The sequence below is a fragment of the Paractinoplanes durhamensis genome, from assembly GCF_016862175.1.
In the GTDB taxonomy this organism is placed as follows: domain Bacteria; phylum Actinomycetota; class Actinomycetes; order Mycobacteriales; family Micromonosporaceae; genus Actinoplanes; species Actinoplanes durhamensis.
This window is the reverse complement of the sequence record NZ_BOML01000023.1, coordinates 1-57,141: the sequence shown is the minus strand read 5'-3', so window position 1 is coordinate 57,141 and position 57,141 is coordinate 1. Positions and strand designations below refer to the sequence as shown.

The 57,141-nt window shown below is 71.5% G+C and carries 52 protein-coding genes (1 of these 52 only partly in view); 38 read left to right on the top strand and 14 right to left on the bottom strand.

The annotated features are described in order from the left end of the window. From Adu01nite_RS14845 to Adu01nite_RS14830, 4 genes are all read left to right on the top strand, one after another. Positions 1-3,250, top strand: the 3' portion of a protein-coding gene (locus Adu01nite_RS14845; protein ID WP_239132409.1) for a bifunctional nitrate reductase/sulfite reductase flavoprotein subunit alpha. The gene continues 743 nt to the left of window position 1, outside the view; the window shows 3,250 of its 3,993 coding nt (coding positions 744-3,993); the start codon falls outside the window, past its left edge; it ends in the stop codon at positions 3,248-3,250. A gap of 60 nt (positions 3,251-3,310) precedes the next feature. Beyond that, on the top strand, positions 3,311-3,859 hold the full coding sequence (locus Adu01nite_RS14840; RefSeq protein ID WP_239132408.1) for a hypothetical protein: 549 nt from the start codon (positions 3,311-3,313) through the stop codon (positions 3,857-3,859). Positions 3,860-4,116: 257 nt separating this feature from the next. Next, positions 4,117-5,517, top strand: a complete 1,401-nt coding sequence (locus Adu01nite_RS14835) for a glycoside hydrolase family 10 protein (protein ID WP_203727419.1) — start codon at positions 4,117-4,119, stop codon at positions 5,515-5,517. A gap of 68 nt (positions 5,518-5,585) precedes the next feature. Then, positions 5,586-6,938 (top strand): extracellular catalytic domain type 1 short-chain-length polyhydroxyalkanoate depolymerase, encoded by a 1,353-nt coding sequence (locus Adu01nite_RS14830; RefSeq protein WP_203727418.1) that lies wholly within the window; start codon positions 5,586-5,588, stop codon positions 6,936-6,938. Between the two features lie 76 nt (positions 6,939-7,014). On the opposite strand, the gene Adu01nite_RS14825 is transcribed toward Adu01nite_RS14830, so the two are convergent. Beyond that, positions 7,015-7,557 (bottom strand): GNAT family N-acetyltransferase, encoded by a 543-nt coding sequence (locus Adu01nite_RS14825; RefSeq protein ID WP_203727417.1) that lies wholly within the window; start codon positions 7,555-7,557, stop codon positions 7,015-7,017. A gap of 63 nt (positions 7,558-7,620) precedes the next feature. Between Adu01nite_RS14825 and Adu01nite_RS14820 the strand changes: the two genes are divergently transcribed. Next, positions 7,621-8,448, top strand: coding sequence for a hypothetical protein (locus Adu01nite_RS14820; RefSeq protein WP_203727416.1), 828 nt, complete (start codon positions 7,621-7,623; stop codon positions 8,446-8,448). 58 nt (positions 8,449-8,506) lie between these two features. Here the strand turns inward: Adu01nite_RS14820 and Adu01nite_RS14815 are convergent, their stop codons facing one another. The 3 genes from Adu01nite_RS14815 to Adu01nite_RS14805 are packed head-to-tail and all read right to left on the bottom strand — an operon-like array spanning position 8,507 to position 11,330. Continuing rightward, entirely contained in the window at positions 8,507-9,568 is a 1,062-nt protein-coding gene (locus Adu01nite_RS14815) for a hypothetical protein (RefSeq protein WP_203727415.1), read from the bottom strand. A 14-nt stretch (positions 9,569-9,582) separates the two neighbouring features. After that, positions 9,583-10,302 (bottom strand): TIGR03943 family putative permease subunit, encoded by a 720-nt coding sequence (locus tag Adu01nite_RS14810; protein ID WP_203727414.1) that lies wholly within the window; start codon positions 10,300-10,302, stop codon positions 9,583-9,585. Next, positions 10,299-11,330 carry a permease gene (locus Adu01nite_RS14805; RefSeq protein WP_203727413.1) on the bottom strand — a complete coding sequence of 344 codons (1,032 nt, stop codon included), beginning with the start codon at positions 11,328-11,330 and terminating at the stop codon, positions 10,299-10,301. The genes Adu01nite_RS14810 and Adu01nite_RS14805 overlap by 4 nt, the downstream gene beginning before the upstream one ends. A 126-nt stretch (positions 11,331-11,456) precedes the next feature. Here Adu01nite_RS14805 and Adu01nite_RS14800 point away from each other — a divergent pair, with 126 nt between their 5' ends. Next, complete coding sequence (locus Adu01nite_RS14800; protein WP_203727412.1) at positions 11,457-12,608, top strand: YibE/F family protein; 1,152 nt, start codon at positions 11,457-11,459, stop codon at positions 12,606-12,608. Here the strand turns inward: Adu01nite_RS14800 and Adu01nite_RS14795 are convergent. After that, positions 12,541-13,698: a 4-hydroxybenzoate 3-monooxygenase gene (locus Adu01nite_RS14795; protein WP_203727411.1), complete on the bottom strand. Its 1,158-nt coding sequence runs from the start codon at positions 13,696-13,698 to the stop codon at positions 12,541-12,543. The genes Adu01nite_RS14800 and Adu01nite_RS14795 overlap by 68 nt on opposite strands. A gap of 40 nt (positions 13,699-13,738) precedes the next feature. After that, positions 13,739-14,491, bottom strand: a complete 753-nt coding sequence (locus Adu01nite_RS14790) for an IclR family transcriptional regulator (RefSeq protein WP_203727410.1) — start codon at positions 14,489-14,491, stop codon at positions 13,739-13,741. Between the two features lie 68 nt (positions 14,492-14,559). On the opposite strand from Adu01nite_RS14790, the gene pcaH reads away from it, so the two are divergent. The 11 genes from pcaH (at position 14,560) to Adu01nite_RS14735 (ending at position 25,027) form a co-directional block, all read left to right on the top strand. Next, positions 14,560-15,303, top strand: coding sequence for a protocatechuate 3,4-dioxygenase subunit beta (gene pcaH, locus Adu01nite_RS14785; protein WP_203727409.1), 744 nt, complete (start codon positions 14,560-14,562; stop codon positions 15,301-15,303). After that, the gene (gene pcaG / locus Adu01nite_RS14780; protein WP_203727408.1) at positions 15,300-15,854 is read left to right on the top strand and encodes a protocatechuate 3,4-dioxygenase subunit alpha; all 555 of its coding nucleotides are present in this window, start codon (positions 15,300-15,302) and stop codon (positions 15,852-15,854) included. The genes pcaH and pcaG overlap by 4 nt, the downstream gene beginning before the upstream one ends. Before the next feature lie 85 nt (positions 15,855-15,939). After that, entirely contained in the window at positions 15,940-17,133 is a 1,194-nt protein-coding gene (locus tag Adu01nite_RS14775; protein ID WP_203727407.1) for a lyase family protein, read from the top strand. Next, positions 17,127-18,287, top strand: a complete 1,161-nt coding sequence (gene pcaDC / locus Adu01nite_RS49110; protein WP_203727406.1) for a bifunctional 3-oxoadipate enol-lactonase/4-carboxymuconolactone decarboxylase PcaDC — start codon at positions 17,127-17,129, stop codon at positions 18,285-18,287. The genes Adu01nite_RS14775 and pcaDC overlap by 7 nt, the downstream gene beginning before the upstream one ends. Beyond that, positions 18,284-18,946, top strand: a complete 663-nt coding sequence (locus Adu01nite_RS14765; protein ID WP_203727405.1) for a 3-oxoacid CoA-transferase subunit A — start codon at positions 18,284-18,286, stop codon at positions 18,944-18,946. The genes pcaDC and Adu01nite_RS14765 overlap by 4 nt, the downstream gene beginning before the upstream one ends. Then, positions 18,943-19,581 (top strand): 3-oxoacid CoA-transferase subunit B, encoded by a 639-nt coding sequence (locus Adu01nite_RS14760; RefSeq protein ID WP_203727404.1) that lies wholly within the window; start codon positions 18,943-18,945, stop codon positions 19,579-19,581. The genes Adu01nite_RS14765 and Adu01nite_RS14760 overlap by 4 nt, the downstream gene beginning before the upstream one ends. Before the next feature lie 240 nt (positions 19,582-19,821). After that, entirely contained in the window at positions 19,822-21,465 is a 1,644-nt protein-coding gene (locus tag Adu01nite_RS14755) for an ABC transporter substrate-binding protein (RefSeq protein ID WP_203727403.1), read from the top strand. An 85-nt stretch (positions 21,466-21,550) separates the two neighbouring features. Further along, on the top strand, positions 21,551-22,507 hold the full coding sequence (locus Adu01nite_RS14750; protein WP_203727402.1) for an ABC transporter permease: 957 nt from the start codon (positions 21,551-21,553) through the stop codon (positions 22,505-22,507). After that, entirely contained in the window at positions 22,504-23,343 is an 840-nt protein-coding gene (locus Adu01nite_RS14745; protein ID WP_203727400.1) for an ABC transporter permease, read from the top strand. The genes Adu01nite_RS14750 and Adu01nite_RS14745 overlap by 4 nt, the downstream gene beginning before the upstream one ends. Then, positions 23,340-24,284 (top strand): ABC transporter ATP-binding protein, encoded by a 945-nt coding sequence (locus tag Adu01nite_RS14740; protein ID WP_203727398.1) that lies wholly within the window; start codon positions 23,340-23,342, stop codon positions 24,282-24,284. Before Adu01nite_RS14745 ends, Adu01nite_RS14740 begins: the two co-directional genes overlap by 4 nt. Continuing rightward, on the top strand, positions 24,281-25,027 hold the full coding sequence (locus Adu01nite_RS14735; protein WP_239132407.1) for an ABC transporter ATP-binding protein: 747 nt from the start codon (positions 24,281-24,283) through the stop codon (positions 25,025-25,027). The genes Adu01nite_RS14740 and Adu01nite_RS14735 overlap by 4 nt, the downstream gene beginning before the upstream one ends. 1 nt (position 25,028) lies before the next feature. Here Adu01nite_RS14735 and Adu01nite_RS14730 read toward each other — a convergent pair whose 3' ends face one another. Beyond that, a complete protein-coding gene (locus tag Adu01nite_RS14730; protein WP_203727394.1) occupies positions 25,029-25,607 on the bottom strand; it encodes a TetR/AcrR family transcriptional regulator in 579 nt (192 codons plus the stop codon). A gap of 72 nt (positions 25,608-25,679) precedes the next feature. Between Adu01nite_RS14730 and Adu01nite_RS14725 the strand changes: the two genes are divergently transcribed. The 3 genes from Adu01nite_RS14725 to Adu01nite_RS14715 are packed head-to-tail and all read left to right on the top strand — an operon-like array spanning position 25,680 to position 29,188. Further along, positions 25,680-26,141 carry a DUF3237 domain-containing protein gene (locus tag Adu01nite_RS14725; protein WP_203727392.1) on the top strand — a complete coding sequence of 154 codons (462 nt, stop codon included), beginning with the start codon at positions 25,680-25,682 and terminating at the stop codon, positions 26,139-26,141. Position 26,142: 1 nt separating this feature from the next. Further along, positions 26,143-27,762 carry a CocE/NonD family hydrolase gene (locus Adu01nite_RS14720; RefSeq protein WP_203727390.1) on the top strand — a complete coding sequence of 540 codons (1,620 nt, stop codon included), beginning with the start codon at positions 26,143-26,145 and terminating at the stop codon, positions 27,760-27,762. A 10-nt stretch (positions 27,763-27,772) separates the two neighbouring features. Next, positions 27,773-29,188: an amidase gene (locus Adu01nite_RS14715; RefSeq protein WP_203727388.1), complete on the top strand. Its 1,416-nt coding sequence runs from the start codon at positions 27,773-27,775 to the stop codon at positions 29,186-29,188. A 108-nt stretch (positions 29,189-29,296) separates the two neighbouring features. On the opposite strand, the gene Adu01nite_RS14710 is transcribed toward Adu01nite_RS14715, so the two are convergent. Both Adu01nite_RS14710 and Adu01nite_RS14705 read right to left on the bottom strand, forming a co-directional pair. Continuing rightward, positions 29,297-30,316 (bottom strand): hypothetical protein, encoded by a 1,020-nt coding sequence (locus Adu01nite_RS14710; protein ID WP_203727386.1) that lies wholly within the window; start codon positions 30,314-30,316, stop codon positions 29,297-29,299. Continuing rightward, positions 30,313-30,486: a hypothetical protein gene (locus Adu01nite_RS14705; RefSeq protein WP_203727384.1), complete on the bottom strand. Its 174-nt coding sequence runs from the start codon at positions 30,484-30,486 to the stop codon at positions 30,313-30,315. Before Adu01nite_RS14705 ends, Adu01nite_RS14710 begins: the two co-directional genes overlap by 4 nt. 148 nt (positions 30,487-30,634) lie before the next feature. On the opposite strand from Adu01nite_RS14705, the gene Adu01nite_RS14700 reads away from it, so the two are divergent. The 6 genes from Adu01nite_RS14700 to Adu01nite_RS14675 all read left to right on the top strand — a co-directional run bounded on the left by Adu01nite_RS14700 (position 30,635) and on the right by Adu01nite_RS14675 (position 34,669). Then, entirely contained in the window at positions 30,635-31,594 is a 960-nt protein-coding gene (locus tag Adu01nite_RS14700) for a metal ABC transporter substrate-binding protein (RefSeq protein WP_203727382.1), read from the top strand. 1 nt (position 31,595) lies between these two features. After that, the gene (locus Adu01nite_RS14695; RefSeq protein WP_203727380.1) at positions 31,596-32,324 is read left to right on the top strand and encodes a metal ABC transporter ATP-binding protein; all 729 of its coding nucleotides are present in this window, start codon (positions 31,596-31,598) and stop codon (positions 32,322-32,324) included. After that, positions 32,321-33,196, top strand: coding sequence for a metal ABC transporter permease (locus Adu01nite_RS14690; protein WP_203727377.1), 876 nt, complete (start codon positions 32,321-32,323; stop codon positions 33,194-33,196). The genes Adu01nite_RS14695 and Adu01nite_RS14690 overlap by 4 nt, the downstream gene beginning before the upstream one ends. Before the next feature lie 66 nt (positions 33,197-33,262). Further along, complete coding sequence (locus Adu01nite_RS14685; protein WP_203727375.1) at positions 33,263-34,165, top strand: metal ABC transporter permease; 903 nt, start codon at positions 33,263-33,265, stop codon at positions 34,163-34,165. After that, positions 34,162-34,449, top strand: a complete 288-nt coding sequence (locus Adu01nite_RS14680; RefSeq protein WP_239132406.1) for an ArsR/SmtB family transcription factor — start codon at positions 34,162-34,164, stop codon at positions 34,447-34,449. The genes Adu01nite_RS14685 and Adu01nite_RS14680 overlap by 4 nt, the downstream gene beginning before the upstream one ends. A 49-nt stretch (positions 34,450-34,498) precedes the next feature. After that, on the top strand, positions 34,499-34,669 hold the full coding sequence (locus Adu01nite_RS14675; protein WP_203727373.1) for a hypothetical protein: 171 nt from the start codon (positions 34,499-34,501) through the stop codon (positions 34,667-34,669). A 21-nt stretch (positions 34,670-34,690) separates the two neighbouring features. Here Adu01nite_RS14675 and Adu01nite_RS14670 read toward each other — a convergent pair whose 3' ends face one another. Continuing rightward, positions 34,691-35,968: a CobW family GTP-binding protein gene (locus Adu01nite_RS14670; RefSeq protein ID WP_203727425.1), complete on the bottom strand. Its 1,278-nt coding sequence runs from the start codon at positions 35,966-35,968 to the stop codon at positions 34,691-34,693. An 81-nt stretch (positions 35,969-36,049) separates the two neighbouring features. Between Adu01nite_RS14670 and Adu01nite_RS14665 the strand changes: the two genes are divergently transcribed. Continuing rightward, a complete protein-coding gene (locus Adu01nite_RS14665; protein ID WP_203727371.1) occupies positions 36,050-36,955 on the top strand; it encodes an ATP-binding protein in 906 nt (301 codons plus the stop codon). Positions 36,956-37,003: 48 nt separating this feature from the next. Here the strand turns inward: Adu01nite_RS14665 and Adu01nite_RS14660 are convergent, their stop codons facing one another. Next, positions 37,004-40,111 carry a S8 family serine peptidase gene (locus tag Adu01nite_RS14660; protein ID WP_203727369.1) on the bottom strand — a complete coding sequence of 1,036 codons (3,108 nt, stop codon included), beginning with the start codon at positions 40,109-40,111 and terminating at the stop codon, positions 37,004-37,006. Between the two features lie 190 nt (positions 40,112-40,301). Here Adu01nite_RS14660 and Adu01nite_RS14655 point away from each other — a divergent pair, with 190 nt between their 5' ends. From Adu01nite_RS14655 to Adu01nite_RS14645, 3 genes are all read left to right on the top strand, one after another. Further along, positions 40,302-41,375, top strand: a complete 1,074-nt coding sequence (locus Adu01nite_RS14655) for a hypothetical protein (RefSeq protein WP_239132404.1) — start codon at positions 40,302-40,304, stop codon at positions 41,373-41,375. A gap of 44 nt (positions 41,376-41,419) precedes the next feature. Continuing rightward, entirely contained in the window at positions 41,420-42,655 is a 1,236-nt protein-coding gene (locus Adu01nite_RS14650) for a glycoside hydrolase family 1 protein (protein WP_203727367.1), read from the top strand. Between the two features lie 188 nt (positions 42,656-42,843). After that, a complete protein-coding gene (locus Adu01nite_RS14645) occupies positions 42,844-43,311 on the top strand; it encodes a hypothetical protein (protein ID WP_203727365.1) in 468 nt (155 codons plus the stop codon). A gap of 551 nt (positions 43,312-43,862) precedes the next feature. On the opposite strand, the gene Adu01nite_RS14640 is transcribed toward Adu01nite_RS14645, so the two are convergent. Both Adu01nite_RS14640 and Adu01nite_RS14635 read right to left on the bottom strand, forming a co-directional pair. Continuing rightward, on the bottom strand, positions 43,863-45,260 hold the full coding sequence (locus Adu01nite_RS14640) for an MFS transporter (protein WP_203727364.1): 1,398 nt from the start codon (positions 45,258-45,260) through the stop codon (positions 43,863-43,865). 116 nt (positions 45,261-45,376) lie between these two features. Further along, positions 45,377-46,303 (bottom strand): LysR family transcriptional regulator, encoded by a 927-nt coding sequence (locus Adu01nite_RS14635; RefSeq protein WP_203727363.1) that lies wholly within the window; start codon positions 46,301-46,303, stop codon positions 45,377-45,379. A 115-nt stretch (positions 46,304-46,418) separates the two neighbouring features. Between Adu01nite_RS14635 and Adu01nite_RS14630 the strand changes: the two genes are divergently transcribed. The 7 genes from Adu01nite_RS14630 (at position 46,419) to Adu01nite_RS14600 (ending at position 54,584) form a co-directional block, all read left to right on the top strand. Next, complete coding sequence (locus tag Adu01nite_RS14630) at positions 46,419-47,549, top strand: FAD-dependent monooxygenase (RefSeq protein ID WP_239132403.1); 1,131 nt, start codon at positions 46,419-46,421, stop codon at positions 47,547-47,549. A 10-nt stretch (positions 47,550-47,559) separates the two neighbouring features. After that, on the top strand, positions 47,560-48,498 hold the full coding sequence (locus Adu01nite_RS14625) for a VOC family protein (RefSeq protein WP_203727361.1): 939 nt from the start codon (positions 47,560-47,562) through the stop codon (positions 48,496-48,498). Then, positions 48,498-49,406 (top strand): fumarylacetoacetate hydrolase family protein, encoded by a 909-nt coding sequence (locus Adu01nite_RS14620; protein ID WP_203727360.1) that lies wholly within the window; start codon positions 48,498-48,500, stop codon positions 49,404-49,406. Before Adu01nite_RS14625 ends, Adu01nite_RS14620 begins: the two co-directional genes overlap by 1 nt. Beyond that, positions 49,407-50,543, top strand: a complete 1,137-nt coding sequence (locus Adu01nite_RS14615; RefSeq protein WP_203727359.1) for an alpha/beta hydrolase family protein — start codon at positions 49,407-49,409, stop codon at positions 50,541-50,543. Then, positions 50,540-51,505 (top strand): cyclase family protein, encoded by a 966-nt coding sequence (locus Adu01nite_RS14610; RefSeq protein WP_203727357.1) that lies wholly within the window; start codon positions 50,540-50,542, stop codon positions 51,503-51,505. Before Adu01nite_RS14615 ends, Adu01nite_RS14610 begins: the two co-directional genes overlap by 4 nt. Positions 51,506-51,643: 138 nt before the next feature. Continuing rightward, the gene (locus tag Adu01nite_RS14605) at positions 51,644-52,759 is read left to right on the top strand and encodes a phosphatase PAP2 family protein (protein WP_203727355.1); all 1,116 of its coding nucleotides are present in this window, start codon (positions 51,644-51,646) and stop codon (positions 52,757-52,759) included. 121 nt (positions 52,760-52,880) lie between these two features. After that, positions 52,881-54,584, top strand: a complete 1,704-nt coding sequence (locus tag Adu01nite_RS14600) for a SulP family inorganic anion transporter (protein ID WP_239132402.1) — start codon at positions 52,881-52,883, stop codon at positions 54,582-54,584. Here Adu01nite_RS14600 and Adu01nite_RS14595 read toward each other — a convergent pair. Beyond that, positions 54,572-56,182, bottom strand: coding sequence for an amidohydrolase (locus Adu01nite_RS14595; protein WP_203727353.1), 1,611 nt, complete (start codon positions 56,180-56,182; stop codon positions 54,572-54,574). The genes Adu01nite_RS14600 and Adu01nite_RS14595 overlap by 13 nt on opposite strands. An 85-nt stretch (positions 56,183-56,267) precedes the next feature. Between Adu01nite_RS14595 and Adu01nite_RS14590 the strand changes: the two genes are divergently transcribed. Continuing rightward, positions 56,268-56,996, top strand: coding sequence for a TetR/AcrR family transcriptional regulator (locus Adu01nite_RS14590; RefSeq protein ID WP_203727351.1), 729 nt, complete (start codon positions 56,268-56,270; stop codon positions 56,994-56,996). Positions 56,997-57,141: the final 145 nt, after the last annotated feature.

Genomic DNA, 57,141 nt, shown 5'->3' with positions numbered 1-57,141 from the left:
CTCGTACACCCAGGGGTGGGAAGCGATGCCGGAGCTCCTGGCCGAATATCCGCCCGAGGCGGTAGCCGAGATGACCGGCCTGCCGGAGGCGGGGATCCGGCAGGCGGCCGAGTGGATCGGCGCGGCCGGCAACTGGGTGACGCTGTGGACGATGGGGCTGAACCAGAGCACCCACGGCACCTGGAACACCAACGCCATCTGCAATCTGCACCTGGCCACCGGCGCGATCTGCCGCACCGGCTCCGGGCCGCTCTCGCTGACCGGGCAGCCGAACGCGATGGGCGGCCGGGAGATGGGCTACATGGGGCCGGGGCTGCCCGGGCAGCGGTCGGTGCTGGTGCCGGCCGATCGGGAGTTCGTCGAGAACGCGTGGGGGCTGTCGCCGGGCACGCTGCGGACCGACGTCGGCAAGGGCACGGTCGAGATGTTCGAGCGGATGGCGGCCGGCGACATCAAGGCCTGCTGGATCATCTGCACCAACCCGGTGGCGTCGGTCGGGAACCGGCGCACCGTCATCGCCGGCCTGGAGGCCGCCGAACTGGTCATCACCCAGGACGCGTACGCCGAGACGGAAACCAATGCGTACGCGGACATCGTGCTGCCGGCGGCGATGTGGTCGGAGACCGACGGCATCATGATCAATTCGGAGCGGACGCTCACGCTCGTGCATCCGGCGGTGGATCCGCCGGGCGAGGCCCTGCCGGACTGGCAGCTGATCGCCCTGGTCGCGCAGGAACTCGGGTACTCCGACGATTTCGCGTACGGCAGTGCCGAGGAGATCCTGGCCGAGATCAAGCAGTTCTGGAACCCGCAGACCGGGTACGACCTGCGCGGCGTCACCTACGAACGGCTCGCCGGCGGGCCGGTGCAGTGGCCGGCGCCGCCGGGCGCCGGGGACCGCAATCCGATCCGCTACCGCAACGACGGGAGCAGCCAGCCGCTGCGCTCCGGGCCGGACGGCACCCGGCCGGCGCTGACCTTCGCCACCCCGAACGGCAGGGCGGTCTTTCACGCCCGGCCGCACATGCCGGCCGCCGAACTGCCGGACGACGACTTCCCGTTCGTGCTCAACACCGGCCGCCTGCAACACCAGTGGCACACGCTCACCAAGACCGGCCGGGTCGGCAAGCTGAACAAGCTCAACCCGGGCCCGTTCGTCGAGATCAACCCGGCCGACGCGGACCGGCTCGGGATCGCCGAGGGGCACCCGGTGGAGATCGCGTCGCGGCGCGGCCGGGCGGTGCTGCCGGCCGTGCGCACCGACCGGGTGCAGCCGGGCAACTGCTTCGCGCCGTTCCACTGGAACGACCTGTTCGGCGAATACGTGAGCGTCAACGCCGTGACCAGCGACGCCGTCGACCCGCTGTCGTTCCAGCCGGAGTTGAAGGTGTGCGCGGTGTCGCTGACGCCGGTCGCGGTCCCGTCGCTGCCGCCCGCGCCGGGCGGTCCGGCCGATGCGCTGCGCGGGATGCTCGGCCTGCCGGCGGAACCGGTGCTCGACGACGCCGGCCGGCACTACCTCGCCGGCTATCTGACCGCGCTCGGGGCGCTGTCGGCCGACCCGGTGATGCCGCCGGTGCTGCCGTCGAATGCTCCGTTCGACCCGGCGACCGCGGCCTGGCTCAACGGGATGCTGGCGGGGACCTTCACCGGCGTACGGCAAGAAGTGGCCGTACCGGAAAAGGAAGCTGCCGCCGAATCGCCTGGCCGGACCCTGCAGGTGCTGTGGGCTTCGCAGACCGGGAACGCCGAGGAGTTCGCGCAGGCCATCGAGCGTCGGCTGGCCGAGGCCGGGAGGCCGGTCGCGGTGCGCGGGATGGACGGCGCGGCCGGGGAGTTGCTCGACCGCGACGCCGACCTGCTCATCGTGACCAGCACGTTCGGCGACGGGGAGGCGCCGGACAACGGGACCGGTTTCTGGGAGTCTCTGGCCGGGGCCGATGCGCCGCGTCTCGACGGCCGGCGCTATGCCGTGCTGGCCTTCGGCGACTCCAGTTATGACGACTTCTGCGGGCACGGGCGGCGGCTCGACGACCGGCTGGCCGAGCTCGGGGCGGTGCGGATCGCGCCGCGGGTCGACTGTGAACCGGATTTCGAGGAGGCCGCCAACGGGTGGCTCGAGCAGGTCGTCGTCGCGCTCACCGCGCCGGTGGCAGTACCCGCGCCGCAGCCGACCAAATCGGCGCCGCTGACCGCGGTGCTCTGCGGGAACGAGCTGCTCAGCCGGCCGGGGTCGGCCAAGGAGGTGCGGCAGTTCACGTTCGACACCGGTGGCCTGCTCGACTACTCGGTGGGTGACGCGCTCGGGGTGTGGCCGACGAACTGCCCGGAGCTGGTCGACGAGTGGCTGACCGTTACCGGTCTGCGCCGCGACCAGGCGATCTCGCTCGGAGCTGAGCGGCCGCTGGCCGAGGCGCTGCACCGCGATCTCGACATCACCCGGATCACCCCGGATCTGCTGCGGTTCCTCGCCGAGCGCAGCGGGGACGAGCTTCTGCGGACCCTGCTGCGGCCGGACAACAAGGGGGAGCTGGCCAAGTTCGTCTGGGGCCGGCAGGCCGTCGACCTGATCGCCGAGTACCCGGTGCGGGCGGCCGCGCAGGAGTGGGCCGACGTGCTCAAACGCCTGCAGCCGCGGCTGTATTCGATCTCGTCGACGCCACTGACCGACCCGGCCCGGGTGAGCCTGACCGTGTCCGTGGTGCGCTTCGGGGCCGGTCGCAAGGGGGTCTGCTCGACGTTCCTGGCCGACACGGCGGGGGAGGTGCCGGTGTTCGTGCAGCGGTCGTCGCACTTCCGGCCGCCGGCCGACCCGGCCACCCCGATGATCATGGTGGGGCCGGGGACCGGGGTGGCGCCGTTCGTCGCGTTCCTGCGCGAGCGGCAGGCGCGCGGCGCGACCGGGCCGAACTGGCTGTTCTTCGGCGAGCAGCGCCGGGAGACCGACTTCTACTACGCCGACGAGCTGCTGGCACTGCAGAACGCGGGGGTGCTCAGCCGGCTCGACGTGGCTTTCTCCCGGGATCAGCGGAGCAAGATCTACGTGCAGGACCGGATGCGCGAGCACGGCGCCCAGCTGTGGGCGTGGCTGCGCGACGGCGCCCACCTCTACGTGTGCGGCGACGCCACCCGGATGGCCCGTGACGTCGACCTCGCGCTGCGGGACATCGCCGCCGCCCACGGCGCCGACCCGGACGACTTCGTCAAGCAACTGTCGGCCGAGAAGCGCTATCTCCGGGATGTCTACTAAGGGGAGTGACCGGGACTTCACCGATGTCGGCTCGGGGGTGGCGGTTCCTAGGCTCGGCGCATGAAATCGATGGCTTTCTCCGCGCCGCTGCTCATGCTGGTCTACGGCGTTCTGCGGTGGATGGACGGTCTGGACGGGCACCGCGACAAGAGCGGCCCGGCCTGGCGGGTCGGGCACGTGGCGTTCTTCGCGGCGATGGTGCTGTTCGCGGTGATGGCGGTGGCGCTGGCCCGGCGCGCGTCCCGGGGCCGCCGGGTGGCCGCGGTGGCCGCCGCCGCGTCGGTCTTCGGGGCCGGCTGCTTCTGCTGGGTGATCGCCGGCGACCTTTCGGCGGACTTCGGCGACCGGTGGCCGCTGCCGGACGCGCTGCAGATCGCCGGGCCGGTGCTCTTCCTGGTGGGCCTGGTGGTGCTGCTCAGCCTGGAGGTCGCGGCCGGGCGGGTGCCGGTGTGGAGCCCGGTGCTGCTGTTCGTGGGCTATGCGGCGATCACCGTGAGCCTCGACCTGCTGCCGTTGTCCGCGCTGGTGATCCTGGCGGCGATGGCCCCGCTGTGGCGGCCCTCGGCGATGCCGCCGCGACCGGTGGCGCAGGCGTCCCGGCTGCATTGATTTCTGAAACGGTTCATTCGTAGATGTCAACGATGTCATTCCAGAAGTTCCGAAACTTCCGGAGTTTTGCCTGCCCGATCTAGCCTAATAAATGGGGACAAAAGCGCCCGTGGGAGCGTGCCCATGCAAAAGTGGACCGTTGAGATTTCCGGAACATGGCGTTAATGTTCCGATCGATCAGGATCACTTTCTGCTGTTCGGTTGAGGCGCCACCGCCGCGACCACCCGTCCCCCTCCGCAGCTGGAAGGCATCGGCAATGAACCGTTCCCCCAGGCGGCGCGTCCTCGCCGCCACCCTCTCCACCGCCGCCGCGGTGCTCGTCGCGGGCAGCGCCGTGCTGCTCTCCGCGGGCAACGCCAACGCGGCCACCACCCTCGGTGCCTCGGCCGCCGCCACCGGGCGGTATTTCGGCACCGCGGTCGCGGCATACAAGTTGAGCGACACCGTCTACTCGACCATCCTCGACCGCGAATTCGACATGGTCACCCCCGAGAACGAGATGAAGTGGGACGCCACCGAGCCGTCCCAGAACTCGTTCAGCTACACCAGCGCCGACCAGATCGTCAGCCACGCGCAGGCGCACAGCCAGCGCGTTCGCGGGCACGCCCTGGCCTGGCACTCGCAGCAGCCGGGCTGGGTGTCCTCGCTGAGCGGCACCGCCCTGCGCAGCGCCATGGTCAACCACATCACCAACGTGGCGACCCACTACAAGGGCAAGATCTACTCGTGGGACGTGGTGAACGAGGCATTCGCCGACGGCACCAGCGGGGCCCGCCGCTCCTCCAACCTGCAGAACACCGGCAACGACTGGATCGAGGTGGCGTTCCAGACCGCGCGCGCCGCCGACCCGGCTGCCAAGCTCTGCTACAACGACTACAACACCGACGGCGTCAACGCGAAGTCGACCGCCGTCTACAACATGGTCAAGGACTTCAAGGCGCGGGGCATCCCGATCGACTGCGTCGGTTTCCAGTCGCACATCAACTCCGGCTCGCCGTACACCACCGACTACCAGGCCAACCTGCAGCGGTTCGCGGACCTCGGCGTCGACGTGCAGATCACCGAGCTGGACATCGCCGGCTCGGGGTCGGCGCAGGCCACCACCTATGCCAACGTGGTGAAGTCCTGTCTCGCGGTGACCCGCTGCAACGGCCTCACGGTCTGGGGCATCCGCGACTCGGACTCCTGGCGGGCCAGTGACACGCCGCTGCTGTTCGACAGCAGCGGCAACAAGAAGGCGGCGTACGACTCGGCGCTCGCGGCGCTGAACGGTGGCGGCACGTCGACAACCTCGCCGACGACCCCCACCACGGCACCCACCACCGCTCCGACGACGGCGCCGACCACGACGCCGCCGACCGGGTCGGCCGGATGTACCGCCACGGTCACCCTCAACCAGTGGACCGGCGGCTTCGTGGCCACCGTGAAGATCACCGCGGGTTCGGCGAAGATCAACGGCTGGACCACCGGGGTCACGCTGCCCAGCGGCGCCGCGGTCACCAACTCGTGGAACGCGACGGCGAGTGGCTCGAGCGGCACGGTGAGCTTCACCAACGTCAGCTACAACGGCTCGGTCAACGCCGGTGCGAGCACCGAGTTCGGCTTCCAGGGCACCGGCGTCGGCCCGTCCGCGACGCCCACCTGCACCGCCCGATGAGCGGCGGCGGCCGCGGGACCTCCCCCGTCCGGTGTTCCGCGGCCGCGCCCCGGTTTTAAGGACCGTCCATGAAGAAACTGCTTGCCGGCATCGTCGCGGTCGCGGCGATCGTCCTCGGCGTGACGCTCCCGTCCTCACCCGCCGCCGCCGCCTCGCTGGTCGAGGTCACCGGCTTCGGCACCAACCCGACCGGCCTGAAGATGCACCTGTACGTGCCGGACAAGCTCGCCACCAACCCGGCGCTGCTGGTGGCCGTGCACTACTGCACCGGCAACGGCCCGGCGTTCTACTCCGGCACCGAGTTCGCCACCCTGGCCAACCAGTACGGCTTCATCGTCATCTACCCGTCGGCCGTCCGCTCCGGCAACTGCTACGACGTGTCGTCGGCCTCGGCCCTGACCCACAACGGCAACAGCGACCCGGTCGGCATCGTGTCGATGGTCAAGTACGTGCAGTCGCACTACGGCACCGACGTGAACCGCACGTTCGTCACCGGCGCCTCGTCCGGCGGGATGATGACCAACGTCCTGCTCGGCGACTACCCGGACGTGTTCGCGGCCGGCGCCGCGTTCATGGGCGTGCCGTTCGGCTGCTTCGCCGCCAGCGCGGGTGACCCGACCAACCCGGCCAACCAGGCCGGCTGGAACAGCACCTGCTCGGCCGGGCAGTCGATCAAGACCCCGGCCGAGTGGGGCGACCTGGTCCGCGGCGCCTACCCCGGCTACACCGGGAAGCGCCCGCGCATGCAGCTCTTCCACGGCGCCACCGACACCACGCTCGCCTACCCGAACTTCGGCGAAGAGATCAAGCAGTGGACCAACGTGCTCGGCGTGAGCCAGACCCCGGTCCTCACCGACACGCCGCAGTCCGGCTGGACCCGCACCCGCTACGGCTCGAACACCGTGCAGGCGCCGGTCGAGGGGATCAGCGTGGCCGGCGTCGGCCACTCGCTGCCGCTGTCCGGCCAGGCCAAGCTGGCCATCTCGTTCTTCGGCCTGGACACGACGTCGCCGACCACCCCGCCGACGACGACCCCCACCACGACACCGACCACCACGCCCACGACCACGCCGACCACCGCACCCACCACGGTGGCGCCGACCGGCGCGTGCAAGGTGGTCAACGCGGTCAGCGCGTGGAACACCGGCCTGACCAACAACGTCACCATCACCAACACCGGCAGCAGCGCGGTCAGCGGCTGGAAGCTGGCCTTCGCCCTGCCGTCCGGCCAGACCATCACGAACGGCTGGAACGCCACCTACAGCCCCACCTCGGGCCAGGTCACCGCGACCAACGTGTCCTACAACCCGAGCATCGCGCCCGGCGCGTCGGTCACCATCGGCTACCAGGCCACCCACACCGGCAACAACGGCGCCCCGACGGGCTTCGCCCTGAACGGATCGACCTGCACCACTGCCTGATCGGGACCACCGCCTGATCGGCGCCGGCGTCGCCGCGGAGCTTGCCCTCCGCGGCGACGTTGCGCTTCAATCAAGATCAAAGTTCCTTGCCGGGTACGCCGGGGGAAGTGCGGAACGTGACCCACGTGTCCGGCGGCCGGGTCTCCGGCCGGGGACCGTCCCGCATCTCCCAGCGATCACCGGCGACGGCCGTCGCCACCCCGCACCAGAACTTCTCGACGCCCGGGTTGTAACGCTGGAAGGCGATGGCCCACCGGCCGGGTGCCGTCGCGATGGCCTGCACCGCCGCCTCCCGGCCGACCCCGGTGCGGCGCAGGGCGCGCACGACGAAGAACCCGGCGATGGACGTGCCGCCACCCGCGGCCGAGATCGTCATCACGAAGCCGGCCGTCCGCCCCGCCGCGGTGATCAGCCAGGCGCGGTGCTGCGGATCGACGCCGGCCAGGAAGCGGTCCAGCTGCCGGTCGTTGAAACTGCCGTCGTCGTTCGGCAGGTGACCGTAGGCCTCCGACAGGTCATGCCGGTACAGCTGGCCGAGGTTGCCGAGAACCGCCCGATGCGAGCGATCGACCTCGATGAGAGCCACCGGCCGGGACGCGGGGCGAGAGGGAGTGGACACCGTTGGAGCTTCGCACGCCCGCCGTGGGAGGATTCTGGCCGCCTGACCGGAGGGGGAGCGCAGGTGGTGCCGTCGTTGTACGTGGCCCATGACGACGAGTTGGTCATCGTGTCGAGGCTTCCGCTCGAGGTGATCGGGGGCCAGGGGCACGAATTCGGCTGGGGCAGCGTCGTCGAGGTCACTCCGGCCGAGCAGTCGGACGGCCGCGGCCCGCTGTCGGGTGTGCTCTACAGCCTCGCGATCGTTTTCGGTCTGATGGGCGCGCTGCTCCTGTTCGCCGATGTGTTCGTCGGTTCCTTCCTGCTCCTGGTGGCGGCCGCTGCCGCCGGCGGCGCGCTCCTGTACGGCATGCGGCAGCGGCCGGGGCTGATCTCGGCACCGCACCTGGCGAGCGACCGCGACCAGCACCACCTGATCGTCGACGAGCAGGACCGGCAGGTGTTCTCCGACGCCATCGACCTGTGCCAGCGCACCACCGAGACGTGGCCGCAGCTCGGCGCGCTCGTCGACGTGCCGATCGCCGAGCGGCAGCTGGCACAGGCCCTGTTCGACCTGGCCGGCGCCCTGGAGCGGCGGCAGGAACTGCGCGAGCTGCACGGCGAGCTGGCCGAGCACGACGGCGCGTTCGAGCTGGCGCCGCGGATGGCGCGGGCCACCGAGGCCCTGGCCGAGCTGGAGGACGAGGTGACCCGGCGGCTGGCGACGCTGAACGCCGTCGCGGTGGCCGGCGAGGAGCTGATCCGCGACCAGCGGATCGACGAGCTCGGGCGCGAGGCGGACGAGACACTGGCCCGGCTGACCTCGGCACCCCCGGCGATCGCGCCGGATGCCGGCTCCGAACTGGCGGAACGCACGGAGGCCGTCCTGCGGGCCTACCGCGAGCTGACGTAGGGCCCGTTTCGCAGGCCGGCCAGGTGCCGCAGCCCTGGCCGGGCTGCGGAAACAGGGCCTACACGCTGCGCAGGTCGAGCACGTGCCAGGCGACCTCGTCGTTGTTGGCGCCGGTCGACCACCACAGCAGGCCGCCGCCGGTGAAGGCGCCGTCGACCGCGGGCGAGATCTCCACCGTGCGGCTGGTCGCCGCGTCGTAGGCGAGCAGCGTGGTGGTGCCGGTCAGGTCGGCGTCCGGGCCCGGCTCGGCCAGCAGCTCGAAGCGGTCCAGGACGCCCACGTCGTCGACCGCGGCCTGGGCCTGGCCGCCGGCGATGCGCCGCCGGGCGGTGCCGTCCGGGTGCATCAGGTCGATCCGGGCCACGCCGTCGCCGCTCATCACCGTCACCCGGCACCACGCCGGGGAGCAGGTGGCGGTCTCCGGGCCGGACGTGACCACCTCGGTGGTGCGGCGGGTGTCCAAGTTGAGCAGGCGGCGTTCGTTCTCGTCGACCAGCCACGGCCAGGCCGACAGCGACCAGTCGCCCGGCCGGCTCAGCACCTGGACCGGGCCGCCGCCGAGCGGCGCCGAGCGGATCTCGGTGTTCGCGCCGTCCGCGGCCGCCCAGCGGACCAGGCCGTCGGCGAGGATCAGGTCGTACTGGTTGCCGTAGAAGATCGCGTTGCCGGTGTCGGTGGTGACCAGGGCGGCCGGCCCGGTGCGGGTGGCGTGCCAGATCCGGATCTTCGGCTGCGCGTCGGTGGACTCGGTCCAGGCGATGTCCGCCCCGGCCGCGCCGAGCGCTTCGAACTGCGGGTTCTCGCCGTAGGGCAACCGGCGCAGCTCCCGGAAGCCGGTCTTGTCCCGGATGCCGAGCCGGATCCATTTCGCGTCGGGGGTGGGCGCGGTGCCGATCGCGGCGGTGGTGTCCAGGAACAGCAGCGGCGCGAACAGCGGGCCGTCCGGCATGGCCGGATCGAAGTCGGCGCGGACCGCCTTCGGCCAGGCGGCGGCCGCGGTCGACCGGCCCGGCGGCGGCTTCGGCTCCTCGCCCGGCGGATCCGCGACGAGCAAGGTGCCCCCGGCGACGAGCGCGGCCGCGAGGCTGACCAGGGCGGAGCGCTTCGAAGCCGGCGCCATGCGGGCAGCCAAAGTCATGCGTAGGGCTGTTTCGGCTGGGCGACCTCTTGCCACGTCTTCACATCGACGTAGGCCACCTCGACCTCGTTGACCGGGTCCTTGCCGCGCTTCGCGCTGTAGACGCCGGTGATCTCGACCCACGTGTCGGCGGCGACCTCCTGCGGCGCCTGCCCGGTCAGTCCCACCTTGATCGGCCGGCCGTCGGCGGCGCAGCAGGTGAGCACCATCCGGGCCAGCATCGGCGCGCCGTCCGGCCCGGGCGTGATGAAGCCGGTGAGCTGGATGTTCCGGCCGGTGAGGCTCTTCCCGTCGTCGAAGAGCGCCCGCGACGCGTAGTCGAGCAGGCTCACCGCGACCGGGTCGCCGGCGGCGAGGGGCGGATAGTCGGAGTCGGAGACCGGCGCCGCCGAGACACTGCCGGCCTGCCCGGCCGCGAAGGAGCCGAGCGCGGGCGGCGCCACCAGCAAAAGCCCGAGGACCGGCAGGATGAGCAGCCAGCCGACACGAGGTTCGTGGGCATGATCGTGGCCGTGATCATCTTCGGGAGAAGAGTCGGAAGCCCGTAGCGACTGCCAGATCGTCATGACCGCGGTGGCCACCAGCAGGACCCCGGCGACGATCAGGAACGGCCGCAGGCCCTCCTTGACGTAACGCAGGTAGAGGTCGGTGAGCGAGGCGCGCAGGATCGCGCCGCCGAACAGGAGCAGGACCACGCCCTGGGTCAGCCGGTTCACAGCAGCACCGCCCCGGCGGCGGTGCCGACCAGGATCGCGGCGACGAAGGTGGCCGGGGCGAAGCGCTGCACGAAGCGCCGGCCGAAGACGCCGGTCTGCATGGCGATCAGCTTCAGGTCGACCATCGGCCCCACCACCAGGAACACCAGCCGGGACGTCAGCGAGAACTGGGACAGCGACGCCGCCACGAACGCGTCCGCCTCGCTGCAGATCGACAGGAGCACGGCCAGGACGGCCAGGGCCAGGATGGAGAGGACCGGGTTGTCGGCCAGGCGCTGGAGCCACTCGCCGGGGACCACGACGTTGATGGTGGCGGCGGCCGCGGCGCCCAGCACCAGGTAGCCGCCGGCGTGCGTGACGTCGTGCCGGCAGGAGGACCAGAACGCCTGGGCCTTGGACGCGCCGTCCAGGTCAGGGCGGTGCGGCAGGCGGATCCACTCGGTCTTGCCCAGCCGCAGCCACAGCCAGCCCATCGCCACCGCGACGACCAGGCTGGCGCCGCCCCGGGCCACCACCATCTCCGGATTGCCGGGGAACGCGACCGCGGTCGCGGTCAGCACGATCGGGTTGATCGCGGGCGCGGCCAGCAGGAAGGCGAGGGCGGCGGCGGGCGTCACGCCCCGGCGGATCAGCGAGCCGGCGATCGGGACGCTGCCGCATTCGCAGCCGGGCAGGATCACGCCGGCGAGGCCGGCGGCCGGCACGGCGAGCGCCGGGTGCTTGGGGAGAGCTTTGGCCCAGAACGACTTGGGTACGTACACCGCGATCACGGCCGACAGGACGACCCCGAAGACCAGGAACGGGACCGCCTGGACCAACACCGACACGAACACCGTCGTCCACGTCTGCAGGCGTTCGCCGGTGACCAGCCCGGCCAGCCAGCTGCGCAGGACGACCAGCAGCACCAGCAGGAGGGCCAGGATCTCCAGCGAGCCGAAGCGACGCGGACGGCGGGCCGGCGGGGGCGGCGGAGGCGCGGCAGCCGGGGTCCAGTCGATCTCCTCGGCTTCGAGGCGGTTCGCGGTCACGGGTCACTCCAAAGCTGGGGGCCGCGGCCCACGATAGCGGCCCCGGCGGCCCGTGCCGAGGGTGCCTCTGGCTGCGCATATGTCTACTTGTGAATAAGAAGCGCCCACCGTTACCCTCGCGCCGTTGTGAGTCACTCGCACGGCGTACCCGCCGCCCCCGCCGATCCCCGCACCCGGCGGATCCTCGCCGCCGTGCTGATCCCGGCCGCCATCGCGACGCTGGTGGCGATGGCGCTGCTCTGGCCGGGCCGGGTCCACCTCGACACGGCCGCGAGCTCCGGCGAGCGGGTGAACGGCACCGTCACCGCGATCACCGGCGCGACCGCGACCGTCCGGCTCGACGGCGGCGCCGAGACCACCGTGGACCTGCCGTCGGGCCCGGGAGCGCCGACGCTGAAGTCCGGCGACGCCATCGTGCTGCTGCACCTGCCGGGGGCGGTGCCGGGCGGCCAGGACTACACGGTCGTCGACCACCAGCGGGCCACGCCGCTGGTCTGGCTGCTGGTGGCGATGGTCCTGTCGGTGCTCGCGTTCGGGCGGCGACTCGGCCTGACCGCGCTGGTCGGCCTGGCGGTCAGCTTCGCGGTGCTGCTGCTGTTCGTCATCCCGGCGATCCTGGCCGGGGAGGCGCCGCTGCTGGTCGCGGTGGTCGGCGCGGCCGCGATCATGTTCGCGGCGCTGTACCTGACGCACGGCGTCAACGTGCACACCTCGGTGGCGATCGCCGGCACCCTCGCCAGCCTGGTCATCACCGGCCTGCTCGGCGCCGGGTTCACCGCCGCGCTGCACCTGACCGGGGTGGCCGGCGACGAGGACGCGTTCCTCGCCGCCACCCGCAGCGGCCTCGACATGCGCGGGCTGCTGCTGGCCGGGATCGTGATCGGCGCGCTCGGCGTCCTCGACGACGTGACGGTCACCCAGGCGGCCACGGTCGCCGAGCTGGCCGAACACGGGAACCGGGGGCGGCGGGACATCTACCGGGCGGCGAGCCGGATCGGCCGGGCGCACGTGGCGTCCGCGGTGAACACGCTTGTCCTCGCGTACGCCGGAGCTTCTCTTCCGCTCTTGCTTCTTCTCGCCACCGGGAGTTCGCCGGTGAGTCAGGTGCTCACCGGCGAGCTCCTCGGGCAGGAGATCCTGCGCAGCGCGGTCGGCACGATCGGCCTGGTCGCGTCGGTGCCGATCACCACCGCGCTCGCCGTGCTGGTGATCAAAAACCGATCGGGAGGCCCGCGTAGTTCTCCGCCAGCCCGGTCGCCCCGGCATTCGAGGACGTGACCCACCGCAGCTGGGACAGCTGCAACTGGGCGTCGAACGGGTCCCCGCTCGTGTGCAGCATCGTCGTCATCCACCAGGAGAAATGGGTGCAGCGCCAGACCCGGCGCAGCGCGTCGTCGGAGTAGGCGTCGGCGGCGGTCGAGTCGCCGGCGCGCAGCCAGTCGACGAGGGCCTTGCTCAGCAGCGTCACGTCGGCGATCGCCAGGTTGAGGCCCTTCGCGCCGGTCGGCGGCACGATGTGCGCGGCGTCGCCGGCCAGGAAGACCCGGCCGTGCCGCATCGGCGTCTGCACGTAGCTGCGCATCGGCAGCACGCTCTTGTCGGTGATCGGGCCGGGGGTCAGCTTCCAGCCGTCCTGGCCGTGCCCGAGCCGGACGGCCAGCTCCTCCCAGATCCGCTCGTCCGACCAGGAGGCCGGGTCGGTGCCGTTCGGCACCTGCAGGTAGAGCCTGCTCACGGTGGGGGAGCGCATCGAGTGCAGGGCGAAGCCGTTCGGGTGCCAAGCGTAGATCAACTCGTCGGTGGACGGCCCGACGTCGGCGAGAATTCCCAGCCACGAGTACGGGTAGACGCGCTCGAAGTGCTCGGACGGCACCGCCTGGCGGCTGGGCCCGAACGAGCCGTCGCACCCGGCGATCGCCCCGGCGTCGAGCCGCTGCGCGACCCCGTCGGCGTCGAGGTACGTGACGTACGGCTTGTCGGACTCGACGTCGTGCAGCGCCACCTCGGTGACCTCGTAGCGCACGTCGGCCGTCCCCGCCGCGACCAGGTCCTTCTGCACCTCGGTCTGGCCGTAGACCCAGACCGTCCGGCCGGTCAGGTCGACGAAGTCGAGGTGGTGCCGCTCGCCGGCGAAGTTCAGGTAGATGCCGCGGTGCTCGTCGCCCTCCGCCCGCAGCCGGTCGCCCAGGCCCACCTCGGTGAGCAGATCGACGCTGGACTGCTCGAGGATGCCGGCCCGGATCCGGGACGCGACGTACTCCTGTGAGCGGGTCTCGAGGACCACCGAGTCGACGCCGCCGCGGGTGAGCAGATGGGACAGCAGAAGGCCCGCCGGGCCGGCGCCGATGATGGCGACCTGGGTACGCATGCCTCCAGACAACCCGCACCCGGGCATCCCGGGCAACTACCTATTTCCACTGAGCGGAAGACGGGTCGGCCAGCACGCGGCTGATGCCCTGCGCCGAGACCTGCAGCGCCGACACCAGGCGAGCGCGCTCCCGGCGCAGGTCGGGCACCACCAGGCCGAGCGCCGCGACCACCTCGCCGACCGCCCCGCGCACCGGCACCGCCACCGAGCAGGCGCCCAGACTCATCTCCTCGCCGGTGGTGGCGAACCCCTCGGCGCGCACTCTCCGGAGCTGTTCCAGCAGCCTCGCGGGCTGCGTGATGGTGTACGCCGTGACCCGGTTCAGCCGCCCGAGAACCTCGGCCCGCACCGCCTCCGGCGCGTAGGCGAGCAGCACCTTGCCCACCCCGGTGGCGTGCATCGGCAGCCGGGACCCGATCTTGCTGACCACCGGCACCGACACGTGCCCGGCGAGCCGGTCGATGTAGAGCACCTCGGTCCCGTCGCGCACCGCCAGATGCACGGTGGCCAGGGTGGCGCCGTAGAGGTCGTGCAGGAACGGCGAGGCGGCCTGGCGCAGCCCGGCCTGCACCGGGGCGAGCAGCCCGAGGTCCCAGAGCCGGCGCCCGATCACGTACTCGCCGGACTCCAGCCGGGCCAGCGCACCCCATCGGTGCAGCTCACCGACCAGGCGGTGGGCGGTGGCCAGGGGCATGCCGGAGCGCCGGGCCAGGGCGCTGAGCGTCAGGGTCCGGTGCTCGGGGTCGAACGCCCCGAGCAGGTCCAGCGCCCGCGAGGTGACGCTCGCCGACATGATCGTCCTTCCATTGAACGGAAGCCAAGTATCGCGCGCCGCACCCGGTGGGGCATAACGTCCGTGTTGTGACGACCACACAGGCGGACATCGACGGCGAGATCGCGGCCGGTCAGTCGGACGGCCCGCACGAGAACCAGCCGCGCCTCGACTACCCGCCCTATCGCAGCAGCATTCTGCGCCATCCCACCAAGGCGCTCCACCCCGTGGACCCGGAGGGCGTCGAGTTGTGGTCGCCGTGCTTCGGCCATGCCGACGTGGCCGAGGCCGAGGCCGACCTGACCATCCAGCACTCCGGTGAGCCGCAGGGTTCCCGGATCGTGGTGGCCGGGCGGGTGCTCGACGGCGCCGGCCGGCCGGTGGCCCACCAGCTCGTCGAGATCTGGCAGGCGAACGCGGCGGGCCGCTACGCGCACCTGCGCGATCAGCACCCGGCGCCGCTCGACCCCAACTTCTCCGGGCAGGGCCGCGCGCTCACCGACGCGGACGGCTACTACCGGTTCCAGACGATCCAGCCGGGCCCCTATCCGTGGCGCAACCACCTCAACGCCTGGCGGCCGGCGCACATCCACTTCTCGCTGTTCGGCACCGACTTCACCCAGCGGCTGATCACCCAGATGTATTTTCCGGGCGACCCGCTCTTCGGCCTGGACCCGATCTTCCAGTCGGTGACCGACCCGAAGGCGCGCGAGATGCTGATCGCCAAGTACGACCACGACCTGACGACCCCGGAAGTCAGCCTCGGTTACCGTTGGGACATCGTGCTGACCGGTTCGCACCGCACGCCGCTCGACCCCGAGGAGAACTCGTGAGCGCCGCCCCCGGCCAGACCGTCGGTCCGTTCTTCCACCTCGGTCTGCCCTACGACAAGGGCGACGAGCTGGTGCCGCCCGGCCGCCCGGATGCGGTCCGGCTGCACGGCCGGGTGTTCGACGGCGACGGGGTGCCGGTGCCGGACGCGCTGATCGAGATCTGGCAGCCCGGCCCGGACGGGAAGATCCTGCAGGAGCCGGGTTCGCTGCGCCGCGACGGCTGGACCTTCACCGGGTTCGGCCGGGCCGCCGTCGACCCGACCGGCCACTACTCGTTCACCACCCTCGTGCCCGGCCCGACCGAGCCCGGCAAGCCGGCGTTCTTCGCGGTCGCGGTCTTCGCCCGCGGCCTGCTCGACCGCCTGTTCACCCGGGCCTACCTGCCCGACCCGGCGACCGGCGACGCGCTGCTCGACAGCGTCGACGAGGACCGGCGCGGCACCCTGATCACCGCCGCCGACGACTCCGGCTACGTCTTCGACATCCACCTGCAGGGCCCGCACGAGACGGTCTTCCTGAGCTTCCCGAAGCACCGCGGCATCTGGGCATGACCGCCTGCACCGAGCGGCACCCAGCCGCACTCGCAGGCGGCCTCGCAGGCGAGGGCCAGAAGGGCATGCCTGAGGCAGGCTCAGCATGACCGACGGTCTGCTCTGGCCGGGCGACGACCGCGCCGGTGAGCTGTTCACCGACGCGGCCGTCGTCGCCGCCATGGTGCGGGTGGAGGCGGCCTGGCTGGCGGCGCTGCACGAGCACGACCTGGCATCGTCGGCCGACGACCTGCAGGGGCTGGTCGGCCCCGCGGACCTGCCGCAGTTGGCCCGCGACGCCGAGGGCGGCGGCAACCCGGTCATCCCGCTGCTCAAGCTGCTGCGGGCCCGGCTCGACGATCGCAATCCGGCCGCCGCGAAGGCGTTGCACACCGGCCTGACCAGCCAGGACGTGCTGGACACGGCGATCGTGCTCCAGCTGCGCGAAGCCGCCGAGACGATAAAAGCCGATATAAGTCGGCAAATCGTTTCGTTGTCCGGCCTTGCCGATCGGCACCGCGGCACTCGGATGGCCGGGCGCACACTCACCCAGCACGCCATCCCGGTCACCTTCGGTCTGAAGGCGGCGACCTGGCTGCACGCCGTCCTCGACGCCCTGGACATCCTGCTGGCCGGGGCCGACCTCCCGGCTCAGATCGGCGGCGCGGCCGGCACCCTGGCCGCGCCGACCGCCCTGGCCGGCTCGCCGGAACGCGCCCTCGACCTGGTCACGGTGACCGCGGCCAAGCTGAGCCTGCCCGCCCGGCCGCCCTGGCACACCGCCCGCGCCCCGCTCACCCGGCTCGCCGACGCGTTCGTGACCTGCACCGACGCCTGGGGCCGGATCGCCAACGACATCCTGCTCGGCAGCCGTCCGGAGATCGGCGAGCTGGCCGAACCGACCGCCGAGGGCCGCGGCGGATCGTCCGCGATGCCGCAGAAACAGAACCCGGTCCTGTCCGTCCTGATCCGCCGGGCCGCCCTGGCCGGCCCGCCGCTGGCCGCCACCCTGCACCTGGCCGCGGCCGAGGCGATCGACGAACGCCCGGACGGCTCCTGGCACGCCGAATGGTCCACGCTGCGCACCCTGGCCCGCCGCACGGTGGTGGCCGGATCGCAGGCCGCGGAGCTGTTCGACGGCCTGCAGGTCGACGCCGAACGGATGGCCGCCACCCTCGCCGCCGCCCGCCCGGGCATCGACGCGGAACGCCGCAAGATGGGCGACGACGGCCCCTACCTGGGCGCCACCGACCGCCTGATCGACGCCGCCCTCGACCGAGCACAGGAGAAGCCGTGCTGACTCCCGTCACCCTGGTCGACGCCCCCGGCCGCCCGCTGCTGCTGCTCGGGCCGTCGCTCGGAACCTCGGTGGAGACGCTGTGGGGGCGGTGTGCGCGGCTGCTGCGCGGCGACTTCCACGTCGTCGGCTGGGAGCTGCCGGGGCACGGTGAGGGCACGCCGGCCTCGGCCGGTTTCGGTGTGGCCGGGCTCGCCAAGGCCGTGCTCGATCTGGTCGACCGGGTCCGGCCGGGTGCGGTCTTCCGCTATGCCGGGGACTCGGTCGGCGGCGCGGTCGGGCTGCAACTGCTGCTGGACGCCCCGCACCGGGTCGAGTCGGCGGTGCTGCTCTGCACCGCCGCCAAGATCGGCGAGAGTGGCGGGTGGCGGCAGCGGGCCGAGACGGTGCGGGCCGAGGGCACCCAGGCGGTGGTGGCCGGGTCGATCCAGCGCTGGTTCGGGCCCGGTTTCGTGACCCGGGAGCCGGACGCCGCCGAGGCGCTGCTGGACGTGTTGCGCGGCGCCGACCCGGAGAGCTACGCCAAGATCTGCGAGGCCCTGGCCAGCTTCGACGTGCGCGCCCGGCTCGGCCGGATCACCGCGCCGGTGCTCGCGGTGGCCGGATCCGACGACCAGCCGACCCCGCCGGAGGGCCTGGAGGCGATCGCGACCCAGGTGCGCGACGGGCGGTTCGTGGTGCTCGACGGGGTCGCCCACCTCGCCCCGGCCGAGCAGCCGGAGAGGGTCGCGGAGCTGCTCGACGAGCACTTCCGGACCGAGGAGGGCGAGCGGACGATCGGCCAGACCCGGGACGCCGGGATGGCGGTGCGCCGCGCGGTCCTCGGCGACGCGCACGTCGACCGGGCGGTGGCCGGGACGACCCCGTTCACCCGCGATTTTCAGGAGCTCATCACCGCGTACGCCTGGGGGGAGATCTGGACCCGCCCGGGCCTGGACCGCCGCAGTCGCTCGATCATCACGATGACCGCGCTGGTGGCTCTCGGCCACCATGAGGAGCTCGCCATGCACGTCCGCGCCGCGCGGACCAACGGGCTCACCGACGACGAGATCAAGGAAGTGCTGTTGCAGACCGCCATCTATTGCGGCGTCCCGGCCGCGAACACCGCCTTCCGCATCGCCCAGCGCGTGCTCGACGAGTTGGGGGAGCGCTCTTGACAGCCACCGTGGTCAAGGCGGGCGAGGCCGTCGAGGCCGTCAAGGACGGTGACACCGTGCTGGTCGGCGGGTTCGGGATGGCCGGGATGCCGGTGCAGCTGATCGACGCGCTCATCGAGCACGGCGCCGGTGACCTGACCATCGTCAGCAACAACGCCGGCAACGGCGACACGGGACTGGCCGCGTTGCTCGCGGCCGGACGCGTACGCAAAGTGGTCTGCTCTTTTCCCCGGCAGTCCGACTCGTGGGTGTTCGACGGGTTGTACCGGGCCGGGAAGATCGAGCTCGAGGTGGTTCCGCAGGGCAATCTTGCCGAGCGGATGCGGGCGGCCGGGGCCGGGATCGGCGCGTTCTTCAGCCCGACCGCGGTCGGCACCCCGCTCGCCGAGGGCAAGGAGACCCGGACGATCGACGGCCGGGAGTACGTCCTGGAGTACCCGATCCGCGGCGACGTCGCCCTGATCAGCGCGTTCCGGGCGGACCGGATGGGGAACCTGACCTACCGCAAGACCGCCCGCAACTTCGGGCCGGTGATGGCGACCGCCGCCACCGTGACGATCGCCCAGGTCAGCGAGATCGTCGAGATCGGCGACATCGACCCGGAAGTGGTCGTCACCCCGGCCATCTACGTCGACCGGCTCGTGGAGGTGCCCCGATGAGCAGCGACAAGCCGCTGACCCGGCAGCAGATGGCCGAGATCGTCGCCGCCGACATCCCGGACGGCGCCTACGTCAACCTCGGCATCGGCCAGCCGACGATGGTGGCCGACTACCTGAAGCCGGGCAGCGGGGTGGTCCTGCACACCGAGAACGGCATGCTCGGGATGGGCCCGCCGGCGGTCGGCGACCAGATCGACCCCGACCTCACCAACGCCGGCAAGCAGCCGGTCACCGAGCTGCCGGGGGCGTCCTACTTCCACCACGCCGACTCGTTCGCGATGATGCGCGGCGGCCACCTGGACGTCTGCATCATGGGCGCGTTCCAGGTGTCCGCCCGTGGTGACCTGGCGAACTGGTCGACCGGGGCGCCGGACGCGATCCCGGCGGTCGGCGGCGCGATGGACCTGGCGATCGGGGCGAAGCAGGTCTTCGTGATGATGAGCCTGTTCGCCAAGGACGGTAAGCCGAAGCTGGTGCCGGACTGCACCTACCCGCTGACCGGCAAGGCGTGCGTGAGCCGGCTCTACACCGACGTGGCGTCGTTCCGGATCGACGCGGACGGCGTGCACCTGCTCGACACGTACGGCATCTCCCGCGACGAGCTCGCCGCCCGCCTGGACGTGCCGTTCACGTAAATCCGGCTGCTGCAACAAGGCCGGACGGCGTCGCCGTCCGGCCTTTCGTCGTCGCTTCTGACGAAATAACCTTCCCAGGTCAGGTGCCTTCCTAGGAGCTTCGTTAACGATTAATTTCCAGGATTGACAAACAATCGTCGGCGGGGAAACCTGAGACCGTCACCACAGCCGAGCGCTGCTCGCTCGCGGTGACGTCCGCGGGTGCGTCGATGCCCCGCGCCCGACGTCAGGGGAGCGCGAATGATCAATCCGAAATACGGCATATTTCCGTCGTTACTGGCCGCTTCGCTGATCATCGGCGGCTGCGGTTCTTCGTCCGGCACGACTGCCGGCACCTCCGGCGAGGCGATCACGCTGGTCAGCACCACGCCGGTGGCCGCCGGGGAGATCGACAAGGTCACCTGGGTGCTGCCGAACGGCGAGCCCACCTCGCTCGACCCGGCCAAGACCGGCGACTACTCGGCCAACTCGGTCGTCACCAACATGTGCGAGAGCCTGCTGCGCCTGCAGCCCGACTTCTCCACCACCGCCGGCCTGGCGTCCGCCGTCGAGCAGAAGGACGCGAAGACCGTCGTCATCAAGCTCCGCGACGGCGTGACCTTCTGGGACGGCACCGCGATGACCGCCGACGACGTGGTCTACAGCCTCAACCGGAACATGGATCCGAAACTGGCGTCGTACAGCGCGCACGTCTTCGCCAACGTCGCCTCGATCGACAAGACCGGGCCGCTCGAGGTCACCGTCAAGTTCAGCGTGCCCGACGTGCAGTTCATCCCCGACCTGGCCGGCGTCCCCGGCGCGATCATGGAACAAGCCTTCACATCAAAAGCAGGGACCGGTTTCGGTACGCCGAGCAAAGGCGTGATGTGCACCGGCCCGTTCCAGTTCGGCAGCTGGCAGACCGGGCAGAAGATCGAGCTCAAGCGCTACGACGGCTACTGGGACACGGCCGGCAAGGCCAAGGCGGCCACCTTCGACTTCGTGTTCGTCACCGACGACAGCACGATCACCAGCGCACTGCTCGCCGGTGAGGTCGACGGCATCTACGGCGCGCCGGTCAGCAGCCTGGCCGCGCTGCGCAGGAGCACGGCCGGGAAGCTCTACTTCGGGCCGAGCACCGAGACCGTGAGCCTCGGCCCGGCCTCGGCCGAGGGCCCGGCCGCCGACGCCCGCATCCGGCAGGCGCTCGACCTCGCCATCGACAAGACCACCATCGTGACCAGCGTGCTCAAGGGCGCCGGCGAGCCGCTGAAGACCTTCACCCCGCCGCTCGCCTGGTCCGGCAGCCCGGCCAAGAGCATTTACGACGACGGGTACGCCGCCCTGCCGGACACGAGCAAGGCCGACCTGGCCGCCGCCAAGAAGCTGGTGGCCGAGGCCGCGCCGAGCCGGACCGCGCTGGTCATCGCCGCGCCGGCCGGCAATCAGGCGCTGCTGCAGACCGCCACCATCGCGCAGGCCGCGGCCCAGCAGATCGGGCTGACCGTCACCATCAAGCAGCTGCAGCCGGCCGAGTTCGCCGGGCTGTTCTACGACCCGTCGCTGCGGGCCGGCATCGACTTCATCGCCACCACCGGCTACCTCGAGGTGCCGGGGGCGCTCTACTACGCGCCGGGATTCGTACTCAAGGGCGCGCAGTTCAACTGGACCGGTTACGAGGACCCGGCGGTCACGGCGAGCATCATCGGCGCGGTGTCGGCCACCGACCCGGCCGAGTCGGCCACGCAGTACGTGGCCGCGCAGGCGATCTTCGGGCCGGCCAAGCTGCAGATCACCCTGGCCGAGTCGTACAACCGGCTCTTCCTCGGCAAGCGGATCACCGGTGCCCCGGCCTCGTTCTCCTACATCAGTACCGCCTGGGCCGCTCAGGTCGGTGCCGCATGACCGCCTGCACCGAGCGGCACCCAGCCGCACCGAACAACGGCATCGAAGGCGAGGGCCAGAAGGGCATGCCTAAGGAGGGCACAGCATGACCGGCCTTCCCTGGTTCGTCGGGCGCAAGCTGGTCGCGATGCTCGGCACCGTGCTGGTCGCCAGCTTCGTCATCTACGGCGCGCTCTACCTCGCGCCCGGCGACCCGGCCGGCCTGCTCGCCGGCGGGCACGAGATGAGCCCGGCCGCGCTCGCCGCGATCCGCGCCCAGTACCACCTGGACGACCCGTTCCTGGTGCAGTACTGGCGGTGGCTCTCCGGCGTGCTCACCGGGCACCTCGGGGACTCGATGGTCGTCAAGGAGCCGGTCGGCAGCCTGATCGGGGCTCGTCTCGTCAATACGGTGCTGCTGGTCGCGTACGCCGCAATGCTGATTCTGGGTCTAGGGGTGTTGTCCGGGATTCTTGCCGCGGTCGGCGGGAAGGTCGCCGACGCGGCGGTCACCGTGACCACGACGGTGCTGATGGCGGCGCCCGCGTTCGTCGCCGCCATCGTGCTGATCTGGATCTTCGCGACCAAGCTGTCCTGGTTCCCGGTCTACGGATCGGGCACCGGGTTCGGCGACCGGATCCACCACCTGACCCTGCCGGCGATCGCGCTCAGCGCCGGCTACCTCGCCTACGTCTCCCGGATCACCCGGGCCGAGGTGCGCGCCGAACTGACCTCCGACCACGTCGTCGCCGCCCGCGCCCGGGGCGTGCGGCGGTGGGCGGTGCTGCGCAAACACGTGCTGCGCAACGCCGCGGCGCCGGTCCTCGCGGTCTCCGGCATCACCGTGGCCGGGCTGTTCGCCGGCACCGCCATCGCCGAGCAGGCGTTCGGGGTCAGCGGGCTCGGGTCGCTGCTCGTGCAGAGCGCGGCCCGGCAGGACCTGGTCGTCGTGCAGGTCCTGGCGCTGCTGCTGGTGGCCGCGTTCGTGCTGGTCAACATGCTCGTCGACGTGGCCAACGCGGTGCTCGACCCGCGTCTGCTGCGAGCCCGGGAGGCCGGATGACCCTCGCCCTGGCCACTCCCTTGCGGCTTCCCGCCCGGCGGCTCGCCTCCTTCGGCTGGGCCACCACCATCGCCGGGGTCATCTGCCTGCTGGTCGCGCTGACCGCGCTGCTCGCGCCGTGGATCGCACCGCACGACCCGACCGCGGTCGACCCGCTCAACGCCTACGCGCCGTTCTCCGCCGCTCATCCGCTCGGCACCGACGACCTCGGCCGGGACCTGCTGTCCCGGCTCATCGCCGGGTCACGGACCAGCCTGGCCGGGCCGCTCGTGGTGATCGTGCTGTCCGGCGCGACCGGCACGGCGATCGCGGTCGCGGCCGCCTGGATCGGCGGCTGGTTCGACGCGGCCGTCTCCCGGGTGCTCGACATCCTGTTCGCGTTCCCGGGCCTGGTCCTGGCGATCACCGTCACGGCCGTCTTCGGGGCCGGCTTCCTCGCGCCGGTGGTGGCGTTGTCGCTGGCCTACGTGCCGATCATCGCCCGGGTGATGCGGGCGGCGGCGCTGCGCGAGCGGTCCCTGCCCTACGTGGAGGCGCTGCGCGTGCAGGGCTTCTCCGGCTGGCACATCTGCCGCCGTCACCTGTTGCCCAACCTGGCGCCGCTGCTGGTCGTGCAGGCGGCGATCAGCTTCGGCTACGCCATGATCGACCTCGCGTCGATCTCGTTTCTCGGCCTCGGTCTCCAGCCGCCGGCCGCGGATTGGGGTCTCATGATCGCCAACGGGCAGCCGTCCATCCTGGCCGGCTTTCCGCAGCAGTCCATCGCGGCCGCCGTCGCCGTGGTGATCACCGTGGTGGCGTTCACCGTGGTCGCCGAACGGATGGCTTCGCGATGAGCGCGCTGCTCGAATTCGACCGGCTGCGAGTCGAGATCCCGACGCCGGTCGGACCGCGGCCTCTTCTTCGGTCGGTCAGCCTCTCCGTCGCGGCCGGGGAAGCGGTCGGCCTGGTCGGGGAGAGCGGGTCGGGCAAGTCGATGACCGCCCGGTCGGTGCTCGGGATGCTGCCCGGCGGGTCGGTCGCCACCGGCGCGGTCCGGTTCCGTGGTGTCGACATCGGCGGGCTCGATCCGGCCGGGCTGCGGCGGCTGCGGTCCCGCGATGTGGCGATGGTCTTCCAGGATCCGCGGGCCAGCGTCAATCCGGTGCGGACGGTCGGGGACTTCCTCACCGAGGTGCTGCGCGAACGCGGGATGTCGCGGGCGGCGGCTCGGGAGAAGGCCGGCGGGATCCTGGCCGACATCGGCGTCGACCGGCTCGCCCATCGGCTCAAGCAGCGGCCCTACGAGCTCTCCGGCGGCATGCTGCAGCGGGTCGTCATCGCGGCCGCGCTCGCCGGGGAGCCGGCCCTGATCCTGGCCGACGAGCCGACCACCGCCCTCGACGTGACCACCCAGGAGGAGGTGGTGGCGATCCTCGACGAGCAGCGGCGGCAGCGGGGGACGGCGCTGCTGTTCATCTCGCACGACCTGGAACTGGCCACGGCGGTCTGCGACCGGATCGCGGTCATGTATGCGGGCGAGATCGTGGAGATCCTGCCGGCCGCGCGGCTGCACGAGGACGCGCGACACCCGTACACCAAAGCGCTGTTGAAAGCCCGGCCCGGTTCTGTTCCGCCGGGGGAGCGGTTGCAGACCGTCCCGGGCGTGCCGCAGTCGGCCATCGACGCGCCCGCCGGATGCGTGTTCGCCGACCGTTGCCCGGTCGTCGAGCCTCTTTGCCGGGACACCATTCCGGTCCTGACCGCCGGGGTCGCCTGTCACCTGGAGGTGTCGTGATTCTCGAGGTGACCGACCTGCGCAAAGTCTTCGGGTCCCATGTGGCGGTGGACGGGGTGAGTTTCGGGGTCGGTTCGGGCGGGTCGCTCGCGATCGTCGGCGAGTCCGGGTCCGGGAAGACGACGTGCGCTCGGATCGTCGCCGGTTTGGAGCGCGCCACGGCCGGCACGATCAGGCTGGGCGATTTGACCGACAAATCGGACAGGAAATCCCGGGCGCGCATGGTGCAGATGGTCTTCCAGGACCCGTACCAGTCGCTTGATCGTCGTCAGACCGTGGCGAGCTGCCTCGACGAGGTCCTCAAGTTTCATGGCCGGGATGAACGACCCCGGCGAACAAAAGAGCTGCTCGACCTCGTCGGGCTGGACCAGCGGCACGCCAAGGCCCTGCCGAAGCAGCTCTCCGGCGGCCAGCGTCAGCGCGTGGCGATCGCTCGCGCCCTGGCCCCCGAACCCCGGCTGCTCATCCTCGACGAGGCGGTCGCCGCCCTGGACGTCTCCATCCAGGCGCAGGTCCTCAACCTGCTCGCGGATGCCCGCAAGGCGACCGGGGTCGGCTACCTCTTCATCACCCACGACCTGTCGGTGGTGCGGCACGTCTGCGACGACGTCATCGTCATGCACCGCGGCAAGATCGTCGAAGCCGGCCCGGTCGAGAAGGTGCTCACGTCACCGGAGGCGGACTACACCCGGAAGCTGGTCGGTTCGATCCCGCGCCCCGGATGGGTGCCGACCCGTGCCTGAGCTACAGCGTGGCCAGCAACGATTCGGCGGCCGTCCGGACCAGACCCCCGGAGGCGACCGGCAGCTGGAGCTCGGCCATGGTCGAGTTGCCCAGCGCCAGGCACCACAGCCCGTAGGCGGCCGAGCGTCGCTTCGGGGCGGGTGCGTCCGGATATTCCGCGGCGAGGGCGTCCTCGATCGAGTCGACCGCGCCCAGGTACTGCGTCTGCAGGATCGACCGGATCCGCTCGTCGGTGATACCGGCCGTGATCAGCTCGCGGATCACCGTGTCGTCGTCGTTGATCGGCAGGAAGCCGGCGCCGAACAGGTAGTCCATCACGATCGGCAGCTTCGCCGGCCCGGCGGCTTTCGCGATCGCGCCGGTGAACTCGGACTCGTATCCGGTGTAGAGCCACGACGCGAACGAGCGGAGCAGGTCGTCCCGGTTGCCGACGTAGTGCCGCACGTGGCTCCGGCTCAGCCCCGACTCCTCGGCGACGCGCTCCAGAGTCGTACCCGCCAAGCCGTTCTTCCGAAGGCAGCGCCCGGTGGCCTGCATGATCTGCTCGGTCCGCTCGGCGGCCATGCTCGGGCGTCCCATCGCAGCTCCCTCTCCCAGAACAGTCCGCGTTCACTCTAATTGATTGTCATAGCGACGAAGAACGGAGTCACCATGAACCTGCCCGATCCCCGACTGGCGTTCGCCTTCGAGGCCCGGGTCGACGTCGCGGAGTCGCTGCACGTCGGCCGGGGCCCGGACGAGGTGCTGATGTTCACCCCGATCACCGGCGGCACGGTTTCCGGCCCCCGGCTGAACGGCGTGGTCCTCCCCGGCGGCGGCGACTGGTCGACGACCCGCGGCGCCACCACCGAACTCGACGCACGGTATCTGCTCCGCGCCGACGACGGTGCCGTGATCGACATCGTGAACCGCGGTTTCTGGCGGGCCGACCCGGAGATCGACCGCCGGGTCGAGGCCGGCGAGGACATCCCGGAGACCGAGTACTACTACCGCACCAGCCCGGTCTTCCGCACCGACGCCGCCGAGCACCGCTGGCTGGCCGAGTCGGTCTTCGTCGGGCTCGCCCGCGGCGAGGCCGGCCAGGTCTGCATCCGCTTCTTCGAGGTGCTCTGAGATGACGATCGAGTTCCACCGCACCGGCCCCGGCCCGCTGTCGCCGGACGCCACCGAGCACATGGTGCGGATGCGCGACGGCGTCCACCTGGCCACCGACGTCTACCTGCCGGCCGGCGACGTGACGCCCGGGCCGACCGTCCTCACCCGGCTGCCCTACGACAAGACCGGCGAATACACGTTCATGCCGCGGGTCGCCGCCTGGTTCACCGCGCGCGGCTACCGGGTGGTCGTGCAGGACGTCCGCGGAAAGTTCCGCTCCGAGGGTGAGACGCTGCTGTTCGTCAACGAGGCCTACGACGGCTACGACACCATCGAGTGGATCACCCATCAGCAGTGGTCGGACGGCGTCGTCGGGATGTGGGGCGACTCCTACTACGGCTACACCCAGTGGGCGGCCGCGTCGTCCGCTCACCCTGCGCTACGGGCCATGGTCCCAAGGGTCACCGGCACCCGCCTCGGCGAACTGCCGGTGCCGGCCCCCGGCGAACGCACCCACGACGTGGAGATGTCCATCCACCGTTTCTATCCGCTGTCGATGTTCCACGACCGCGACATCCTCGAGTGGGAGCTCGACTGGACCCGGCGCCCCCTCGCGGACGCGGTCGAGGAGTTCTTCCAGGCGGTCGGGTCGCGCTCCCCGTCGTACGACCTGTGGTTCCCGCACCCGGTGAAGCTGCGCCGGTTCCCGGCCGGAAGCCCGTTCGACGCCCCCGCGGTCCCGGTCCTGCTGACCATCGGCTGGTGGGACAACTGCGCTCCGTGGCAATGGTCCGACTACCGGGAGCTGACTCAGCGCCCCGCGTGGTTACAGAACACGTTCCTGCTGCTGGAGGCCATCGACCACGAGAACAACAGCCACTTCAACCCGGCCGCCCCGCGCAATTCGTCCTGGATGGACCGCTACCTGACCCCGGCGGCCGAATTCTTCGACGTCTTCCTCCGCGGCAATGCCGCGACAATCCCACGGGTCCGCTGGCAACTGGCGAATTCGGGCGACACCGCCCTGCGCTCTGCGCAGATCTGGCCACCAGCAGGGGTACGTGTCACGCAGTTACACCCCCATCCCGACCGCACCCTGCTGCTCAACCCCGCCTCCTCGCCCACCGAGGAAACCTGGACCCACGACGCGTCGTCCCCGGTGCAGTCCCCGGTCAGGGACCCGTTCTCGTTCCTGGCCGAAAGCCCCGACGAACGCGACCTGGCCACCCACCCCGACGTCCTGTCGTTCACGGCAGCCCCGGTGACCGAGCCGCTCGACCTGGCCGGCCCGATCACCCTGACCGCGACGGTCGGCTCGGACGGCCCCGAGATGGACCTGTTCGCCCGCCTCGCGGATGTGGCCCCCGACGGCGCCACCCACCTGATCGCCCGCGGCCAGCAGACCATCCTCGACCCCGGCCGCGCCTTCGAGGTGCGGATCGACCTGGGCCAGATCGGTTACCGCCTGCACCCCGGCCACGCCCTGCGCCTGACCCTGGCCAGCAGCGACGCCCCCGAGTTCGTCCCCGTCCCCGGCACCGGCGAGCACCGCTGGCTGGCCGCCACCACCAAGCCCAACCACCAGCACGTGCTGCTCGGCGGCCCCGCCGGGTGCCGCCTGGCCATCACCGTGCGCTGAGAGGACCACCATGGACAACCGAGCCCTGACCGAGCTCTCCGCCACCGAGATCGCCGAAGCGGTCCGCACCGGCGTGGTCTCCGCCCTCGCCGTCGCCGAGGCCCACCTGGCCCGCATCGACGAGGTGAACCCGGCGGTGAACGCCGCCACCGTGGTCCTCACCGACCAGGCCCGGGCGGCCGCGGCCGCCGTGGACGCCCGCATCGCCGCCGGCCAGGACGGCGGCCCGCTGGCGGGGGTGCCGATCTCGGTGAAGGAGAACATCGACCTCACCGGCTCGGCCACCACGTCCGGCCTGCCGTTCGCCACCGACCACATCCCGGCCGAGAACGCCTCCTTCGTCACCAAGCTCCTGGCGGCGGGTGCGATCCCGGTCGCCCGCGGCAACATGCCCGACGTCGGGCTGCGCTGGGACACCGACAACGACCTCTACGGCCGCACGTGGAACCCGTGGGACCGCAGCCGGGTCCCCGGCGGCTCCAGCGGCGGCGACGCGGTCATCGTCGCCACCGGCATGGCCGCGGCCGGCCTCGGCAACGACTACGGCGGCAGCCTGCGCCTGCCCGCCCACGCCGCCGGCATCGCGGCGTTGCGCCCGTCGGCCGGCCGGGTGCCCGCCCCGACCCGCCAGATCATGCCGATCGAGCTGTCGTTGCAGGCGTTCGCGGTGAACGGTCCGCTGGCCCGCACGGTCGCCGACCTGGACCTGCTCTTCGGCGTGATGCACGGCGCCGACGACAACGACCCGCTGAGCGTGACGGTCCCGCACCCGTCCGGCTACGACGGCCCGCGCCGGGTAGCGGTGACGGTCGACCCGGCAGGTTGGGGCGTGGAGCCACAGGTGGCCGCGGCGGTCCGGGCCGCCGCCCGGGCGCTGACCGAGGCCGGCTGGGAGGTCGAGGAGGTAGAGCCGCCGCAGGTGGACCGCTGCGCCACCCTGTGGCGCCAGATCTCCGCGTCGGAGATGGCCCCGGCTCTGCTTACCCCGGGCGTCTTCCCGGGCCCGCTGTCGGCCGGCACCGTCAAATACTTCACCGACAACGTGGCCGGCGTGGACCTCCTCGACACCGCCGCCACCTACTCCGCGGCCTGGGCCGAACGACACGCCCTCGCCGCCCGGTGGCGCCGGTTCAACACGCGTTACCCGGTGGTGCTCGGCCCGGTGACCACGGCGGCGATGCCGGCGATCGGCTGGGACCTGTCCGGCCCCGAGGCAACCACCGAGCAGTGGCAACAGCACCGCCTGCTGGTAACCGCCAACTTCCTCGGCCTGCCCGCGGTGGCGGTCCCGACCGGCGTGACCGACGGCCGCCCCCAGGGCGTCCAGGTGATCTCCCGCCTGCACGGCGAACACATCGCCCTGGCCGCGGCCCGGGCGATCGAGGCCGCCCACCCCGCCATGACCCCGATCGACCCCCGCCCCTGACCGGCGCGGTCCGGGCGGCGGCCAGTTCCAGCGGGGCCGGGCTGGTCACCCGGTGCACTATCGCCGCCGCCCCGGACCCGCCCACCTGCCGGTGGGCGAGGCCTGGATTCAGCTCGCTCCCAACGCCGGGCCACCGTCGTCCGGGACACCCAGCCGAGGCTGCCCCGCCGCGCCAGCCGGGCCCGGTCGCGCCGCGATCACGGCGGCGGCGATGGCGAACAGGCCGATGATCGTGCAGATCAGCGTGAACGTTCCACCGTGCGAGGTGTCCACGTTGCCCGGCCGGGGCGAGCCGTGCGGGTAGGCCATCACCTCGCACGCGTCTCGGTAGAACTCGTAGGCGAGCAGCGTGGCAGCGATGAAGCCGCCGGTGGCCAGGGCCGTCGCGAGCCGGCGGCGGGCGAGCGCGGTGACCAGGAGCCAGCCGGTGAGCAGACCGGCGACGGTCCCGGCGATGGTCAGCGGCCGCAGCGGGGCGGGCTCCACCGGCCACACCCTGATGTTGTAGCTGGCCGCATCGGTGAAGGGGGCGCCGGTGAGGACCCGGGCATCGCCCCACAACCTCAGCCCACCGCTGGTCGCCGTCCAGGTGCCGTACCTGATCGGGACGGCGGCGGTCATGTCTTCGCGGGGGATGGTGCGGCCTTCACTCTCCCGGAACGACGTGATCCGCCACCCGGCGCCGGTCAGCGCGTCGCGGATCCGGGCGGACGACCAGCCCGCGGTGCCATCGGCCTGGATCGCGACGCTCGGTCCCTGCTGCGCCGACGTCTCGTGATAGAGCGGGGCGTCGCCGGGTATCCCGGTCAGGCCGGTGTTGAGGGCCTGCACCTTCCGGTCGGACGGGATGGCGGCGGCGGTCTGCCAGGCGATCCAGGTGCCGGCCGCGGCACCGAAGCCACCCAGCACGGCGGCGGCGAGCAGAGCGGCCACCCAGGCGAGCGGGCGCCGGGCGGGCAGTTTGAAGCGCTGCCACAGGCCGGAGAGGACCAGGTGCAGGCCGGGCCGGCGGCCGTCCTCGGCCATCTCCAGCAGGGTGGTGAGGATTTCGGTGCCGCGGTGGTCACGGTAGGACCGGGGATAGGCCCGGAGCAGCCGCCGGTAATGCCGTTCGGAGCGGGTGGTCACAGCGCACCCCCGAACGCGGGGCGCAACCGGGCGGCGGCCGCGTCGGCGTTGCGCCGTAGCCGCTGCACCTGGCTGGTCAGCGCCGCCGCTCCGGATTCGGTGAGCTCGCCATACCCATGGGTGGGCTCAGCCGCGAGGGCGGTGCGAATCAGAAACGTCGGCTCCCGCATGCCGAGCGACACTACCTCAGACGATATATAACGCCAAGCGTTATGTAGCGGTCGATCTGCACGTGCACAGGTAGTCATCTTGCTATTAGACGATTTTTATTGGAAATGATTATCGTTCTGCTCCTCAGTCAAGGGGAGCAGGGAACACATGAAGCATCGGCAACGTGCACTCTGGACCGTGGTGGTGGCTGCGGCCGTCACCGCTCTGGCGGGCTGTGGCTCCGGCGATGACGCCGTGGGGAACTCGGCTGCCGCGGCCGACGGTGCCGCCGCCCTTGCGGTGGTTGCCACCACGCCGGAGGTCGCCGACTTCGCCCGCAACATCGGGGGCGGCGATGTTGCCATCACACAGATCATCAAGCCCAACGTCGACCCGCACGAGTACGAGCCGACGCCCGCCGACATCCAGGCGATCGGCACGGCCAAGGTCGTACTCAAGAATGGGGTCGGTCTTGAAAAATGGCTCGACCAGACGATCGCGTCGGCCGGCTTCAAAGGGGCGGTCGTCGACTCCAGCACCGGCGTGACCCTGCGTAAGGGCGATCCCGGCGACGAGGAGATGGCCGACGGGGATCCGCACATCTGGCACAACCCGCAGAACGCCAAGATCATGGCGACAAACATCGAGAAGGGGCTTGCGGCGGCCGATCCGGCGCGGGCCGCGACCTTCGCCAAGAACCTGGCCGCGTACGCCGCTGAGCTCGACAAGCTCGACGCCGACAACGAGGCCGCGTTCGCGAAGCTGCCCGCCGCGGACCGCAAGCTCGTCACCAACCACGACGCCTTCGGGTATTACGTGGACCGGTACCAGCTCGAGTTCGTCGGGTCGGTCATCCCGAGCATGGACACGTCGGCCGAGCTCTCCGCCAAGCAGCTCACCGAGCTCGTCGCGAAGATCAGGGCGACCGGGACCAAGGCGATCTTCACCGAGAGCTCGCTGCCGCCGAAGACGGCGGAAGCCATCGCGAAGCAGGCGGGGGTCAAGGTGGTCGGGGGCGAGGACGCCCTGTTCGGCGACAGCCTGGGTGCGGAGGGTACGCCGGAGGGCACCTACCTGGGCGCCGAGAAGCACAACACGCAGGTGATCGTGTCGGCGCTGGGCGGCTGACGTGGATTCCGCCCTGCAGTACGACGGGGTGAGCGTCGGCTACCACGGAACGCCGGTGCTCACCCACGTCGACCTGGACCTGGCCGCTGGGCAGAGCCTGGCCCTGGTCGGCCCGAACGGGGCCGGCAAGTCCACCCTGATCAAGTCGGTCCTGGGTCTGGTGCCGGTGCTCGGCGGGACCGCATCGGTGCTCGGTGTGAGCCCGGCCGCGGCCCGGGGGCTGGCCGGTTACGTACCGCAGACCGACACCCTCGACGCCGACTTCCCGGTCAGCGCCCGGCAGGTGGTGATGATGGGCCGCTACCGGGAGATCGGCTGGTGGCGGCCGGCCCGCGCGGCCGATCGGCGAGCGGTGGCCGAGGCCCTCGACCGGGTCGGGCTGGCCGACCGGGCCGGGCACCGCTTCGGCACGCTCTCCGGCGGTCAGCGGCAGCGGGTGCTGCTGGCCCGGGCGATCGCCGCCGAACCGCGGCTGCTGCTGCTCGACGAGCCGTTCAACGGTGTCGACGCGGTCAGCCAGGAGGCGATCGCGGGCGCGTTGCGGCAGCTCACCGCGGCCGGTACGGCCCTGGTGCTGAGCACCCACGACCTGGCGGTGGCGCGCGACCTCGCCGACCTGGTGTGCCTGGTCAACGGGCGGCAGTGGGCGGTCGGCCCACCGGCCGAAACCCTGACGGTGGCGAAGTTGCGCGAGGCGTACGGCGACCGGGGAGTGCTGGTCGAGCTGTGATCGAGCCGTTCACCGCCCCGTTCATGGCGCGGGCGCTGGCCGAGATGGTGCTGCTGGCGCTGGTCTGCGGCCCGGTCAGCGTCTTCGTGTTCGCCCGGCGGCTGTCGTTCGTGTCCGACGCGCTCACCCACACGATCTTCCCCGGCGTGGTGATCGGGTTCGTGGCCGGCGGGCTCGACGGCCTGTTCGTCGGCGCACTCGTCGCGGGCCTGGTCACCGCCGTGGTGCTGACCGTGCTGACCCGCGGCGCCCGGGTGTCCGACGACGCGGCCACGGCGGTCGTGCTGACCGCGATGTTCTCGATCGGCGTGGTGCTGGTGTCACGGCGATCGTCGTACACCTCGGATCTGACGTCTTTTCTGTTCGGCCGCCTGCTCACCGTTACGCCCGGGCAGATCGCCGAGACCGCGGTGCTCGCGGCGGTTGTCCTGGTGGCGCTGCTGATCGGGGCCCGGGCCCTGCTGTTCCGCACGTTCGACCCGGCCGGCGCGGCCGCCGCGGGCTACCGGATCGGCCGGCTCGACCTGTGGCTGAACGTCATCGTCGCGCTGGTCGTGGTGGCCGCGGTCCGCGCGGTCGGCACGATCCTGGTGGTGGCGCTGCTGATCGTCCCGGCCGCGGCGGCCCGCATGATCACCGACCGGCTGGCCGCGATGGCGGTGATCGGCACGCTGCTGATCGCGGGCGCCGGCTATGCGGGCCTGCTCGCCAGTTGGACCGCCTCGCTGACCTACGGCATCGCACTGACCTCGGCCTCGTCGGTGGTCCTGCTACTGGTCGCCGCCTACCTGCTGCTCATCCCGGTGCGCCTGCTGCGCACCCGCCGGCCACCGGCCCCGGTCGAGAGGAACTCCCCGCATGAGCGTGCGTAGCGAGCGAATCGGCGAGCTCAGTGCGGAATCTGCACTTGGCAGCTCGGAGCGAAGCGAGGAGCTGGCATGAGTTGGTGGGATGACGCCCTGCACCGGGCGACCGTGGAGGTGATCCTCGCGGGCGCGCTGGGCGGGCTGGTCGGCGTGCAGGTGGTGCTGCGCCGGTTGTCGTTCTTCACGATGGCGCTCACCCACGCCACCTTCCCGGGCGTGGTGGCCGCCTCGATCATCGGCGTGAACCTCCTGATCGGCGGCGCGGTCGCGGGCGGCATCATCGCCCTCGGCGTGGCCGCGCTGTCCCGCCGCCGTGGCCAGGACGCCGCCGCGGCGACCGGCGTCCTGCTGTCCGCGGGTTTCGCGCTCGGCGCCGGCCTGGTCGCCACCCAGAGCGGCTTCAGCCGGGACCTGTCGTCGTTCCTGGTCGGCTCGATCCTGACGGTGAGCACCACGGACCTGGCGACCACGGCCGTGGTCCTGGCCGTGGTCGCGACGGTGCTGCTGGTCTGCGCCCGCCCGCTGCTCCTGGTCGGCTTCGACCGCACCGGCGCCCAGGCGGCCGGCCTGCGCACGGGTGCCTGGGACATCGTCCTGCTGCTGACCATCGAGATCGTCGTGGTGACGGTGGTGCCCGCGGTCGGCACCATCCTGGCCCTGTCCCTGATCGTCGCTCCCGCCGCCGCGGCCCGCCTGTGGTCCGACCGCCTGCCGGTGATCACCGCCATGGCCGTCGTCTTCGGCGTCGGCAGCGGCCTGGTCGGCCTGTGGGTCTCCAGCCACTGGAACGTCGCGGCCGGCGCGAGCATCTCGCTGATCGCCACCGCGGTCTTGGCGGTCTCCTGGCTTTCCTCCCGGCTTCGCTGGCTTCCCACCCAGCTTCGCCGGATTCCGGCCTCGGCCGCCCCGGCCGTGCCCGGCCGATCGGATGGCGGCAGCTCCGCGGCGGCCCGACCTGCGGTGGTGACGCAGTGACGATCAGCCTGACCGAGCTCGAACGTGCGGTGGAGGCACTGCGCGGCATGGCCTACGAGCATCGCCTGCACATCCTGATCCTGCTGCGCGCGGGCGAGGCCAGCCCATCGACCCTGGCCGCGACCATGAACGTGCACTCCACCGCGGTCGCCCACCACCTGCGCCACCTGGTCGACGCCCGCCTGATCCGCCGCCGCCGACACGGCCGCCAGGTCTTCTACTCCCTCCCGAACGACGCGATCGGCGCCCTGGTCGACGACGTCCTGCGCTACATCCGCACCTGACGACCGTCGTGCCCGCACGCCGGATCTTTCGGCCCAGGATCCTGACCCGGTGTCCCGCGGTCTGGGGTCCTTCGGTCTGGGGTTCGTCGGCCCGTGGGCATTCGGGCTGGCGTCCTTCGGGCTGGCGTCCTTCGGGCTGGGATACTTCGGCCCGTGGGCCCTCGGGCTGGCGTCCTTCGGCCTGAGGTTCTTCGGTCTGGTCTGGGGTTCTTCGGCCTAGCTGTGCGTGGGGTGGACACCTCTACGGTCGGGTCTTCGGGGTGTGGTCGAGCGGGAAGTAGTCGGCGAACGGGTCGTTGAGGTGGGGCCAGGTCTCGGTGCCGGCGGCCAGCTCGGTGTCGGTCAGCAGGCATGCGGTCAGTAGGTCGTGCAGGCCCGTGGTGTCCAGGTCGAGGCCGATGAAAGCCAGCGCGGTGCGACGGTCGCCGTAATACGGGTCCCACGTCGCGTCGGCGGCCAGGCGGCGCAGGTCGCTCGGCTCGTGCCGGCGGTCGGGTGGCACGGCGGCCAGCCAGGAGCCGAGCGGGCCGAGGCTGATGCCCTGGCCGGCGCTCTCCCAAGCGATCACCGCGTCCGGCCGGCTGGCGATCCACAGCTGGCCGCGGCCGCGCAGGGCCGCGTGAGTCAGGGCGGGCAGGGCGCGGTGCAGGCGTTCCGGGTGGAACGGGCGGCGGCTGTCGAACAGCATCGACGACGCCCCGAACGAACCCGCAGGGTCGTTCACGCCGATCGGCCGGCCTTCCAGGGCGCGGCCGGTCATGCCGGGCGCCGACGGGTCGTGCCGGCCGGTGCCACGCAGGCCGGTGACGTCGTCGCGGACATAGGTGACCCATGGCGCGAGCCGGTGGACGAGGGCGGTCAGCCGGCCCGCCTCGTAGGCGCCGCCGGCCTGGCCTCGGCCGGCCTCGGTGTCGGTGGCCGGGCTCCAGCCGGCCTTAGTGTCGGTGGCACGGCTCCAGCCAACCACGGTGTCGGCGAACTCGATCTGCCGGGCCACGACCTGGGCCACCGCCCGCCGGTCGTCGTGGGCCGCGTGCAGGTCGCGGTCGCTCAGGTCGGCGGTGTCGCACAGATCGTCCACGAAGGTCGCGGCGTCGACGACGGTGACGTACGAGTCGAAGCGCAGTGACCGGGCAGCCGGGACGTGCCGGCATGCGGCCGCCACCGATTCCGGTTCGATCGCCGGCGGCAGGGCGAGCAGCAGGTCGCGGCGGGGATGCCGGCGTCCGAGTCGGGCGAGGGTGGGCAGCACGTCTTCGCGCAGCGTGCACGCGACGCAGCCGTGCACCACGGTGACGGTCACGTCCTCCAGGATCCGGTGGGCGTCGCGGACCACGCGCCGCACGGTGCCGGAGCGGATTTCGCTGATGTCGTGCTGCACCAGCAGGAGCCGGTCGTCCGCCCGGAGCAGGCTGTCGGCGACAGCCAGGGTGGCGGATGCCGAGAATCCGGCCAGGACGGTGACGACGGTGGCGGTGGACGTCGGGGTGGGGGCGGTTCGCGTACTCACGCCGTACATCTTGTTGGAAATGGTTTTCAGTTGCAAGAGGAGCGGCGTGTTCCGTTGTGGTCGGCGGGCGCCGTCACTAGCTTCTTGGAAATGAAAATCGCTTTTACCGGTAAGGGTGGCAGCGGGAAGAGCACGCTCGCCGCGCTGTTCGTCGGGTACCTGCGCGCGACCGGGCGCCGGGTCCTCGCCGTCGATGCCGACGTCAACGTGCACCTGGCGCCGCTGCTCGGCGTCGTGGCCGACTCCGCCGCCGCGCTGTCGCACCCGGACAACGTCACCGCCGTGCGCCGTCACCTGCTCGGCACGAATCCGCTGGTCGGGGGAGTGGACCGGTTCGTGGCGACGACGCCGGCCGGGCCGGGCTCGGGGCTGGTCACGCTGGAGAGCGGCGACCCGGTGCTGGCCCGGCACGCGGTGGCGCTCGACGAGCGGACGCATGTCATGCACGTCGGCACCTACGAGCCCGAGGACATCGGCGCGGGCTGCTACCACGGGCATCTGTCCATCCTGGAGAACCTGCTGTCGCATCTGCGGCCGGCCGACGGTGACTGGGTGGTCTGCGACATGGTGGCCGGCACCGACGCGTTCGCGAACTCGCTGCACGCGCAGTTCGACGCGATCGTGGTGGTGGTCGAGCCGACCCCGGAGTCGGTGACGGTGGCGTGCCGCTATCGGGAACTGGCCGCCGCGGCCGGGGTCGCCGACCTGGTCACGCTGGTCGGGAACAAGGTGGTCGACGACGTCGACGTCGACTATCTGCGGCGGGAGCTGGGCGCCGAGCCGTTCGCGGTGCTGCGGGCGCAGGCGGGGCTGCGGCGGGCCCGGCAGGCGGGTGACTGCCCGCGGCCGGCGGATCTCGACGATCCGGCGCCGCTGCGGCGGATCGCCGAGCGGGTGCGGCCGATGCCGGCCGAGCGGCGGGCGGCTCAGCTGCGGGCGTTGCATCTGAAGGTGGCGGAGCAGGAGCGGGCGCGCAGCCAGCTCGGCCCGGCCTGAAGAAGGGCCGGTGGGAGCCGCGCGACCGCGCGGCTCCCACCGGGTTCATCAGCGGATCTTGACGCCGATCAGCTGGGCCTCGTCGCGGCTGGGGTTGTCGCGGCTGACGACCAGGAAACCGAGAGCGGGGGTACGGGCGAACTCCGCCCGGTTGACCGTGACCGTCTCGGTGGCGCTGCCGTTCGGGGCGATCTCGTCGACCATGCCGGTGCTGACCGCCGGCGTGAACGCGTTGAACGACGCCGTGCCGGTGATCGTGTCGCTGGTGGCGTCCACGATGCCCCGGCTGGTCGCGTGGTAGGTCAGCCGCGGGTTGTCCGCGGACAGGCACGGCGAACCCTCGGCGCACAGCTGGGAGATGAGCACCGGCAGGGTCAGCGTGCTGCTGTCGTACGGTGCGTCGGCGAAGAACTCGATCGTGCCGTCGCCGGTGCGCAGGTCGGTGACGGCGGTGGCCATCCGGCCGGTCAGGTCGCCGGTGGTGATCAGGCCGTAGTCGACGCCGCTGACCGCGTAGTCGTCCACGCCGTCGCCGTTGACGTCGGCGTACACGTCGAACTCGTTGGCCGACGGGTTGGACCAGCGGGCGTGGGTGCTGACCGCGAACGCGATCATGCTGTCGGCGGGCAGGCTCTGCACGCCGACGGCCTTCAGGTCGGTCGAACCCTGGGCCTTGTCGCGCGGGTCGGTCAGGCCCCAGGCGTACCAGTCGGCGGTGCCGGTGGTGGCGCCCTTGCGGTTGGTCACCGTCGCGGTGGCCGTGCCGGTCCGCTTCAGCTTCTCGGTGTCGAGCTTGGTGCTGACCTTGGAGACCGCCTGCGGGACCAGGTAATACGGAACCCGCAGCGCCACACCGGCGTTGCTGGTGCCGACCGGGGTGAAGGTGACCAGGCCGGACACGTCGTTGTAGGCGGTCGAGTCGCCGGCGGTCGCGGCCGGGACGGCGAGGGTCAGATCGACCGTGGTCTCGCCGCGGGCCGGAACCGTGATCCGGTTCTTCTGCAGGCGGGTGGTGTGCGGCTTGCCGGCCGGCCGGTCGACGGCGACCGTGAACGTCACCGGCGTACGCCCGAAGTTCTTGACCTTGATCGTCTTGCGGCCGCTGAAGTTGCCGCCGAGCTCCTGGAAGCCGTAGTTGAGCGTGGCCGTGCCCGCGTCGCCGAGGGCGACCGCCTGGGTGTTGACCGCGCCCGGAGCCTGGATGAGGCCGGCGCCGCCGAGCCGGGTGCTGTAGCTGAAGACCTTGGCCGGGTCGGCGGTGTTGACGATCGCGGCCTTCCAGTAGGAGACCTTGCGCCACTCCGGGTGCGCCTGCTTGACCAGCGCGGCCTCACCGGCGGTGTGCGGCGCGGCCATCGAGGTGCCGGAGAGCGCGACCGAACCGGTGCCGGTGCCGTTGCCGACCGAGAAGATGCTGACGCCGGGCGCGGTGACGTCCGGCTTGAGCCAGCTGTCGCCGGTCCGCGCGCCGCCCGAGGTGAAGCTGGCCAGGCCCAGGTAGGTCGGGTTGTCCAGCGGCAGGTTGGTCAGCGTGGTGGTCGAGCCGTCCGCGGCGAGCAGGGTGGCCGCGGCCGACAGCGGGACACCGAGGAACGGGATGGTGACGTTCGCCGGCTCGCCGTTGTCCGGGTTGCTGGTGATCGGGCCCTCGTAGGGCGGGTAGGACGCGGCGTTGTTGACCATCAGCACCGCGGCGGCGCCGGCCGCCTGCCCGTAGACCGCCTTGGCGACCCGGCCGCAGGTGCCGCGGGCGACCACCACGAGTGCGCCGGCAACGCCGGGCTGGTTGAACTCGGCCGTGCTGCAGCCGAGTGCGATGCCGCCGGCGCCGTTGGACAGCACCTTGACCGGCAGGCTCAGGCCGTCGGCGAAGGTGGCGCCGTTGGCGTTGATGGCGTTCTGGGTGGCGCCGGTGCCGAGCTGCAGGCGCGCGCCCGGGAACGACTTGGTCGGGTCGCTGGCCGCCACGCTGATCACGCCGTTGCCGCTGGACGGGGTGCCGACCAGGTACGGGGTGTTGCCCGAGTTGCCGGCCGACGCGACCACGATCACGCCGTCCTTGGCCGCGTTGTCGGCGGCGACCGCCTCGGGGGAGTTCGCGGTGCCGAACGGCGAGCCGAGCGACATGTTGATGACGTCCATGTCGTTGGCGACCGCCCACTCGATGGCGTCGACGACCACGTCGGTGGAGCCTTCACAGCCGAAGACGCGCACCGCGTACAGGTCGGCCTTCGGCGCGACACCCGGGCCGACGAGCCAGGAGTGCGCGGCGACGGTGGCACTGTCGTACGGTCCGGGGTAGGTCTTGCCGTCGGCGAGAACGCCGTAGCCCGCGGTCGTGCCGGCCACGTGCGAGCCGTGCCCGTTGCAGTCGAGCGGGTTGGCGTCCGGGTGCGGCACCGGCTGGTAGTCGGCGCTGTCCGGGTCGGCGTTGTAGCTGTCGCCGACCAGGTCGACACCGCCCTTGACCTTGGCCGCGGCCGGGCCGAACAGGGCCGGGTCGGCCGCGCTGGTCTCGGCGGCGTGCGCGGTCTCGTAGGCCGCGGTCGTGCCCGGCCCGCCGAAGTCGGCGTGCGTGTAGTCGATGCCGGTGTCGATGATCGCGACCTTGACGCCCTCGCCGCGGAACTTGTCCGGCGCGTTCCACACGCTCGGGGCGCCGACCAGCGGGACTCCGTTGACGTTGTCCGGCTTGATCGACTGCAGCGGGTGGACCGCGACCACGTCCGGGGAGGCGGCCAGCGAGGTCAGCTCGCGGGAGTTGATCCGCACCTTGATGCCGTTGTAGGCGTGCTGGTAGCTGCCGAGCACCGTGCCGCCGAGGCTGCGGGCGCGCTGCGCGACCGGCGCCTGCTCCTTGCTGAGCTGGTCGCGGCGCTGCTTCTTCTGGGTGGTGGTCAGCGGCTGCGTGGCGGCGGCGTCGGTCACCGCGACCGGGTCGCCGGCCAGCTGCACCATCACGGTGACCGGCTTGCCGGCCAGGCCGGGCGGCATCTTCGTGATCTTCGAGCCGGCCGGGACCGGGGAGAAGCCGCTGCGGGCAACGGGCGCCGCGGTGGCACTGGACGAGCCGCCCACCACCGTCAGGGCGGTGATCAGGATGCCGACTCCGGCAACGTGACTGAGCCGCCTGCGGCTCGTTCGATCCCTACTCACTACGGGTGCCTCCTAGGCGCCGTCGATCGGACATCTGCGGCGGGATCCGCCGCCGCGGTCATCGATGAGGATCACACGCTGGAGAGGGGCATTGAATAGTACGGATGGACGATCTTCAATTCACATTTGCGCATGTGTTGATCTGGGAAGATGCCGGAAAATCGGCCCGGATAGAGTGGCCGCTCCGGAGGTGGATTTGTCGAGCAGCCGCAAGACCCTGGTCAGCCTGACCGCCGCTCTCGTGGCGGGCGGGGTGCTGCTGTTCGCGCCGCCCGGCCGCGGGCAGTCCGACACCAAGCCGGTGTCGGCCGCCCTCGCCTGGCCGGGTGCCAAGCGCGGGAGCCTGCCCGCCGACCTGCCGGACGGCACCGCCTTCACCCCGGACTGGTTCGTCGACGCCAGCACCTCGATCGGCACCGCGCTCAGCAAGGACGGCAAGGCGCTGCGGCTGCTGATCCGGGGGACCGGCGGCGCGCTGCGGCAGTTCCGGCAACTGCCGATCAGCGGCGACGTGTCGTTCCCGGCGGTCACGGTCAGCGGCGACGACGTGGTCTGGGCCGAAGGCCACGGCAACCGGAGCCCGCAGCTGTGGACGGCCGGCCTGCGCGACAGCCGGCCCCCGCGGCAGATCACCGGGGACACCGGCGACGCCCGCTTCTACCAGTCGGAGCACGACCTGCTGGTCGCGGACGGCCGGGTGCACTGGGTGGCGGCCGCCGCGAACGACGGGACCGAGGTGCGATCGGTCCCGCTGGCCGGCGGCCCGGTCGAGGTCACACCGCAGGCCGGCACCTGGCAGCTGTCGGCGTGGCCGTGGCTGGTCGACGGCGTCACCTCCGCGGCCGGCGCCACCACGCTGCGCAACCTCACCACCGGCCAGGACGTCGCCGTGCCCCGCAACGACCGGGCGGTCACCAACTGCAGCCCGACCTGGTGCCGGGTGGTCTCGCTGACCAAGGACGGCGTCAAGATCGAGCTCGTGCACCCGGACGGCGGCAACCGCCAGGAGGTCGCCGAGGGCACCCCGGAGACCGCGATCACCGACGTGGGCGTCCTCGACCGGTTCGAGGTCTACGCGCTGACCGGCGGCAACGCCGACCTCACCGGCAACGCCGGGCTCCTCATCTACGACCTCAAGCACAAGCAGACCGTCGAGGTCAGCCCGGATGCCGCCAACGTCGTCTACCGCGGCGGCGTGCTGAGCTGGTCGACCGGCACCCAGGACCTGTTCCTGCGGCACAGCCTGGACCTGCGGACAGTCTGAGCAATGCGCTTGACCGGCCCACCCCGGGTTGAACTAATGATCGGATGACGCGGACCTTTCCGACCGGCTTCCTGTGGGGCACCGCGAGCGCCGGCCATCAGATCGAGGGCGACAACGTCGACAGCGACACCTGGTTCGCCGAGCAGGTGCAGCCGTCGGTGTTCAAGGAGCGGTCCGGGAAGGCCTGCGACGGCTACCGTCTCTGGCGCGAGGACGTCGACCTGGCCGCCGGGATGGGGCTGTCCGCCTACCGTTTCTCGGTGGAGTGGGCCCGGGTCGAGCCGCGCGAGGGCGAGTTCTCCGCGGCGGCGCTCGCCCACTACGAGGCGATCCTCGACCGGTGCGCCGAGCACGGCATGGCCGCCGTCGTCACCCTCAACCACATGACCTCGCCGCACTGGTTCGCGGCGCGGGGCGGCTGGCTCGACCCGGCTGCGCCGGACCTCTTCGCCCGCTACTGCGACCGGCTGATGGCCGCCTTCGGCGACAAGATCACGATCGCGGTCACCCTCAACGAGCCGAACCTGCCGCGCCTGCTCACCTGGCTCGATCTGCCGGATTTCGTACGCGACCTGGAGCGCGCCACCCTCGAAGCGGCCGCCAAGGCCGCCGGCGTCCCGCGTTATCGCCTGACCAACGTGATCCTGCCCGAGGACATGGACGCGATGGGCGACGGGATGAGCGCCGGCCACCGGGCCGCCCGCGCGGCCATCAAGGCGCGTCGCCCCGACCTGCCGGTCGGCTTCTCCCTGGCGCTGGTCGACGACCGGGTGGTCGGCGACGACCCGTCGGTGCGCGACCGCAAACGAGCCGAGGTGTACGACCGGTGGCTCGAGCTGGCCCGCGACGACGACTACATCGGCATCCAGAATTACGAACGCCTCTACTACGACGCCAAGGGCCCGGTCGGCGAGGACGGCGGCCCGGTCGACGGCGCCCTGTTCGCCGGCGTCGACCCGCGCTCGCTGGGCGAGGCGGTCCGCTACGCCCACGAGGCCACCGGCGTCCCGGTGATCGTGACCGAGCACGGCATCTCCACGGAGGACGACGCCCGCCGGGCCGACTTCGTGCCCCAGTCACTGGCCGGCCTGTGGGACGCGATCGCCGACGGAGTCCCGGTCCACGGCTATTTCCACTGGACCCTGATGGACAACTTCGAGTGGATCTTCGGCTACGGCCCGAAGTTGGGCCTGCACGCGGTAAACCGAGAGACCTTCGAACGCCTCCCGAAACCGAGCGCCGGCGTGTACGCGTCGATCGCCCGCGCCCACGGCCTCTGACCGGCGGGACGCCTCGGTCGGCCGCGCGGTGAAGACCGGCTGGCCGGCGTTCTGCAGCTGCATGGCAGGGGCCGGCTGGGTGACGACATGCGGGACGAGTTGCTTCGGCCGGGGAGATCGCATCGGGTGAGGAGACATCGGTGGCATCGGTGGGCGAGGCGAGGCGGAGTTCGCGGCGGCTGATACTCGTGTCGGCTGCGGTCGCTGTCGTGGTGCTGGCCGGGGCGGCGATCGCGGGGACCAGGTTGCTGGGCGACGGCGGGTCCGGGCAGTCCACCGCCGACGAGCCGTATTACGGCACCACCGCGGAGCTGGAAGGCAGCGCCGACGCCATCGTGCGCGGCACGCTCACGGCGACCCGGCCGGACGCCGACGAGACGGTGGCGACGGTGCAGGTGAGCAGCATCGCGAAGGGCAGCGTCGCGGCCGGTGCGGCGATCGAGGTGGCCTACTCCGCTTCCGGCCCCGAGACGCCGGAGGGCCTGCACCGCGGCGGCGACTTCGTGCTCCTGCTCCAGGTCCGAGACGGCAAGACGTGGAACCTGGTCAACACGACCCAGGGTTACTACACGGTCGCCGGCGCCAATCTGACTCCAGGTCCCGACAACGACGTCCCGCTGAGCGCTTCCGTCACGCAACGGCTCGGCATGTCGTAGGAGAAAGCGCTGGTAGCGGCCCGATCTGCAGGTCCGTCGGCCGCACGCCCGAATCGACAACTCGCCGAGGCAGGCCGCCTGGCCCGATTTCCTTGATTACGGGGTCTGCGCGCGGGTCAGGGTTTCGATTTTCTTGATGTCGGGGCCTTGGGCGCGCGACGAGAGCCCATTTCCCTGGATCTCGGCCGCTGGCCGCCGGGGCGAGGCCCCAACTTCCGCGAAGTCGATAGCTCCGGCTCCGGGCCGGCCCGGCTCCGGCCCGGCCCGGCCCGGCTCCGGCCCGGCCCGGCCCGGCCCGGCCCGGCCCCAGTCGATCTTTGAGTAACCCCCTGACCTGCGCGATGTCCGGCCGAAGCCATGTGAACAGTTACGGGATACGTGGTGGCGGCCCGGAATCCAAGACCGGGGGTCCATCCGGCGGACGGCGGACGGCCGCCGGGGCTTGGGTGGCGGCACAGTTGGCCAGGCCGCGCCGGCCGCGTGGTGCCGCCGGGTTTTGAGTTTTGGTGCGCGAGCCGGCTTCCAGCCCGACTATCTGCGAGGCGGAGCGGTTAGTCGGTGACGTTCAGCGGGGCTGAGGTGCCAGGCACTACCAGCAGCGTGACGACGGCCAGGATCGCGGCGACCGCGGCCAGCATTCCCAAAGCCGGCTGCAAACCGCCCGCGGCGGCACCGAACGCGGCCACCAGCAGCGGGGACGCGAACTCGCCGACGAACAGGAAGCCGGTCCACAAGCCGGTGCCGCGGCCGCGCTGTTCGAAGTGGAGGCGGTTGGTGGCCCAGGTCAGCAGGACCGGCAGGAGCAGGCCGGTTCCGGCGCCGGTGATCATCGCGCCGATCGTCACCAGTGGGACGTTGCGGGCGGCGAACACCACCAGCAGGCCTACCGCGGCGAGGCCGAAGGCTATCGGCAGCAGCGTGCGGGGGCGCTGCCGGGACAGCCGGGCGAACGACGCCGAACCCGCCGCCGTGGCCAGCGACATCGCGGCGCTCACGCCCCCGATCGCCGCGCTCGACGTGACCCCCAGGTCGTCCAGGACGAACGACAGCTGCACGATCAGGGCATAGAACACCACGCCCCCGAACAGTGTGATCAGGCACGGGACGAGCAGTTCCCGCCAGGGGAGCGGGGGCAGCTTCGGGCCGGAAGCAACGGAAGCGCCGGAGCGGCCGGCTGCGGAGGCGGAGCCGCCGGCAATCGCGGGGCCGGCGACAGTCGTGGAGCTGGCAGCGGACAAGGGGCCGGCGCCAGACGCAGAGCCGGTGGTTGGCGCAGGGTCGGCGGGCGCGCGGTCGGCGGTGGGCTGCCACAGCAGCTTGGCCATCGGGATGACCAGGAGCAGGGCTACGAGGTAGACCCAGAACGGGGTGCGCCAACCGGACGCGCCCAGGGCGCCGCCCAAGCCGAGGAACACCGTCGCGGAGATTGTTGCGGCGAGGGTTTGCAGGCCCAGGTAGCGGCTTCGCTTCGGGCCGGACCAGTAGTCGGCGATCAGCGTGGTGCAGCAGGTCATGATGGCGGCCTCGCACAGGCCTACCACCGCGCGGCTTGCGATGATCGCGCCGATCGAGCTCAGGTAGAGCGGGGCGGTGCCGGCGATCGCGTAGACGACCAGGGCGGCGATCAGCAGGCGCTTGCGGTCCAGGGCGTCGATCACCACGCCGGCGAACGGGGCGGTCAGGCCGATGACCAGGGCGGGGATGGTGAGGACGATCGGTACCAGGACGTCGGCGCCGGACATTCCGGCGAAGTGGTCCTCCATCTTGGGCAGTACGGGGGCGATCAGCACCGCGCCCAGCACGGCCAGGCAGCTACCGGCCAGCAGCAGCGCCAGTTGGGCGGGGCCGGCCTCGCGGCGGCCGGAGTCCGGCACGGACGTGGCGCCCGGTGCGGACGAGCCCGGTGTGGACGAGCCCGGCGCGGACGAGGAGTCCAGTTGTGACGACATGGCGGGATGGCGGCCCTTCGACGGTGGAGACGCAGGTCACACCGGACTATCGGGGCGCGCCGCCACCATGCGGAAGACGGCTTTCGACTATGGCCGGCATAACCGGCGCTGATACCTCAGGCCGTGGAGAGCTCCTTGCCTACGGACTCCAGGACGCTTCGCAGCCAGGTGTGGGCTGGGTCGTTCCGGTAGATCGGGTGCCACCAGAACGCCTCGGCCAGGGGGACCACGTCGAAGGGGCACGGCAGGATTCGTACGCCGGCGGGCGCTGCCAGGCGGCGGGCCAAGCGCTCCTGCAACAGGGCTATTCGCCTGGTGCCCGCCACCAGGAAAGGCATCGGCAGGAAGCCGTCGGCCACCACCTCCACCCGGGGCTCGATGCCCAGCAGGCGCAGCTGCTGCGTCGCCGGGGCGAAGGCCGTGCGCAGGTTGTAGAGGACCACCCACGGCAGCGTTGCCAGGTGTTCCAAGGTCAGGGCCTCGCCCACCGCGTCGTTGTCGGGGGAGACGATGCAGACCCAGCGGTCCTCGTAGAGGTCCAGGTAGGGGAAATCCGTCAGGAAGCCGTGCGGCAGCAGCAGGCCATCCGCGGTGCGCAACGTGTCTGCCGCGTGGTCCACCGTGTATGGCGTGGTCTGCTGCAAGCGCAACCGCACCCCGGGCGCCAGCGCCGCCAGCCGCCGCGCCAGCAGCGGGCCGACCTCCGTGGCCGCGTAGTCCGAGGTGATCACGGTGAACTCGCGGTCCATCGTGGTCGGGTCGAAGCCGGGCGTCACGTCGAACACCCGGCGCACGCCGGCCAGCGCGGGACCGGTCAGGGCCAGCAGCTGGGTGGCGAGCGGGGTCAGCTCGTAGCGGTTGCCGGCCCGGGACAGCAGCGGGTCGCCGAAATGTCGTCTCAGCCGAGCGAGCGCGGCGCTCACCGCCGGTTGGCTCACCCCGAGCGCCTCGGCCGAGCGGGTCACGTTGCGCTCGCGGAGCAGCGCGTCCAGGGTGACCAGCAGGTTCAGATCCAGGTTGGCCAGGACCCGGTCAATCGTCACGGCCGGAAGTATAAGCGTGATTGATGCCCGGCATCACCAGGTCGCTCTTTCCTGATGGTCTTACGGCCCTGGACAGTGGTGGCAGTCACATCCCGGCAACAGAGGGGTAATGATCGTGCCTGCCGTTGGAAATGTTCTCGTGGTCGGTGGGGGTGCCGCCGGTGCCGCCGCCGCGATTCTGCTCGCCGAGGGCGGGGTCGCGGTCGATCTCATCGACATCAAGCCGGACATCGGCGCCCTCGGGTCGGGAATCACCCTGCAGGGCAACGCCCTGCGCGTGCTGCGTCAGCTCGGCGTGTGGGACGAGATCAGCGAGCGGGGGTACGCCTTCGACACGCTCGGCCTGCGCGCGCCCGACCCGAACGGCACGCTCATCGTGCAGCTCGACGACATCCGGACCGGCGGTGACGACCTGCCCGCCACGCTCGGCATGTACCGGCCCGACCTCGCCAAGATCATGATCGCGCGGGCCGAGGCAGCCGGGGTGAAGGTGCGGTTCGGCACCACCTACACCGCGCTCGACCAGGATGAGAGCGGCGTCTCGGTCACCTTCGCGGACGGCTCGGCCGGTGAATACGACCTGGTCATCGGCGCCGACGGGATCCGCTCCTGGACCCGCCGCACGCTCGGCATCCCGCTCGAGACCGCGAACGTCGGCATGGGCATCTGGCGCGCCTTCACCGACCGCCCGGCCGGCGTCACCCGCACCGACCTCTACTACGGCGGTCCGAGCTACATCGCCGGCTACTGCCCCACCGGCGCGGACACCCTTTACGCGTACGTCGTGGAGGCGGCCCAGGACCGCAGCACGCTGACCCCGGAGCAGTCCCTCGCCGTGATGCGGGACCTGTCCCAGGCCTACCACGGACCGTGGGACGACATTCGCGAGTCGCTGACCGACCCGACCCGGGTCAACTACACCTGGTTCGAGAGTCACGTGCTCGAAGGCCCGTGGAACCGCGGCCGGGTCGTCCTGATCGGCGACGCCGCGCACGCCTGCCCGCCCACCCTCGCCCAGGGCGCCGCCCAGGCCTTGGAGGACGCGTCGGTGCTGGCCGAGCTGCTGCTGCGCGAGTCGGCGCTGAGCGACGACCTGTGGCAGGAATTCACCGGCCGCCGCTTCGAACGGGCCAAAACCGTGGTCGAGGGCTCGCTGCAACTGTGCCGCTGGCTGCTCGCGCACGAGCGCGGCGACGTGCCCGGCCTGATGGGCCGCATCTCCCACCTGCTGATGAACCCGGCCTAGAGGACCTGCCATGAAAGAGCGACTGATCACCCACCTGCGCCACGTCGACCTGGCCGTGCCGGACTACGACAAGCAGCTGGAGTTCTACACCACGATGTGGGGCCTGGACCCGACCGTCACCGACGAGGGCATCGCGTTCCTGGCCGCGGCCGGCTCGCCCGAGCAGTACTCGGTGCGGCTTCGTAGGGCGGCCGAGAAGCGGCTCGACCTGATCGCGTTCGGCGCGGCCACCCCGGCCGACGTCGACGCGATGGCCGAGCGCCTCGGCGCCGACGGCATCACGCTGGTCACCGAACCGGGCGCGATGAAAACCCCGGGCGGCGGGTACGGCTTCCGGTTCTTCGACTGCGACGGCCGTACGGTCGAAGTGTCCGCCGACGTTGAAGTGCGACAGCACCGGAAGCTCGAAGAGGGCGAATCGGTGCCGGTCAAGCTGAGCCACGTGGTGATCAACTCGCCGAACCCGGAGCAGACCGTCGCCTTCTACTCCAAGCACCTGGCGTTCGCGCTCTCCGACACCCTGATGCACCCGCGGATGGGTTCGATGATGTGGTTCCTGCGCACCAACCGCTGGCACCACAGCCTCGCCATCGCCCGCGGCCCGCACGTCTCGCTGCACCACGCGTCGTTCGAGATGCGCGGCATCGACGAGTACATGCGCGGCACCGGCCGGCTGCTGCGCGGCGGCATCGAGAAGGTGTGGGGGCCGGGCCGGCACATGGCCGGCAACAACACGTTCTCCTACTTCCTCGACCCGCACGGCAACACCATCGAGTACACGACCGAGCTGGAGGAGCTCGACGAGGACGCGTGGCACCCGCACCTCTACGACTTCAGCGACCCGATGGTCTCCGACCAGTGGGGCACCGCGAACCCGATGAACGAGTTCGTGGCCAAGCAGTCGTTCAACGACCCCGACCGCGGCACCTTCGTCGCTCCGCCGGTCTGATGCGGATCGCCACGTTCCGGCACGGCACGCAGACCGCGGCCGGCGTCGTCGACGAGGACGTCGTGCGGCCGTTCGCCGGCGGGCTGACCGTCCGCGACGTCGTCGAGCGCGGATCTGCCGAGTCCGTCGAGCTGCTCAACGGCGTACCCCGCAAGGAAGTGGAATTGCTTCTGCCGTTGCAGCCGGCCTCCTTCCGCGACTTCGTCGCATTCGAAGAGCATGTCGAGGGGGTACGGCGCAGCGTCGACGGTCGCGGCGGAGTTCCCGATGCCTGGTACGACGCCCCGACCTTCTACTTCACCAACCCGCACACGCTGACCGGCCCGTCGGTCGACGTCGCGTTCCCGGCGTCGTCGGTGGCCCGCGACTTCGAGCTGGAAGTGGCCGCGATCGTCGGCCCGGACCACGAGATCTTCGGCTACACCATCTTCAACGACTGGTCGGCCCGCGATCTGCAGAGCCGGGAGATGCAGGTCAACCTGGGCCCGGCCAAGGGCAAGGACTTCGCCGGCAGCCTCGGCCCGTGGATCGTCACCGCCGACGAACTCGCGCCCTTCAAGGACGAGGACGGCTTCCTCGCGCTGGAGTGCACGGCGTCGGTCAACGGCGTCGAGGTCGGCCGCGATCTGCTGTCACACATGGGCTGGACGTTCGAGACCATGCTCGCCTACGCCGCCCGGGACAGCCGGGTCGTCGCCGGCGACGTGCTCGGCTCCGGCACCGTCGGCCACGGCGGCTGCCTCGCCGAGCTGTGGGGACGCTCCGGGAAGCAGGAGCCGCCGCCGCTGCGGGACGGCGACGTCGTCACCCTCACCGTGCAGGGCATCGGCAGCCTCACCAACCGAGTCGTGTCCGCCCCGCTCGCCGCGCCCATCCGCCCCGTCCGCCGTCGTTCTTTGGAGAGCTAGATGTTCGAGTACTTTCCGGGCAACTACGTCTGGAACCTCAGCGTGGTGGCCGCGCTCAACTCCGGCGGCCTGATCGACGAGGTCGACCGGGCCTGCCGGCCGATCCGCGACCTGGCCGCCCAGGGGTCGGACGTCGGCACCAAGGAGCTGATGGCGTCGTTCACCGCGGTGGTCGACGACCTGGAGGCGCAGGCGGCCGCGGCGACGTCGAAGCGGACCGCCGGGCAGCTGTACTTCCGGGCCACCAACTACCTCACCCAGGCCGAGCGGATGCAGAGCGCCCACGACCCCGGGCGCCGGGCCATCTACCAGCGCTGCCTCGACCTCATGCAGAAGACGTTCGACCTGATCGACCCGGACACCACCCGCGTCGCGATCCCGTTCGAGGGGACCACGCTGCCGGCCTACTTCAAGTCGGCCGGGCCGGGCACACCGGTCATCATCATGTTCAACGGGCTGGACTCCACCAAGGAGCACATGTACGTCTCCAGCTTCCCGCACGAGCTGGCCGCCCGCGGCATCTCCACCCTGATGGTCGACTGCCCCGGCAGCGGCGAGGCGCTGCGCTTCGGCGGGCTCACCTCCCGGGTCGAGTCCGAGGACTGGGCCACCGCCTGCGTCGACTACCTGCTCGCCCGCGGCGACGTCGACGCCGGCCGGATCGGGCTGGTCGGCTGGTCGCTCGGCGGCTACTACGCGCCCCGGGCCGCCGCCTTCGAGAAGCGCCTGGCCCTCTGCGTCGCGTGGGGCGCCAACCACAACTGGGGCGAGGTGCAGCTGCGCCGCCTCGAACGCGAGGGCGAGCACCCGGTCCCGCACTACTGGGACCACGTCATGTGGGTGTGGGGCGAGACCGACCTCGACACGTTCATCAAGAAGGCCGCGAACGTGCACCTCGACGGGGTGGTCGAGCAGATCACCGTGCCGTTCCTGATCGCGCACGGCGAGAACGACCGGCAGATCCCGCTGAAGTACGCGCACCGCTCCTACGAGCAGGCGGTCAACAGCCCCCGGCGCGAGCTGCGGGTCTTCACCCCGGCCGAGGGCGGCGCCGAGCACATCGGCCTCGACCACCTGCCGCACGTGAGCGTCTTCATCGCCGACTGGATCGCCGACACCTTCGGGACCTCGGCATGATCGACCGCACCGACCCGGAGGGCGCCGTCGCCGCGGCCGCCAAGCGCTGCTCCAACTGGGGGCGCTGGGGGGCCGACGACGTCCGCGGCACGATGAACTTCCTGACCGACGACAAGCGCCTGGCCGCCGCCGCGCTGATCCGCCGGGGCGTCTCCTTCTCGCTGGCGCAGTCCTTCGACATGGACGGCCCGCAAAAAGGCTGGCGCCGCCGTACCAACCCGGTGCACACCATGCTCGACACCGGCACCGACGCGGCGGCCGGCATCCAGGGCTTCCCGCACGGCATCGGCGGCGCCGACGACGTCATCGCCATGCCGCTGCAGTGCTCGACCCAGTGGGACGGCCTCGGCCACATCTTCGACCACGGGTACGCCTGGAACGGCCGGAAGGCCGCCGAGACGGTGACCAGCCTCGGCGACGGCTTCACCGGCATCGAGACGGTGGCCGGCGTGATCGCCGGCCGCGGCGTGCTGCTCGACGTGGGCCGGGCGATCGGCACCGACGGCGAGCTGCCGGACGGGTTCGCGATCACCGCCGACCACCTCGCCGACACGATCGCCCGCCAAGGCCCGTCCGCGCAGGTCGGCCGCGGCGACATCGTGCTGATCCGGACCGGCCAGCTGGCCCGGACCCGCCGCGACGGCTGGGGCGACTACGCCGGTGGCCCCGCGCCGGGCCTGTCCTTCACCACCGCGGACTGGCTGCACACCACCGAGATCGCCGCGATCGCCACCGACACCTGGGGTTTCGAGGTGCGGCCGAACGAGTTCGACGACGCCTTCCAGCCCCTGCACCAGGTGGCCATCCCGCACATCGGGCTGTTCCTCGGCGAGATGTGGGACCCGGACGCCCTCGCTGCCGACTGCGCCGCCGACGGCGTCTACGACTTCTGGCTGACCGCCGCACCGCTGCCGATCACCGGCGCGGTCGGCTCCCCGATCAACCCGATCGCCGTCAAGTGAACCTGTGCTGAGCCTGAGAGGGTGACCCAGGACTCAGCCGGGATCATTGCTCATTGGGCAACTTCGGGCTGATGCTGGAGTTCTGGACCTGCGGCACGGAGGGGTGCCCGCCCGGTCCCCGCCAGGCGGAGGTGCCGGATGTCCGGAAAGCTAGCGCGTGCCGTACGCGAGATCCTGCTGGTGGCGGCGCTGTTCCTGGCCTACAAGCTGGGCCGCATCCTGGTCGAGGGGCACGTCGGCGAGTCCTTCACCAACGCGCAGACCGTCTGGGACCTCGAACGCCTCGTCCACCTGCCCAGCGAGGCCGCCCTGCAGGCCACCATCCTCGGCCACACCGGCCTGGTCCGGCTCGCGAACAGCTACTACGCGTACGTCCACTTCCCGGCCACCGCCGCCACCCTGATCTGGCTCTACCTGCGCCGCCCCGAGATCTACCTGTGGTTCCGCCGCACCCTCGCCTCGCTGACCGCCCTCGCGCTGGTCACCCACGCACTGTTCCCACTGGCCCCGCCGCGCATGCTCGCCGCCGCCCACTTGATCGACACCGGCAAGATCTACGGCCCTTCGGTGTACGGATCCCCGAGCACCGACACCCTCAGCAACCAGTACGCCGCCATGCCGTCCCTGCACGTCGGCTGGGCCCTGGCCGTGGCGATCGCGCTGATCGCGGCAAGTCGTTCGCGCTGGCGCTGGCTGTGGCTGGCCCACCCGATTACGACACTGCTGGTAGTGGTAGTGACCGGCAACCACTACTGGCTCGACGCGATCGCCGCCGTCGGCCTGCTGGCCGTCGTCCTGTCCGTGGTGACCCCGCTGTCCCGCTCGGCCGAGCCCGCGCCGGCGCCGACCCCACAGCCCGCGCCCCGCGAACTCCCCGCCCCGGTCGCGATGCGGGCCCTCCCGGCCCCCAGGCTCTACGGCTCGGTCCCGACCCTGGCCGCCTATCCGCTGCTCACGTCATGGGCGCAGCTCTCCGCCCTGGTCCCGTGCGCACCCCTCGCCCTGCTCCTCGCCGACGCCCCGCAGCCCGAAGCGACAACGACGCCCAGATCGGCGCTGACGCCGGAATCGGCACGCGCGCCCAAATCGGCGCCGACGCCCAAATCGACGCCGAGCACCGCGAAACCCGAGCCCGTCACCTGCGTGCCGCGGCAACGGCGAGACGGTGACGCCCTGACCCGCCCGCCCATCTCGCCGGCCGCGTCCCGCCCCGGTCCCAGCGCACCGAAATCCCGCAGCGCGCCCCACCGCTGACATGAGCAGGCGGGCAACACCGTATTTCCGGGGGCCCCGACGTCGTACTAATCGGATCTTGAAAGGGAGATCGCTCAGCGCGAGTGAAACGCTGAGCGTCAGCCGCCGATAGGTTGGGCCGGTGGCGGTTGATGTTGCGCGGTGGGTGCCGGGGGTGACGGCGGTCCGGAGCTATCGGGTCGCCTGGCTGCCGCGTGACCTGATGGCCGGGATCGTGCTGACCACGCTGCTCGTGCCGCAGGGGATGGCCTACGCCGAGCTGGCCGGCCTGCCGCCGATCACCGGCCTGTACACGTCGATGGTCTGCCTGCTCGCCTACGCGGTCTTCGGCCCGTCGCGAGTGCTCGTGCTCGGGCCGGACTCGTCGCTCGGCCCGATGATCGCGACCGTGCTCGTCGGGGCGGTCGGCGCCACCGCGCTGCCCGCCGAGAAGGTCGGCCTGGCCGCCACCCTCTCCCTGATGGTCGGCGTGATGCTGCTCGTGGCCGGCTTCGCCAAGCTGGGCTTCCTCGCCGACCTGCTGTCGCACCCGACGCAGGTCGGCTACCTCAACGGCCTCGCCCTGACCATCCTGATCGGCCAGCTGCCGAAGCTGTTCGGCTTCTCGGCCGGCGGCGACGGCCTGCTGGGGGAGACCGCTGAGCTGATGCGGGGGATCGCGGCCGGCAAGGTCGTGCCGACGGCGGTGGCGGTCGGTGTGTTCGGCCTGGTGGTGATGCTGGTGCTGGGCCGGCTGGCGCCGCGGGTGCCGGGCGTCCTGCTCGCGGTGGTGCTGTCCACGCTCGCCGTGCCGCTGCTCGACCTCGGCGTCCGCGTGGTCGGCACCCTCCCGCAGGGGCTGCCGACGCCGGAGCTGCCGTCGGCCGGGCTCGACGACCTGGCCGTGCTCGCCGCCGGCGCGATCGGCATCACCGTGGTCTCGCTGACCGACACCATCTCCACGGCGTCCGCGTTCGCCGCCCGCACCGGCCGGGAGGTGCGCGGCAACCAGGAGATGGTCGGCATCGGCGCGGCCAACGTCGCCGCCTCGTTCTTCCAAGGCTTCCCGGTCAGCACCAGCGGCTCGCGCACCGCCGTCGCCCAGCAGGCCGGCGCCCGCACCCAGCTCACCGGCGTCGTCGGCGCGGTCGCCATCGGCCTGCTGCTGCTGATCGCCCCCGGCCTGCTGAAGAACCTGCCGCAACCCACCCTGGCCGCGGTCGTCATCGCCGCCGCGATCTCGCTCGCCGACCTGCCCGCGATGGCGTCGCTGTGGCGGCGCCGCAAGGTCGAGTTCTGGCTGGCGGTGGCGGCCTTCCTCGGCGTCGCCGTGCTCGGTGTGCTGCCCGGCATGGCGATCGCCGTCGCGCTGAGCGTGCTCAACGTCTTCCGCCGCGTCTGGTGGCCCTACCAGGCGGTTCTCGGCCGGGCCGACGGCGTCGACGGCTTCCACGACACCCGCACCTACCCGGACGCCGCCCACCTGCCCGGGCTCGTGCTGTTCCGGTTCGACGCGCCGCTGGTCTTCGCGAACGTCCGGGTCTTCCGCGACCGGCTCCGCGAGTTCGCCCGCACCGAACCCGGCCTGCGCTGGATCGTCATCGCCGCCGAGCCGATCACCGACGTCGACACGACCGCCGCCGACGTCCTCGAGGAGCTCGACCGCGAACTCAACGACGCCGGCATCTCCCTGGTCTTCGCCGAGATGAAGACCCCGGTGCACGAGAAGGTCGACCGCTACCAGCTGACCCGGGTGATCGACCCCGCGCACTTCTTCCCGACCATCGACGACGCGGTCGCCGCCTACCGCCGCGAAACCGGCACCACCTGGACTCAGCCCTCGTAGACGGCCTTCCCGTCGACGAACGTCAGCGCCACCGTCGCGTCGCCGATCTCCGCGGCCGGCTCGGCGAAGATGTCGCGGTCGAGGACGACGAGGTCCGCCCGGAAGCCCGGGCGGATGCTGCCGGTGTCATCCAGGTGATTCACGAACGCCGACCCACTGGTGTACGCCGTGAGCGCGGCCGCCAGATCCAGGGCCTGCGCGGGCAGGAAACTCTGGTAGCCCTCGCCGTGGTGCGCCCGGTTCACCGCCACATGAATGCCCTGCAGCGGATCGGGCGTGCTCACCGGCCAGTCACTGCCCCCGGCCAGCCGCGCCCCGGCCCGCAGCAGGTCCCCGAACGGGTACTGCCACCCGGCCAGCGCCGGATCCAGGAACGGGATGGTCAGCTCGTCCATCTGCGGCTCGTGCGCCGCCCAGTACGGCTGCATGTTGGCCGTCGCCCCGAGCGCCGCGAATCGCGGCACATCCTGCGGATGCACGACCTGCAGGTGGGCCAGGTGCGGCCGGGTGTCCCGCGGGCCGTGCGCCCGCTGCGCGGCCTCGACGGCATCCAGAGCATTGCGCACTGCCTGGTCACCGAGGGCGTGGAAGTGCGGCTGGAAGCGGTGTTCGACAAGCTTGCTGACGTACGCCGGGAGCTGCTCCGGGTCGATGAAGGACAACCCGCGGTTGGTCGTCGCGCAGCCGCACGCATCGCGATAGGGCTCGGTCATCGCGGCCGTGAAGTTCTCCGCGATCCCGTCCAGCATCAGCTTGACCGAGTCGCAGCGCAGCCGGCCGACGGTGAGGGCGTCGCGGCCGGCGAGCAGGTCGTCGATCTGCTCGGCGCCGCGTTCCCGGTCCCACCAGAGAGCACCGACGACGGTCGCGGTCAGCGTCCCGTTCTGCGCCGCCGTCAGGTACGCGTCGGAGATGTCGTCGTAGCCGTTGGTCGCCCGCACCATCGCGTCCTGCCAGGCGGTGATGCCCAGCGCGTGCAGCAGCTGCTGGGCCCGCATCAGCCCGGCGTAGCGCTCCTCGGGCGTCAGCAACGGGACGCTGACCAGGTCCATCGCGCCCTCCTGCAGCGCACCGACCGGCTCGCCGTCATGGTCGCGGTCGATCCGCCCGGTGGCCGGGTCGGGGGTGTCCCGGGTGATGCCGGCCAGCTCGAGGGCGCGGCTGTTCACCCAGGCGGCGTGGTGGTCCCGGTTCATCAGGTAGACCGGCCGGTCCTTGACCACCTGGTCGAGCAGCGCCTTACCGGGCACCCCGCCCTCGAAGCTCTCCATCGACCAACCGCCGCCGACGATCCACTCGGCGTCCGGGTTCCGATCGGCGAACTCGCCGATCCGCCGCAGGTACTCGCCGAGGTCGGTGGTGCCGGTCAGGTCGCACTGGCCGAGCTCGACACCGCCCATCACGGCATGGATGTGCGCGTCCTGGAAGCCGGGGAGCAGCAGCCGGCCGTTGAGGTCGATCACCTCGGTTACCGGGCCGGTGTGCTCACGGACGTCGCCGACCGCGACTATCCGCCCGTCCTCGACCGCGACCGCATCTTCGCTCAGCCCACTGCCGGTGAACACCGATCCGCCGTGAAACACCAGGTCTGCGGGCATGTGATGGCCTTCTTTCTCGGGGTCGGCCCGTCAACCTCAGCATCGCGGCCTGGTCCGGTCAACCCCGTTGTCATAAGGTCGCCCGATGGCTGCAGATCGACTCGGCGCCCAGCGGCGACGCCGGCCCACCCGGGCGGGCACCGTGCTCAGCCACGAGCTGATCGTGGCCACCGCCATCCGCCTGGTCGACCTGCACGGGAGCGACGGGCTGAGCGTGCGGCGGCTCGGGGCCGCGCTCGGCGCCGACCCGTCCGCGATCTACCGCTACTTCACCGGGACCGACGACCTCGTCCGGGCGGTGGCCGACTCGCTGATCGGGCGGGCACTGGACGGCTTCGTTCCGGGGCCGTCCTGGCGGGCGGCGCTGGCCGAGATGGGGGAGCGGATCTACGCGGGCTGTCTGGCCCGTCCGCGGGCTGCGGTGCTGACCGCGGCGCGAGTGACCGGGCGGGTGCACGAGATCCAGGCGGTGGAGGTCGGGCTGGGGATTCTGCGAGGGGCCGGCTTTGGGGTCGCCGCCGCGTCACGCAGCTATCACGCGTTCATCGACCTCACCCTCGGCTACGCGATGCTCGACGCGGCCGCCCTCGCACTCTCGGGTGCCGGGGATGTCGCCGCGTGGGGAGACGTCTACGCAGGGTTACCTTCCGGTTCTCATCCGAACATCGCGGCCTGTGCGGGCTCGCTCGAACAGGCCATGTCGGGGTCCGCATACGCTTCTGCGCTGGGGTTTTTCCTTGACGGGCTCACTCTTGAGTTGGAACGGGGCGAAAAGGTGGGGGGCCGATTTGGCGGTCCGGAGAACAGGCTGTAATGTTCTCCAAGTCGCCAGGGAGACGGGCGAGCGAGCGGAGAACTTCGGTTCGACGCAGCGGCCGTCCTGGAGACAACCCCGAGAAATAGTCGCGGTGAATAACTGTGTACTGTTTCGCGGGTCGGACGAAAGCCCCGAGGGCAAG

Excerpts from the sequence above, each read along its gene's own strand:
- Adu01nite_RS14840 (WP_239132408.1), top strand. The coding sequence starts at position 3,311 with ATGAAATCGATGGCTTTCTCCGCGCCGCTGCTCATGCTGGTCTACGGC.
- Adu01nite_RS14835 (WP_203727419.1), top strand. The coding sequence starts at position 4,117 with ATGAACCGTTCCCCCAGGCGGCGCGTCCTCGCCGCCACCCTCTCCACC.
- Adu01nite_RS14830 (WP_203727418.1), top strand. The coding sequence starts at position 5,586 with ATGAAGAAACTGCTTGCCGGCATCGTCGCGGTCGCGGCGATCGTCCTC.
- Adu01nite_RS14815 (WP_203727415.1), bottom strand. The coding sequence starts at position 9,568 with ATGGCGCCGGCTTCGAAGCGCTCCGCCCTGGTCAGCCTCGCGGCCGCG.
- Adu01nite_RS14795 (WP_203727411.1), bottom strand. The coding sequence starts at position 13,698 with ATGCGTACCCAGGTCGCCATCATCGGCGCCGGCCCGGCGGGCCTTCTG.
- Adu01nite_RS14790 (WP_203727410.1), bottom strand. The coding sequence starts at position 14,491 with ATGTCGGCGAGCGTCACCTCGCGGGCGCTGGACCTGCTCGGGGCGTTC.
- Adu01nite_RS14775 (WP_203727407.1), top strand. The coding sequence starts at position 15,940 with ATGACCGACGGTCTGCTCTGGCCGGGCGACGACCGCGCCGGTGAGCTG.
- Adu01nite_RS14760 (WP_203727404.1), top strand. The coding sequence starts at position 18,943 with ATGAGCAGCGACAAGCCGCTGACCCGGCAGCAGATGGCCGAGATCGTC.
- Adu01nite_RS14755 (WP_203727403.1), top strand. The coding sequence starts at position 19,822 with ATGATCAATCCGAAATACGGCATATTTCCGTCGTTACTGGCCGCTTCG.
- Adu01nite_RS14750 (WP_203727402.1), top strand. The coding sequence starts at position 21,551 with ATGACCGGCCTTCCCTGGTTCGTCGGGCGCAAGCTGGTCGCGATGCTC.
- Adu01nite_RS14745 (WP_203727400.1), top strand. The coding sequence starts at position 22,504 with ATGACCCTCGCCCTGGCCACTCCCTTGCGGCTTCCCGCCCGGCGGCTC.
- Adu01nite_RS14740 (WP_203727398.1), top strand. The coding sequence starts at position 23,340 with ATGAGCGCGCTGCTCGAATTCGACCGGCTGCGAGTCGAGATCCCGACG.
- Adu01nite_RS14730 (WP_203727394.1), bottom strand. The coding sequence starts at position 25,607 with ATGGGACGCCCGAGCATGGCCGCCGAGCGGACCGAGCAGATCATGCAG.
- Adu01nite_RS14725 (WP_203727392.1), top strand. The coding sequence starts at position 25,680 with ATGAACCTGCCCGATCCCCGACTGGCGTTCGCCTTCGAGGCCCGGGTC.
- Adu01nite_RS14720 (WP_203727390.1), top strand. The coding sequence starts at position 26,143 with ATGACGATCGAGTTCCACCGCACCGGCCCCGGCCCGCTGTCGCCGGAC.
- Adu01nite_RS14715 (WP_203727388.1), top strand. The coding sequence starts at position 27,773 with ATGGACAACCGAGCCCTGACCGAGCTCTCCGCCACCGAGATCGCCGAA.
- Adu01nite_RS14705 (WP_203727384.1), bottom strand. The coding sequence starts at position 30,486 with ATGCGGGAGCCGACGTTTCTGATTCGCACCGCCCTCGCGGCTGAGCCC.
- Adu01nite_RS14700 (WP_203727382.1), top strand. The coding sequence starts at position 30,635 with ATGAAGCATCGGCAACGTGCACTCTGGACCGTGGTGGTGGCTGCGGCC.
- Adu01nite_RS14685 (WP_203727375.1), top strand. The coding sequence starts at position 33,263 with ATGAGTTGGTGGGATGACGCCCTGCACCGGGCGACCGTGGAGGTGATC.
- Adu01nite_RS14670 (WP_203727425.1), bottom strand. The coding sequence starts at position 35,968 with ATGTACGGCGTGAGTACGCGAACCGCCCCCACCCCGACGTCCACCGCC.
- Adu01nite_RS14665 (WP_203727371.1), top strand. The coding sequence starts at position 36,050 with ATGAAAATCGCTTTTACCGGTAAGGGTGGCAGCGGGAAGAGCACGCTC.
- Adu01nite_RS14650 (WP_203727367.1), top strand. The coding sequence starts at position 41,420 with ATGACGCGGACCTTTCCGACCGGCTTCCTGTGGGGCACCGCGAGCGCC.
- Adu01nite_RS14640 (WP_203727364.1), bottom strand. The coding sequence starts at position 45,260 with ATGTCGTCACAACTGGACTCCTCGTCCGCGCCGGGCTCGTCCACACCG.
- Adu01nite_RS14625 (WP_203727361.1), top strand. The coding sequence starts at position 47,560 with ATGAAAGAGCGACTGATCACCCACCTGCGCCACGTCGACCTGGCCGTG.
- Adu01nite_RS14620 (WP_203727360.1), top strand. The coding sequence starts at position 48,498 with ATGCGGATCGCCACGTTCCGGCACGGCACGCAGACCGCGGCCGGCGTC.
- Adu01nite_RS14615 (WP_203727359.1), top strand. The coding sequence starts at position 49,407 with ATGTTCGAGTACTTTCCGGGCAACTACGTCTGGAACCTCAGCGTGGTG.
- Adu01nite_RS14610 (WP_203727357.1), top strand. The coding sequence starts at position 50,540 with ATGATCGACCGCACCGACCCGGAGGGCGCCGTCGCCGCGGCCGCCAAG.
- Adu01nite_RS14605 (WP_203727355.1), top strand. The coding sequence starts at position 51,644 with ATGTCCGGAAAGCTAGCGCGTGCCGTACGCGAGATCCTGCTGGTGGCG.
- Adu01nite_RS14595 (WP_203727353.1), bottom strand. The coding sequence starts at position 56,182 with ATGCCCGCAGACCTGGTGTTTCACGGCGGATCGGTGTTCACCGGCAGT.
- Adu01nite_RS14590 (WP_203727351.1), top strand. The coding sequence starts at position 56,268 with ATGGCTGCAGATCGACTCGGCGCCCAGCGGCGACGCCGGCCCACCCGG.